Here is a 52,449-nt window from a genome sequence, read left to right on the forward strand (position 1 = left end):
GCCCGTTGTCAGCCGACAATCGAGTTCGCTGGGGTCAGATTTCCATTTCACGATACCTGTAGTTGTTCAGGCCAGCGGTTACTCTGGTGCAGTTCAGCCCGTTGTTGCGTATTCCGGCGAAGTTGAACAGCCATTCCGGCCAACGTGAACACCCTGATCCTTAACGCGCTCACGTCATCCCGTTTCTAACTCGACTGTTCAGATTGGGTCAACTCACTTCTCCTCTTTCTCATCGATTCTCCCTTCAGTGACAGCCGGTGAGCGTTGTGCATCAGCCGGTCCAGGATCGCATCTGCCAGGGTGTTGTCCCCCAAGCTCGCGTACCACTCTTCCGTTGGCAACTGACTGACCACGACCGTCGAGTATTTCCCATACCGATCATCCATGATCTCCAGCAGTGCGTTGCGTTGCTCGGCATTCACCGCTTCCAGTCCCCAGTCATCAAGGACCAGTAGCTCTATCCTTGCCAGTTGACCCAGCAGTCTGGCGTAACTGCCATCTACCTTGGCCTGGCTCAGTTCAAGCAGCAGACGTGGCAGCCGGTAGTAACGAGTGCTATGCCCTTGCTGACAGGCTTGGTAGCCCAGCGCACAAGCCAGGTAGGTTTTTCCACAGCCACAGGGGCCGGTAATGAGCAGGTTCTGGCCTCGGCGCAGCCACTCTCCTTGGGCCAGGTTTGCAACCTGTGACCGCTCCAGGTTGCGTGCAGACTGGTAGTCCACCTCTTGCACCGTGGCTTGGAGTTTGAGCCGCGCCTGCTTGACTAGCCGAGCTTGTTTACGTTGCTCCCGGCTCAGTTGTTCGTGTTCGACCAGCAGGCTTAGACGCTCGATGAAGGGCAGCCCTTCGTAGGTACTGGCCTGTTCCAGTTGTTGTTGCACTGCATCCGCCATGCCGGTCAGTTTCAGGTTTCTCAGGCGGGTCAGGGTTTGTTGGGTCATGGGGCGTATCCTCTTTAGTGGAAGCTCTGGGGGCCACGGATGTTCTCGTGCTCTTGCGATAACTCTGGGTAGCTCAGCGGGCTTGCGGGCAGTTTGTCGCGGCCACTGCTCAGCACCGACTTGAGCTGTTTGAGTCGCACCAGTCCTTCCCGATTAGCCAACTGGCAGCAGGCCTCGACCCGTGATGGCGGATACTCCCGGCTAAGACTCAGTAGCCCCAGGCAGAGTCGGTATGCCTGCTCGGCATGGGCTTTCTCTTCCAGCCGTTCGCTAACCCAGCACAAGGTGCCCGGTCCGATGTCAGCAGCCCATTGCTTGAGACGGCCTGGCGTCCAGCGTTGCTGTTTGCTGTGGCGTTCCGGCATATGTTCCGGGAGCGTGCTCATCCCCGGGATGGTTTTACGCGGATGGCTCGCGACCAGATGTTGCTGGTGATAGACCTGAAGCAAAGTGTCGCCAGCATGGAGCTCCAGTTGCTGGCCCACATACTGGTGTGGCACCGAGTAGTGGTGCTGCTCATAGCTGACGTGATAGTCGATGTTGACCTTGACCGTTTTGATGGCGACATAGCGATAGGGATGCACCGGCAGTGGTCCCAGCGCCGGGCGGTCCAACTGCTCAAACGCCTCGCGCCGGTTACCGGGCAGTTGCTTGAACGGGCGCTCGTTGAGTTCGTCCAGCAAGGCCCGGATGCACTGGTTGAGCTCGGCCAGCGAGAAAAAGGTCTGGTGGCGCAAGCGGGCGAGGATCCAGCGCTCGACGATCTGCACACCCACCTCAGCCTTGGCTTTATCCTTGGGCTTGTAAGGGCGAGCTGGCATCACTGCCACCTGATAGTGCTCGGCCAACTGCTGGTAGCTGGGGTTGAGCTCGGGATCGTATCGGCAAGCCTTGCTGACACCGCTTTTGAGGTTGTCGGGGATCAGCAGTGCCGGTGTACCGCCGAAAAACTCAAAGGCACGGACATGGCTTTGCAACCAGTCCGGCAGTGACTGTGACCAGGTAGCCTCGGCAAAGGTGTAGTTGGACGCACCAAGCACGGCGACAAAGATCTGGGCCTGACGGACCTCCCCCGTGGAGGGCGAGGCGATGGGCACCGTGGGCCCGCAGTAGTCGATAAAGAGCTTTTCCCCCGCCTTGTGGATCTGGCGCATGGAGCGCTTTTGCAACTGACACCAGGATTTGTAACGGTCGCAGAACTGGGAGTAGCTGTAACAGCTGTTGGGATAGCGCTGGGTGTACTCCTCCCAGAGCAGTTGTTTGGAGACCCCCTTACGCTTGAGCTCCTGATGGACAGAGGGCCAATCCGGTACAACATGGCGGGCCGAGATGGTGGTATCGGCCTGCGGATAGAACAGGGCCGCCAGTTGGCCATCATCAAGCTGGCTAGGTAAGGGCCAGGTCAGGCCGAGCGTCTGGGCACTTTTGAGGAGTTTCTGGATGGAGCCAACGCTGACCTTGGTGCAGCAACTTATCTGGCGAACAGAGAGGTCAGCTTCCAGCCGCAGTCGCAGCACTTCACGAATTTTACGCATTGCAATCCTCTTGGCAGACATAGGCTCTTCCCTGGCAAAAGGGAGAGCGTATCAAAGGTTGTTAAATCAATGCGTTAAGGATGATTCCGGTGAATGTGAACAGTGATTCCGGGATGTTGAACACTGTTTCCGGAAAGGAGGAGCAAAGTGTTCAGGTTGAGCCGGAATGAGCGTTCACATTGGTCCGGAAATGGTGTTCACGTTGAACCGGAATCGGTGTTCATGATCGGCCGGAATATGCAGTTGTCAGCCGACAATCGAGTTCGCTGGGAGCAAGATTTCCATTTCACGATACCTGTAGCACTTCGAGCCATTGGGTACTCTGGTGCAGATCACCTCGTTGTCAGCCGACAATCGAGCTCGTTAGGGGCGGGATTCCATTTCACGATACCTTTAGCCGTTCTGGCCTGATGGGGGGTCTGGTGCAGTTCAGCCTGTTGTCAGCCGACAATCGATGTTTGCCAGGGTCATAATTCCATTTCACGCTACTTGTAGCATTGCCGGCCAGCGGGTACTCTGGTGCAGATCAGCCCGTTGTCAGCCGACAATCGATGTTTGCCAGGGGCGGAATTCCATTTCACGATACCTGTAGCAGTTCGGGCCAGCGGGTACTCTGGTGCAGATCAGCCCGTTGTCAGCCGACAATCGAGTTCGCTGGGGTCAGATTTCCATTTCACGATACCTGTAGCAGTTCCGTCCAGCGGGCACTCCGGCTCAGATCACCCCGTTGTCAGCCGACAATCGATGTTTGCCTGGGCCAGCATTCCATTTCACGATACCTGTAGTTGTTCAGGCCAGCGGGTACTCAGGTGCAGATTACCTCGTTGTCAGCTGACAATCGATGTTTGCCAGGGGCGGAATTCCATTTCACGATACCTGTAGCAGTTCGGGCCAGCGGCTACTCTGGTGCAGTTCAGCCCGTTGTCAGCCGACAATCGAGTTCGCTGGGGTCAGATTTCCATTTCACGATACCTGTAGTTGTTCAGGCCAGCGGTTACTCTGGTGCAGTTCAGCCCGTTGTCAGCCGACAATTGCTACGGTGTGCAGAAATGGATTTCTAGTTAAACAGCAAACGAGATCTGAGATCCGTTTGGCATTTCAACATTGAGCTGTAGTTTTCCCCCAGCAGCCTCGACCCAGCGTTTAAGATCCATCAGTGTAACGTCCTGTACTGATGGTGTTTGATCGCAAATCATGGGTTCGGTGCCAGCCTGGGCCAGCATTTCACGCAGTTGGGTGAGATGAATCTCAAGTCGCATTAGATCTGCTTTTTCCCTGGCCTGAGTGACAACATCGGGCATTTCTGTGGTCAGTATTTCGTCAAGGGTACGTGCCATGGCTACCTCAAAATAATAATAATGCTCGTTGAATTGGGTCCTGAAAAAGTTATTTCGCGCTGAACGTAAGTGGCTCAGTTCTTTGCAAGGAGCAATATTACCTCTGTGGGCAGAGGTGTCGACGTATGGGGTCTGTCTAATGGAGCATTTTCATGTTTGCTGCGGCTCTGCCGCCAGCAGCTGTACCAGTAGTGGCAGGGTTGTGTTGTTCAATTTCACACTACCAATAATATGTCCATGAGTGTTGCGAGTGGTGATTGTACAGCTACTGCGACCCTGGATGGGATGAAGGCGATGAATAATGACGGGGCTTGGAATACTCGTTAGGCCGCAGGTGAATTGAGCTGATCAAACCGCTCGAGGAAATAGTTCCCGGTTCAAATTTAGTCAACAATGCCGCATATGAGTCAACAGTATGATGTCAATCTCCTCCGGTTGGTAACCAGCAGCTTTGATGTTGGTGATGATGTTCTCCATTGTCGGACAAAGCTGGAGACCGTACCAGAGGTCGGCGTTAGGTGACAACTAAGGAAGGTGCGAATAAGTCACTAAACACAAAAATACGCATCTGTAAAAAGTTGAATTTAAGGGACTAAAGTTTTCAGTTTCTTTGTAGAGGGTACTTATTCGCACCCTCCCTAGATCTGTACATGTCGTCAAATCCCCCAAATAAAAAACAAGGGGATTTGACAGAGGCTCACGGTAGCTTAATCTGTGAATTTATAGTTTCCTGCAAATGGACATATTTATTTTCACAAACTCATCCCATGAAATTACGTCCGCGAATTGTTTTTTATAATATTCTCCAACCCGACAAACTAGAGGCCGAGTCTCATAGATACCGCATAAATTGGTATCCTCAACTAAGTGGCGACAGGTTCCGTCACCACGGTCGAGAGAATGACCTTGAGGGTTCTCATTTACCCTACGGCAACATTTACCGCATGCAGTGCATGGAAAGGGAGTTAGCAATTCGTCAGTCATCATCATCAGGTACCAAGAAATGGCTAGGTTCACTCGGGTGTGCAATACCGAAGTGAAAAAATGGTTGATTATTGACTGTTGCTAGTCAAGCTCTAACTCTACATACCTTGTATTTTCTATCATTCCTATTTTTTTATAAAGAGTAACTTCTGGCATGTCTATGACTTCAATGCTTTCATCTTTTTTTATTAAGTCATCGATTAATATTTCTGCGATTTTTAACTGAGTGTCAGTCATGTTTTTCATTTTTGCCGAGTTTATGATTTGCTTCATAGAAAGCAAGCCATCGCCCATGCTAAAAGAATTTTCAATTAACTCGAGATATTGCTTTTTGATATTGCTGGCAACATCTTTAGTTGCAATAAAATCATCACAAGAAACTATTACTTTATTTTCTTCAACTAAAGAATTTATCATTTTATTGAATTTTTCTTTAGATTTAATCCCAGATTTCACATATATGTCATTTAAATAAACGTAATAGTCACTCTCTATCAATGAATAAATTTTTTTCTTATCTGGGTCAATGAAGGCACCGATTAAAGATAAACCCCATATAACACTAATTACAAGGACTATTTCTTCAGAGTAATTAGGGAAAAGCCAAATGAGAAGGGCTCCGATCATTATCATGCCAGCAGTGGCATCTAACAGCTCACTCATTTTTTTAAAGTGACACATTTCAAAAAATGCCTTGAGTGAAACGAATGCGATATAGAAGAAAAATACAGAAAAAATAGTCTCTGCTTGTCTTGGAAATAACCAAGCCGATATAGATGCTATCACTGCCCAACCTATAAATTGTTTTAATGCTTCTTTCATGGTCTTGATATTCTCCATTAATAATGAAATTTATCCATATAGTGGATCCTATCGTAATCGAAAGAATCCACTTATAAGTTAATGGTTTGGGTGTGAAATGTCGTAAGGAGTGATTCCTTTTTGTATTTCAATCATGCTTTCTTCTTTTATTTTTCCCTTGTTTATTAGAATAGTGTTTTCTTTTTTGATCCACTCGTCTTGATTGTTTTTAAAGTAGAGTTCGATGAGGAATGCTATATTCACGTCTGATTGGTTTTTAATATGAAGCTTGCCGCCAATAAACTTAACCTTCTCTTCAATTTCAACCTTCAGTATATATCTATCAACTGAAGTGGATTGTGCATCAATTATTTCATTAAGGTTCTTGGGTTCTGTTAATAAATTTTCTAATATGTGATGCAGCGCCGAACCAAGAGCATCAAGTGCAGCGTCTACATTCAATAGCTTGTCTTTTATTGATTTTGAAGGGGTAATCATTTAACTATTCCTTTTTCTGATAATTAATGGGCTAGAGCCAATTTTTCTTTAAATTTATCGGAAATATCTTGCTCGCGCCCGCCAGTCACCAAATTTTTAATGTCATCTGGTACTTCGTTGCTAGAAACCTTTTTGGAGACAATGGTTTCTTCCCATTGATTTTTATTTTCATCAAAGCTATAAAATTTAGATAGTTCTTGGTATATATCATTAGCGACTTTCTTTATATATACCTTAACTCCGTGCACGATACCATTGACAATTTTTTTCACCGCTTGCGCAGCTTTTTCGATCCATTTGCAAATATCATCCCAAAATGCAGCAATAATGCCGCCAGTAACCAGCAAACCACCTGCAATTAATAATAAAGGCAACATAACTCACTCCGTTTTATATGTTTACTTGAGACTCTACATATTCTTTTGAAACAGTTCTTATTTCTATTTTCTCATCACCACCTTTAATGTTTAAATTCATTTTCTTACTATGCCGAATGGATTCAATAGCATGCTCAAAATAATCATGACACACGATGTTTTCACTGTTTCTGGCAGCTTTAAATGCAGCTTTTAATATCGCATTGGATATGTCACTACCAGAAACGCAGTCAAACTTCTCTGCTAGCTTCGCCACATCAGCATTATGTGGTAAATCCTTTGGCAACAAATGATTCCATATTTTAGTTCGCTCGACATGACATGGTAGTTTAAATTCTACATGGCCCAATATTCTTCGCATAAATGCTACATCATAATTGGATACGAAGTTTGTTGCGAACACAATTATCCCATCGAAGTCGTTCAGCAACATCAGTAATACAGATCGGGTTTGGTTGACACTAGTATCGGTAGAGCTACTCATATTGGTGACGCGCTTGCTGAGCATAGCATCTGCTTCATCGAAGAAAAGAACAGAGTTTGTTTCTTTAGCTTTTTTAAATACTCTTGTAAGGTTTTTAGGTGTGTCACCTACATATTTAGATTCGATATCTGCATAATTAACTTCAATGATGTCCTTATCTAAATAATGGGCTACAGCATGGGCTGCCATTGTTTTCCCTGTTCCAGGTTCACCATAAAAGTTGAGAGCAATTTTCTTCTGCAATTTATGAGTGTTTGCTAATCCCCAAGTGTCAAAAACGTGGCTTTGTAATTGCTGAATGGATAGCACATCCATTATTTCATTTCTTATTAAATCACTCAAAACTAAGTCATTGAAGCTAAACTTAGGCTTTTGGGGACTGAACTGGTCATCGCCAGGGGGATGCATGCTATCACTTTCCTCTTTTTTCGATTTTACGATGGGCATATGTCACCAAAGTGAGGGGGGTAAGTTACAGGAATGTCATTTCTAAATATGTCTAATTACTTATCATACAAAAAAAATTTTTTTTTATGAAGACCTGTTTAAATCCACATGTCACATTTTCGTGTGGATTTGATTGGGGCTGGTTAAAATGTGTCTGTCATGAGTGCCAATGACGCTTTTTATCTGCTAAAGGTAAGTGCAAACAAGTCTTTGTTGCGAGTTGTTGGGTCTCATTAGGTGCTGACCAATTGGTTCTCAAATGAGTCATTGCCTGGCCTTCACTGACTGCGAGTTCAACAGCAAAAGCCGCTTTACCCGAAAAGAAAATTTGCTGTCTCGAAAGGTGCAATATCTCCCCTAATCCAAGATGCTGCCCTCATTGAGCCCATTTATCCTAAGGTCGGCAATGGCCGTCACCCCTAGCCGCTGGAGACCATGCTGCGCATTCACTGCTTGAATCAGTGGTACGCCCTCAATTACGGTGCTATAGAGCATTACGTTGAGACAATTACCCCACTTGTTCACACCCTCCTTAATTACATAGTTTGTGGAAAAAGTACCTGTACCTTGTCCTAGAACTTGGTGATGACCTTGCTTCTGACGGGAAAGTTACGAGCATTTTCTGCTAACCACCAAGTCTTAGGTTCTGATCAAAATCTGCACTCTTGAGCTTGAATGTACAGCCTTGCTGAATTAGTTCCTCCCGATTTGCTAGCACCAGCGGATAGAGCAGGGGATGTTGTTGGTGTTCACCGCTATAGCTCACTTGCATCCGCTCTAATGCGTAATGGACCAAGGGGATCCGTTGACTGATCAACAGCTGGTTCCCAGTCATGGCATAGTCTCTGGCAATGATGGCCTGCTGTCCCTCGCTGAGGCCTGGGTTGGGAACGACTACAGCGGTCACCTGGGTGTTCCACTCCAGATCTTGATCCCGGCCGTGAGGGGAGGCATCCAGCAGATCCGGTTCGCCCCGAAAACGACTCATCACAAAGTCCAGATATTCCCCCTTCTTCTCGCAGTAGGCGCGTACGTGCCAGCGGATCCCGTCATAGACCAGAGTGTGGGGCACGATATTACGGCCACTCTGCTCCTCTGAACTGAGGGATACGTAGTCGACATCGACCCGCAGCTGGCCACGGGCCGCCTGCACCAAACCGCGCACAATCCTGGGGTCGATATGGCGGTTTGGCACATCCAGGATCTCGATATGGCCGTAGCGCAGATCCATCAGCGGAAGTGTCAACAGGCCCGCTTCATGTTGTCGCTGGTGCTGCTTTTCACGGTGTAGCAGCATCAGGTACTCATCCACTTTTCCCTCACTAAAGCGCGGGAAAAAGTCCTCTGTGGGTCTGTATCCCTTCAGGCTTCTGTCATAGACCAACCCTTCCGGTGAGTAGTGGGTCAGGTAGTGGTTGATATCCCGTGACGCCTGTTGGCGACCGATATTGAAGGCGGTCATCAAATGATTGGTGGTCAGCCGTCCTTCCCACTGCAAGACGATCTCCAGCAGACGAAAACGCAGGGTTTGATCCCAGGTGAGCTCTTTGGGTGCCATACGTGCTCCAAAATGCGACATGTTTATGTAACCAGTATCGGCATGAGTATACAGGCTACATATAATGAGTCCATATAAAGCGGTGTCAGGGGAGTAGGTCATGCATGGCAAGCTGGTTATCACCTGCCAATTCCAAGTCTTTTGCCATTGGGAGGGGATGGCGTCACAGCCAGCGGCACCTTCCTCATATCTAGCAACTCCAATTATTACCAAAGCGACAAGTGGCTTATTTGGAGCACACAGTGCTAGGTGGGCTGCAAGCAGGGGGTGATCTGATACCCAAAAATGCAAATGCCAGCATTGCTACTACCAGACCTGCCGGAGGGGGCGATCGTTACCGTCAGCAACAGCATTACTCATTTCAAACGCCATCGTTACTGAGGTTCTATGAATTCAACGCTGATATTGGGTCAGGCGGCAATGCCACTGATCAAGGGGATTTGTTGCCTGTTGCCGGCCAAGCACGTCGGCGAACTTGTGGCCGTGATTGCAGAAGAACAGAACCGGTTTGACGCTGTGTTATTAAAGGAAACTGGGGGATCGCTTCCTTGTACTGAGTTGCGCAGATTGGTACGTTTGGCTCTGCATATTGATCGGTATCGGTTGGATCGTACTGTTCTGCCCATCTATCAAGGGCGGGAGCAACTAATGTCAGGCGCAGCTGCATTACTGGATGACGATACTACTCTTGCATGTGGTGATGCTATGCGATTATTGGCATTGTTACTCGACAAGCTGTTGAGGGGAAGCCGTGGTAGTGCACAGGCCAAGCTTGACGGACTCACCCTTAGTGCTATGGAGCAGAGAGCACTGGCCGCCCAGTCCCCCAACACCGGTGCCGTGATGCGGGGGAGCTGGCGCCGAAAATCACGTAATCAACTTGGCCGAAGTGATTGGCTCGATGTGGTCGAAGCGGCGCTCTGGTGTTTCTGGCATAGCGACACATTGCGAGATGGAGAAGCCCTGCTTGGTGTGTTGCTAGGCGCAGATATCCGTATTTGCATTGTCTATGGCATGTTGGCGGGAGCCTTTTACCTGGCTGATCAAGATGAGCTCCATAACCCCTTAGTGACGAACTAACCTGTCATTTCCACCACCGGATAACAGGCATCCCCCCACAGGGTATCGGGATGGGCCATCATCAACTCGATGATCACCGGCACCAGTTTACCGAGCAGGTTGGCGCAATCTTTCAGTTGTTTACGATTGACCGAGCTGTTCCAGGTCGCACCGCCATGGATCAACTGGTTGCGCAAGGTATAGAGGCGATTAAACACCACACCCAGCAACTGCGGGGTATTGCCGCTGGCGAGTGCCAGGGTCGCCATCTTCTTGCCCTGTGCCAGCCGATCTTTCCACTGGGCTTCGCTTATCTTGCCGCTGTGATAATCCCAGAAGCTTTGCAGCACAAAAGGGGTGTCCAGCAGCATGCGGATACTGCCCGAGAACTCCTGCCAGACCAATTGCTCGATCTGCTTATGCTCATCCAGTACGCACAGTTTCTCCAGAAAGCCTTTGAAGGTCTCCTGTTCGGAGAGGCGACGATCGTCATCGATTTCAGTGGCATAAGCCGCATTGAACGCAATCCAGAGAAAGATAAAGCGGCCATCTTCATCTTCATCTTCATCTTCGGCCATTTCAGCGCGTTGCAGCCAGCTTAAGGCACGATGAACTCGCAGGTTGAGGTTGCTGGGAGAGTGTTCACGCAGCGTCCGGTGACGGGTTTTCAACTGTTCAAAATTCAACGACGATCTCCTTCTCAATCAGATGAATAGCCAGCTTCTGTAACCATGCCCCCTGCGCACGGAATTACTGCGACCTCAGCGGGCTTGTGACGAACTGGCTGGAATATTAAGGTGTAATATCAGCGGTTACTTTCGGATGACATCCTTCAGCTTAGCGATGGTCAGCTCCACCAAGGTGGCCGACGATTTTTCCAGTGGGGCATGGTGGCACTCGGGACAGGCCTCAAACCAGGTGTGGCCACGTACCAGAACGTCGCTCTTGGGAGCAACCGTCTTGTTCCAGCCGCATTGTGGGCAATGATAGGTAAATGGTGGTGTTGGTACAGGCATGATGTTCCCCAAGAAAGTTCCGTTTGGCTTAGCCTACCACGGTTCGATATTGATGGACGTAACCTCGATCGGGGTGGCAGCTCAAACTCACGCTACCGATAATGCTTTGCTCCAGGCTAATTGTGGGTGCACAACTTCGGTATGGCAGTTCGATTTCATGCTACTGATAATGCCTGCTACAGGGTGTAGAGCTTCGATTGGGGTTAGTGAAGCCCAGATCCGAGGAGACCACCGTGGGACGTAGTTTAAATTTGCACTAAAGATGATGGGGTAAGATAGATGTGGTGTTAGAGCAGTGTCTCTCGGCAGGCCAAATAATACGTGGCCCACAACTCACTAGCGGGCCGTCCATGCATTTTAATACCGATATCCAGTAACAACAGCTCCCACTGCCGTATATCGCGAAAAGCCATCTCACGAGCCTGTTTGATGCTATGGGTAGAATAGGCACGGAGCAATTTGTCTGATGTCGTCGAAAACAACCGTTCAAAAAACGTTAGATCTTTCGCAGCCATAACTTGTGAGCGCAATGTTTTAAGATGTATTTTATCCATTTGTGAATACTGAACTGCATCATCAATAAATGCATCACAAACCTCATATGGCATCTCATGGGACCTCCCATGAGTACTGAGGGCTACGATTAGCAGAATGATTGTCGTCATCACCAGGTCCCTGCCAGCATGAATAAACTAGTCTAGCAGTAACTAATGGAACCCGTTGAAGGTCGATCTCCGGTGAGAGGATTGCATACAGTACACATTGAACGAACAAACATACCCTCCCTGTGCAACTCAAATAATTTATCGAAAAATATTGGCACCAAACTACAGCTAGGAGATAATGCTAGGCGATAAACAAATAACTTTTTAGGCGTGATATCCATGAATGATTTTATCAAAACACTGCTGAACATTCGTAGTCTCCGGGCTGCTCTGCGTGAACTGCCATTCGAACAACTGGTCGAGATTAAGAGCAAATTTGATGAGGTGTTTGCAGAGCGTGAGGCTGCTGAGCTCCGATATCAGGAAGAAAACGCTGAACGTCTTCGTAAGCTGGCGGAGTTCAGCGAGATGCTGAAAAACGCAGGGATTGACCCCAGCGAACTGGTTGGTAGTGCTGCTCCGTCGAAAGCTGACGGAATGGAAAAGTCCAAGCGAGCGCCGCGCCCCGCAAAGTACAAGTATCACGAAGATGGCCAGGAAAAAACCTGGACTGGTCAGGGCCGTATGCCGAAAGCCATCGCTGAGGGCGTTGCTAGCGGAAAGTCCTTAGAGGATTATCTGATCTAATCCACAATTATAGTGGTATTGAAAGCAGCCGTAAGGCTGCTTTTTTTATTCATTCTACTATAATAAATTTTGTTTAGGGTGGCATGAGACATTTTTGTTAATGCTATTCGTCCATTACTCTACATGTATCGCGAGTGTTCGATGAAAATAATGACCACAAAAGAGGTTGAGGTTATAGCTGATATTCAGTGTGACGTATGCCATAAAAGCACAACCCCACATATGAACCCAAATTTGTATAATCCTCAGTTTGGAGCCCTGACTGCAAAATGGGGTTATGGTTCGAAAAATGATGGTGCGGCATATGAGGTGCATCTATGTGAGGAGTGCTTTTTTACTGTGCTGAGTCAGATAAAAAATATGCGTAAAAATGATCATGCGGGTTATATTGATGATCAATCATTTGGGAGGGTTTTATCTCACAGTCTTGAGCTTATATGACATCATTGGTTCGGATAGATCTAGAAAAGGTATGTCTGTCATAGGATGAGAGCATGCCTTTTTATATAACTTTAATCAGCCTATGTCATAGTTTTAATTTCACGGAAGAAAATTTAATTCACCATGCAAGCCTAGTTAATTTCATATTTTAAATATTAACATTCGCCAATGCCATTGATAATGTCAGTCGTTAAATTAATAATTTAGCTCAAAAGATTGTTGATATTATATATAGTGTTTGCAATACTACAATTAGAGTGAGCATTAAATTTCACCAAGATATTTAACTCATTTCTGAATGTGACTTCGTATAAATATATTGTATATTTTTTGAAAAAACTCTAAACCAGCTATGTTTTAATGTCTATTAAATTTGTTGGTTTGAAAAATAAAACGCACAACACTACTAATAATTATTATAAAGGTGCACGCAATGAACAGAAAACCACGATCAGGTAGACCCCAAAAATCAGCTGACGAAAAACGCAGCTTAATGCTCCGAGTCTCATTTAATGCAGCTGAGCAACGTGTTTTAACTAAGCATAGTAAAACCTATGGTATTACCAAAAAGTCTAGCCTGATTCGGTTTTTGGCTCTCAGGGAACCAGACAGTAATATCTCACCAGATTTTTCATATGATGAGCGCATGAGATTGCTAGAGGATCTATACAAAGTATCCTTGACTTTAAATGAAGTAATTTTATTCATTCAACAGATTGAAGCTGGCAATGATATCTCTAGCTATATTACTGACAGTAGTGAAGACTCGCGTTTGATGTTTTATTTATCATCTATCAATTCTAGGCTAGCAAGCTTTGAAAAAGCCCTCATTGGAGGGATTTTGAAATGAATTTTGAAAAGCATCGGAATAGCCAGAATTTCCAGTACAGACTGTCTTATATTTATCGTTCGATACAAATTGGTAAGAAGCGAAAGTCAAGGCCATCACAGGTTATTCATCTCGGTGGTGGTGTAATTAATATACCAAACGTTGAACGCAATCAAATAGGTGAAATCTCTGATTATGACATCGGGCCACTACTCACGGAGTTGAATATGCAGGCATCATTGTATGCAGGCACAGGAAACCAACTATGTGCACATTATTCACTATCATTAAGCCCCAATGAATCATTAACGCCATTTCAATGTCTAGTTGCAGCTAGGCTGCTAATGATTGAACTGGGATATGGTAGCGATACTAGATGGACATCTGTTATACACCGCGATACAAGGTCTCTACATGTACATATTGTGGCGTGTAGAGTCAAACTTGACAGAACTTTGGTTGATGATAGTAATGACTACGCTCGTGGAGTTGACGCTGCTCGGAAAATTGAAATTAAATTGGGATTGTCGAACTGTAAAAGCCCTGAAAAAAATTTCGGTCATGAGTATAGCATAGTAAATATTAAAAATGGCCGTGGTAGAGGGAGCTTTCATGCTATGCATGATCCCGCTTGTATTATCAGGGATGCAATGGACGAGGTTTTTAAAAACCAGCCGAACAACATGACTGAATTTGTCATTGGGTTGCGTGAGCATAATGTAATGGTCAGGGTGAGGAGAGCAGATAATCACGAGCCAAAAGGTATTTGTTATAGTGTAGACGGTAAGAAATGGATATCAGGGTCTAAGGTTAAGAGATTGCGGGCTACTTGGTTTAAGCTGCTCGAGCAGGGCATTGAATATTCACCTCGGCGAGATGATTTAAATTTGCAATTAGGTGAATCAAATCAATTAAGCGAGCTTAAGGTTATACTATTTACTGCATGGATTCGTTGCACTAAAAAACAATATGCCAAGATGAAAAAATCAGTGCCGTCATTTATGGATAAAAAAACATTCGGCACATCGTCACTCTCTCTCCGACTTCTAAGACTGGATTTTGTTTTGCTATCAATCGAAGAGCCGTCAGATAATTTTATATCAAATGCTCGAGCACTGTTGGAAGGCGTTTTGGCTACAATTTTTAGGAAAGGGCTGGAGAGCGTTCATGTAGGATCAAACGCATTGATTCCTGATGGATATGTCCAAGATATTAACTCAGAAAAAGATACTATTGATAAGCCAAACATGTTTCTCTTAGATAGAGACAAACTTAAGAATGAAATTTTGAAGAACAATGAATGGATTGCTGATTGGTATGGGGATCCCATATCACACGAACAAACCAAAGAAAAAAATAAAATAACAATAATAATGAGAGGTGTGGCATGGCTAACATGAGGTTGAATGCAAATCTTAGAACCGTATCATTTAGCAAAACCGTGAGTGTACTGGAAGAGTTGGAGCTCAGTTCAGGTAAATGTGTTCGTAGGTACAAGGCTGTAAATGTTCACCTAGGTACAGTTGATGTAAATTCTGATTTTTCCCTTATAAAAGAGTTAACCGAGGCTGACGTAAAAAATGCAAGATTTTGGGTCCAGGAGCAGCAACGACTGGTCCAGTATGCTTACATGGAAAATCAGAAAAAAGGACTAATTGGCGGGTGTCCAGTTATCAAACGCAATAAGGGCGACGATGATAAGTATCGAGATCATTATGGGTATATTCCAGATTGCAGGATTGGTGAATTTATTGGTGTAATCATCAATCAAATCCCACTGTCGTCACCCATACAATCTGTTGAGTCTAACCACTCGTTATATGAAAGTATTATTGAGTTGAGAAAGAAAGGTCGTTTGTCTGAAGTGTTCAAGAACATTTTAAATACACTAATTGAAATTCATAAAAAAACTCCTTTCACAATGAAGGAATGGTTTTCTCTTTTCTTGGGAAATAAAGATTGTTTTTTATTGATTGCAGCAGCTTCTGGTTATAAACAGAATGATTTTGAAAAAATGCTTCAAGATAATCATAGAGCAGTAAGATTGTCGCTGATAAAGAAGGCTATTAAAGATAAATCTCCAGCTAACTTGTTGGTCGAGGGGTAATCCCCGCCTCAAGCTGGGTCTTTATAAAGGATAGAGCACATCCAGACCCTGAACAATTACGTGAGTCGCTGGCGGGACTGGATGGCCAAGGTTTCATGGCGTCGGGCAGCGTATCTAGAAAACTACCTGGCTTGGTTTCGGGTAGTGAACCAAGAGGCCAATACGGCCCGCTCATGGTTGATGGGGGGAGTCAAAAGGCTCGCTAACACTTAACGCGAACAGCGCCCCGGATTTACCGTAATGTATGGAGATGGTATTCACCTGACAGTTGCCCACAAAAGGGAGTGTTCATACGGCTTCAAACCGGATAACAAAACGGTACCCCTACCGTGTTATCTGGAGTCACCGTATGACCACCAACGAGAAAGTAGCACGTCGCAAACTCAGCCTGCTAGAGCTCGCCAAAGAGCTCAATAACATCAGCAAAGCCTGCAAGCTCATCGGATACAGCCGCCAGCAGTTCTACGAAATCCGGCGCAACTACCAGACCTATGGCGCCGAGGGCTTGCTCGACAAATTGCCCGGCTGTAAAGGGGCTCATCCCAATCGGGTTGTTCCCGAGATTGAGCAGGCCATCCTCGATTACTCCCTCACCAGACCAACCCATGGCCCGCTGCGGGTCGCGCAAGAACTGGCTCTGCAAGGCATCAACGTCAGTGCGGGAGGTGTGCGTGGCGTATGGCAACGTCACGATTTGCTCTCTAAACACGACCGTTTGTTGCGCCTCGAGAAAACCCATAGGGAACAGACCATTGAGCTCAATGACGAGCAAATTCGCCTGTTAGAGCGCTTCAGCCCCGAGTTTCGCGAACGCCAGATTGAGGTCCACTATACCGGGGAACTGGTGGCGGTCGACACCTTCTTCGTCGGTGCACTCAAGGGGGTGGGCAAGGTGTATCTGCAAACCGTGCTCGATTGCTACAGCCGCCACGCCTGGGGACGGCTCTACACCAGCAAGCTGCCGGTGACGTCGGTCCATGTGCTCAACGAAACGGTGCTGCCGTTCTTCGAGGCTCATGAGGCACGGGTCTATACCATCCTGTCGGACAATGGGCGCGAGTTCTGCGGGCGCCCGGACCATCATCCCTACGAGCTGTTCCTGCAACTGGAGGGGATTGAGCACCGAACCACCAAGGTACGCAGGCCGCAGAGCAACGGCTTTATCGAACGGCTGCATCGCATACTGCTGGATGAACACTTCCGTATCAAGGGGAGAACGACCTGGTATGAGTCGGTGGAGCAGATGCAGACAGACCTGGATAGCTACCTAGAGCACTACAACACCCAGCGGCCACATCAAGGCAGGATGATGGAGGGTCAAACCCCCTACAACATGTTCAAGAAGGGTCTGAAATTGATACCGAAGGAAGTGCGCTCTAAAGTAGCGTGAACAAGACACCGGTTTGAGGCCGGTGTCAGGTGATAACTAGATCTGTACAACCGTAACGCCCCTTAGGCGCAATCATACACGCATTCGCCCCTTGGATATACCATACCCAACACCTAGTACGGCCATTGTCATCGTGACAAGAAAACCTGTAGCCGCATTAAAAACTTGTTCGCTGTGATGGCGACCGTTGACACACCATTCACACAAGTGTTCGCAATTATTAAAAGCGAGGTTATAGCTGTCTTCACCAATTTTGGCGCGTGCTCGTTCAGCAACCTCAACACCATAAAATTTCTGGTTTGCATGCGACTTGACGCGGCAACGCCCTCCATCAGTAAACGTCTCAAGCGTCACCTCTTCAACGGGACCGGTGTTGAACCCACGAGCAAAACCGGCGTAATGAACCACCTTTCCATTACCTACATAGATGCCATGGTGGTCGTAGCCAGTACGGGGAGTCACCAAGTGAGTGCCAATGGGGTACATAATAATTCTCCTTGAAAACTTAACGGATTGTATGGCGGCATCCTGCCACGGTCATAGCATTGTCACTCTTTTTTTCTTGGTAAGCCTTCATCTTTTGAAGAATATCTACCGCCTTGACAATAGGCTCGGTTCCACATGTATCAATGACGATGTCAGCTAATGACTCTATTTCTCGATCAAATTCGCCTTTACGCTTTGTCATTTTATTGGCTTGCTTTTTCAGTTCTTTTTTTATTGCAAATGCCTTTACACGCTCAGGGGCCAATATCTCAAACGCTTTGATCAGGGTGCTCATCGCCCAAGCGTTTATTTTAGTTAAATATTTCATTAATCATGCTCCTTGCCTTTGCCTTAACCGAAGAGTCGATACAGGACACCACCGACGATAACGCACCTGTAATCAGCGCCATGTCATCGGTGTACCCGATGAATGGAGTCAAGTCCGGGATCAAATCGATGGGGGATACCAAATAAGCCAGTGCGCCGTATATGATTGCCCTATCCGCAGCAGAGCACTTTTCACTGTCCAGCGCATAATACAAACGGAACACGCTCTCCAAAGAACCCTTGCCGATATCCTTGCAGTAACGTTTTACCTTTTGCCAAAAACTGCCGTCATTGTAATCAGCGCATTCGATGTTATTGATAGTAGCCATGTAACATTCCTTGGTTTAACTGTTTGTTGTGTTTTGTGAAACTGTAAGTTTCATTTGTACTGTAGTTGCGGGAAATCATGGCGTCAATATGTTTTTTTAGTTATCATGAAAAAAACGAGGAAGACACTATGGGTAAGACAACTTGCTATACAACAGTGCTTGGACTGGTCCTGCGAGAACAGCGTGAGCAAAGGGGGCTCTCACAGCTCCAAATGGCGGAAAGCGTTGGGATGACCAGTGTCGGATGGGGAAAGCTTGAGAAAGGGGTGTCCGCACTCTCTGTCGAAAACCTTGCTTGTGCCGCGAGTACACTTGGCATCAAGGCATCCGCCTTGCTGGATCTGGTTGAGGCGCTCTCTGCCGAGCTTGAAGCACAAGGTTGGACTGTGGAAGCGAAGCGGGTCGAGAATGATGCCTTGATCGCGGGCTGGGAGATGTCCAAGACACTGAGCAGCGTCGGGGGCATGCTGGCCGCGGGGGCCGTCGTGGGTGCCCTAGCCTACAACTATCGCTCCGACATTATGAACAAGGCGACCCAGGGCTTTGATGCCATCCGTGCCTTGATGAAAGACAAATAAAGAATAGGGCAACCGTCGTTATCGATACTGCGGAAGGAAATCGCACATAACCATAAGGAAGGGGGATATATGTCTTTGCTATCGGCACCGGCGTTGTTTCCCAAATCAGCCAGCAAGTCATGACTTCCCCAGCCCCTAGTGACCGCTACACTCGGGGCTTTCTGACTGAGGTGTCCTGACAAGATCGGACAGTCCCGGTTCAAGCAGCCTGAGCCGTTCTCCAATACCTCTTGGTGAACTCGGCCGGGCTGATATTGCCAAGTCGTGAGTGCCGACGTTGACGGTTATAAAAAATCTCGATGTATTCCTGAATGGCTGCCTTGGCCTCTGCTCTCGTCTTGAATCGATGGTGGTGAACCAATTCATTTTTAAGAGAGCCCCAGAAGCTTTCTATCGGGGCATTGTCGAAGCAGTTCCCCTTACGCGACATGGAGGTCTGCATGCCAAATTGCACCTGGAGCGCCCGATAAGCCTTGGCGCAGTACTGACTGCCCCGGTCTGTGTGATGGATGAGCCCGGCTGGCGGCCTCTTCTGCTGCACGGCGCGAAACAGGGCCTGGCTGACCAACCCAGTGGTCATTCTCTCTCCCATCGCATAGCCCACTATTTCACAGGTAAACACATCTTTGAGGCCTGCCAGATAGAGCCAGTCCTCGTCGGTGGCGATATCTTGCCACCCCGGTTTTCGATGAACACGAACGGATAGCTGCGCACGCGATAAATTAAGGGCTTGGCTCACAGCACTTAATCCTCGTCCCCCGGCAACAAGGGCGGATGCGCAATCCATTTTTTTGCTCGGCCATACTCCACGGCTTCTTTGAGGATCTCGTTCTCCATGGTCTTCTTTCCGAGCAGACGCTGGAGCTCTCGGATCTGCCTGAGGGCAGCAGCCAGCTCTGAGGCTGGAACCACATCCTCATCGGCGGAAATCGCCGTGAGAGACCCTTCCTGGAATTGCTTACGGCATTTGAAAAGCTGGTTGGCGTTGACGTCGTGCAAGCGAGCGACATGAGAGACGGTCATTCCGGGCTCAGAGGTCTGCTGCACGATGGTGATCTTTTCCTGCGGAGTCCGGCGTCAGCGGGGCTCAGCCCCTGTTAACACTTCGACCATCTTTTCGTTGCGACTAGTACTGAACATAGCTCCAAGACTACCTCTTAAGTTAAGAGGGGCGAAGTGTCTGGATCTTCAAGGGGTCAATCTATTGACTTCATGGCCGAACGTGAGCAGCCAACCGCCCAGGAGCGAGAGAAAATGTGAGGTCCAGCAGGGCAACTGAGTTGCGCAGCTGAGAGGGATTGTTTTTATATATATAGATAAAGCGCTTCCCTCTCACCTAAAAGATAACGATGTGGCTACATCATTCTCGCGTAGCGAGGATTGTTCATAGATCTGTCGGTGTTCGCCCCCCAGGTAGGGTAGCTCAGTAGCCATTTTTCTAGGTTGCACCACTGGTCGTGGTGCATGTGATCCAGTTTTCTATCTGACCAAGCTGTCCACTGATCTATCCTCAAACAGCGTTGTCCAGTCAATGCAATCTCCGGGCTACCTGAGACACCGGCGTCAACAGATACTTCACCGTGTCGGCGAAAACAGTACTAGCTTCTTTCAATCTCATTTCATATGGTCATATGGCATCAGCCTTATGAGCTACCACATATCAAAGAGAGCTATCGTTTTCAGGGGGTAATCTATGGGGAATATATCGCTTCATTCCTTAATTCAAAGGACCATGTGTATGGTGGGGTTCTCTCATGAGAGCATAGCTGATCGTGTGTCTGCATTAATCTGGCTTGGCAATAACATCGGTGAGCAATGGCCATACTATATTGATAACTCTTCAATGGTCTTTAACGGTTGGCAATTCATTCGTGATGATTACTCTGGGGAGATTGTATTTAGCAATATGAAAGTTCCTACTATCAGTAGACATGAGTTTGTAGAGGTTTTTCAGGATGAGTTTTCTGCAAAAAATAATACTATGGAATAGTTTATATGACCGCATACCTCAAAAATGATTCATTGAAAATGGAACCACTAACAGATGAAGAGCGGATAGGGGCAGCTCGAGATCCATTGACTACGCCTGAGCAGCTATACAAGCTATCCATGGACGATGATGCATGTGTACGTTATTTCGTCGCTGGAAATAGTGCAACTCCTATTGAGGTCATCACTCGACTCGCTCACGATGATGACGATGATGTCAGTGAATTGGCTATCAGCAGTGCTGTCATTCAACCTGACACTCTCAGTGAATTATCAAATCATACTAATGTTGTACAGAGGGCTGCCGTAGCTAGACATCCGTTAACCCCGATGAATGTGCTCATATTCTTGTCCACAGATGTTGATAGACATGTTCGTGCAAATGTGGCTCGTAATCCCACAACCCCTTTATCTGTATTAAACGCGTTATCTCTGGATGAAGCAGAGGATGTTCGTGTCGGCATTGCTGGTAACCCGAAGGTTTCCCCAGCGTTATTGATACAGTTGCTTGAGCGGACAAACCACGATGATATAAGAGTTTTGGCTGCGGCAGCCGGAAATCATACATTGCCATCAAATATGCTAGTTCAATTTGTTTCTGATGAACGTCCTTTAATCCGTATGTCAGCGGCGAGTAATCCGCTACTGAAAATTGAACAAATAAATGAGTTACTATTGGATAGGGATGAGTATGTGCGCAAGGCTTTGATGGAAAACCCAGCCTTGCATGGCTCATTGAGCATGTGTAGCGTGGATGCTCTACTGTAAATCTACGATAAATGTTACAGAGATCATACATTATGCTTATATGTAATTAAATGAGATCTTGAACATGATAGATTGAGACTAAGTTATTTAAATCGATAAATGGAGATTTTGATGATATACGGGAAAATCACTGGCGATGATGCTGCACATAATATGATAAAAAATGAGCAGTTTATGAAGCAGAAATATCAAGAGGCGGTCTCTTATGAGTATGGTGTCGGCGTGGAGATTAACATTCCAAAAGCGATTCAAACATATGAGGTCGCGGCGTTACGAGGTCACCCTCAATCAAATTTAAAACTTGGCATGTTCTATTATCATGGTCATGGTGTGACTCAAGATATAAATAAAGCAATTAAGTATCTTGGGAAAGCAGGAGGGAGTGGGTGTGCCCTGTCCTGCTTTACAATAGGATGGATTTATGATGAAGGGATTTTAATATCTAAGGATGAAGATAAAGCCGAATACTGGTATACAAAATCAGCTGAAAATGGCAATGGCAATGCACAGTATAATTTATCTCAGCTGTGTTTGAAGATAAGTGAAAAAACGGCCAAGAAAAGCTATGAAAAGAAATATTTAGAGTGGCTTGAGTTGGCAGTTAAAAATGGCCATCCACTTGCCCAATTGAAAATGGGAATTAATTTAGTCAATAGAAATGAAGGGCCAGAGATTGATGTACATGCAAATCAGTTATTTACACTCTCGGCTGAACAGGGGAATATTGATGCACTATATCAATTAGGATTAATGCATCTAAAAAGCTACAAAAAATATAAGATAGAGCGTGATCTCAATATGGCATTTGAGTTTTTAAATAAAGCAAAGGATGCTGGTCATATTGAAGCACAAGTGAAAGTTGGAGACATCTGTTACTATTGGTTTGAGTTCGAACTTGATAAGACTAAGTTTGAAAATGTTCATATTGATGGGCGTGAGTATGAAGTAGGGCCTGATTTAGGTCATTATCTTGAAGCGGCAAAAAAGGGAAATAAAGAAGCAAAATATAAAGCTGGAGTCATACTTTTAAAAAAAGATGCGAGCTGTAGCAATGGATTGGAGATGTTAGCCTCTGCTGCGTATGAAGGCTATCCTGCTGCAAAATACTTGTTGTCCATAAAGGAAATTTGTGAACTTAGGCCGAGATTGAATGGCCAAGATGCATCTGGATTACTTGCAGGAATACGTCTTGATGATATTGAAAATATAAAAAGGCAGCTCGACTATGCATTTGATAATGGAATTATCGATGCGAATCTGCAACTTGCAAAACTGTATTGGAGTTGCTATCGAATTGGTAAGTTAGATATTAACCTTAGAGAGATGTCTAGCTTGATTGAATTTTGGGTTAGTGATTATCACTTATTGAAATACACCGAGATTCCTTATTGTACTGATTTTAACGGCAGATCTGTAGATGAACTTATTTCGCTTGCTACATCAGGTGATAGCAAGGCTCAATTTGTACTGGGAACTCGCTATGCGCAAGGGCGAACAGTTTCCCGGAATCCTGAAAAAGCTGAATTTTGGTATAACCAATGCCTTTGTTCGGGAGACTCGGAAATTCTATGTCGTTTAGCGTATATCTATCACAATGGTGATGGGGTAAATGCAGACATAAATAAATGCAAAGCCATTATGAACTCCTATAACAATAGTTGCCTCTCAAGTTCATATGATGATGATATAAATTATCGTCGTGGTTGTGTCGCGTTACATAATGATAAGGACCTGGAAAATGCAATTAAGTTTTTTGAGTTAGCCTCATGTAATGGTCGTTTACATTTAGGTGCAGAACTTAAACTTGCACAAATATACTTAAAGGATGATAGACGGTATGAGGAAGGTATTCATATGCTAATTTCAATTTTAAATGGTGGTGTGGGGCAACCTGGTGAGTGTAGTTTGCTTGCTCTTGCTAAAGTTTATTCAAAGAACAAAATGAATGGCATTCGTGAAGATATAAATGAAAATTTAATTGCACCAGCTTTAGATGATGTACTCGGTCATTATCATATGAGCTTTGAAAGTGCAGTCAATCACGCTCTAATTTATGATATAACATAAATTATCGATGCTATATTTATTTTTGTCATTAAGTGGGTGTCAGAATCAACACCCATTTAATGATTCTACTTTCTCTTAGTTTACAACTAGGAAGAGATATTTCAGTGTGGGTGAAATGTTATTTTTAAATGCTAATATCAGGTTTTCTAATTTGTATGGCGTTGTTTCCTAAATTGTACAGATCTAGGGAAGGTGCGAATAAGCGGGGAAATTCTTCTCGGCTGACTCAGTCATTTCATTTTTTCAGTTTGAGCCGATCTTTTCTCCCGTAAATGCCTTGAATCAGCCTATTTAGACCGTTTCTTCGCCATTTAAGGCGTTATTCCCAGTTTTTAGTGAGATCTCTCCCACTGACGTATCATTTGGTCCGCCCGAAACAGGTTGGCCAGCGTGAATAACATCGCCAGTTGGTTATCGTTTTTCAGCAACCCCTTGTATCTGGCTTTCACGAAGCCGAACTGTCGCTTGATGATGCGAAATGGGTGCTCCACCTTGGCCCGGATGCTGGCTTTCATGTATTCGATGTTGATGGCCGTTTTGTTCTTGCGTGGATGCTGTTTCAAGGTTCTTACCTTGCCGGGGCGCTCGGCGATCAGCCAGTCCACATCCACCTCGGCCAGCTCCTCGCGCTGTGGCGCCCCTTGGTAGCCGGCATCGGCTGAGACAAATTGCTCCTCTCCATGCAGCAGATTACCCAGCTGATTGAGGTCATGCTCGTTGGCCGCGGTGGTGACTAGGCTGTGGGTCAGGCCACTCTTGGCATCGACACCAATGTGGGCCTTCATGCCAAAGTGCCACTGATTGCCTTTCTTGGTCTGATGCATCTGCGGATCGCGTTGCTGCTCTTTGTTCTTGGTCGAGCTGGGTGCCTCAATGATGGTGGCATCGACCAAGGTGCCTTGAGTCATCATGACGCCTGCTTCGGCCAGCCAGCGATTGATGGTCTTGAACAATTGGCGGGCCAGTTGATGCTGCTCCAGCAGGTGGCGGAAGTTCATGATGGTGGTGCGGTCCGGCAAGGCGCTATCCAGGGATAACCGGGCAAACAGACGCATGGAGGCGATTTCGTACAGAGCATCTTCCATCGCGCCATCGCTCAGGTTGTACCAATGCTGCATGCAGTGAATGCGTAGCATGGTTTCCAGCGGATAAGGTCGCCGGCCATTACCAGCCTTGGGGTAAAACGGCTCGATGACTTCCACCATGTTTTGCCATGGCAGAATCTGCTCCATGCGGGACAAGAAAATCTCTTTTCTGGTCTGACGGCGCTTACTGCTGAATTCACTGTCGGCGAAGGTAAGTTGATGACTCATGATGAACCCTGTTCCATGGCTCCAGATGACAAACATGATCTCATATCAGGGACTTGTTCGCACCTTCCCTAGTTATCACCTGACACCGGCCTCAAACCGGTGTCTTGTTTACGCTACTTTAGTGCGCACTTCCTTCGGTATCAATTTCAGACCCTTCTTGAACATGCTGTAGGGGGTCTGACCCTCCATCATCCTGCCCTGATGTGGCCGCTGGGTGTTGTAGTGTCCCAGGTAGCTATCCAGGTCTGTCTGCATCTGCTCCACTGATTCATACCAGGTCGTCCTCCCCTTGATACGGAAGTGTTCATCCAGCAGGGTGCGATGTAGCCGCTCGATAAAGCCGTTGCTCTGCGGCCTGCGTACCTTGGTGGTCCGGTGCTCAATCCCCTCCAGTTGCAGGAACAGCTCGTAGGGGTGATGGTCAGGGCGCCCGCAGAACTCGCGCCCGTTGTCCGACAGGATGGTATAGACCCGCGCCTCGTGAGCCTCGAAGAACGGCAGGACCGTTTCGTTGAGCACATGGACCGAGGTCACCGGCAGCTTGCTGGTGTAGAGCCGTCCCCAGGCGTGGCGGCTGTAGCAGTCCAGTACGGTTTGCAGATACACCTTGCCCACCCCCTTGAGTGCGCCGACGAAGAAGGTGTCGACCGCCACCAGTTCCCCGGTGTAGTGAACCTCAATTTGGCGTTCGCGAAACTCGGGGCTGAAGCGCTCGAGCAGGCGGATCTGCTCGTCATTGAGCTCAATCGTCTGTTCCCTGTGGGTTTTCTCGAGGCGCAACAAGCGGTCATGCTTGGAGAGCAAGTCGTGACGTTGCCACACGCCACGCACACCGCCCGCACTGACGTTGATGCCTTGCAGAGCCAGTTCTTGCGCGACCCGCAGCGGGCCATGGGTTGGTCTGGTGAGAGAGTAATCGAGGATGGCCTGTTCAATCTCGGGAGCGACCCGGTTGGGATGAGCGCCTTTACAGCCGGGGAGTTTGTCGAGCAAGCCCTCGGCGCCATAGGTCTGATAGTTACGGCGAATTTCGTAGAACTGCTGACGGCTGTAGCCGATGAGCTTGCAGGCTTTGCTGACGTTATTGAGCTCTTTGGCGAGCTCTAGCAGGCTGAGTTTACGACGTGCTACTTTCTCGTTGGTGGTCATACGGTGACTCCGGATAACACGGTAGGGGTACCGTTTTGTTATCCGGTTTGAAGCCGTATGACCACTCCCTTTTGTGGGCAACTGTCAGGTGAATACCATCTCCATACACCTAAATCGATGCAGCTTGAATGGAACTAATTGAAAATCCAGTGATCTGATCTCCACCATCCCCCTCAAGTCTGCATCATGGGCATATCGCTTCATCCCATCACCAACTGGCCTCAATACAACAAGTCTTTGATTAACCGTGGTTCACTCACCTTCTGGGTTGATACCGAGGCCATGAACAGCTGGTTTCACCACGACCATCATGGGCGGTGGGGCCGCAGCCAGCTCTACACCGACCAGAGCATTTGTACCTTTCTGATGCTTAAAGGGATTTTCAGCCTCACGCTGCGAGCCACTCAGGGGCTACTCGACTCCCTGTTCGAGCTGATGAATGTCCCGCTGTGTGCCCCGGACTACAGCTGTGTCAGCAAGCGCGCACGCACAGTGAAGGTGGCCTATCGGCAGCCCCCTAAGGGGCGCATTACCGACCTGGTTATCGACTCGACGGGTCTGAAAGTGTTTGGTGAAGGCGAGTAGAAAGTCAGAAAACACGGCGCTGAGAAACGTCGAGTTTGGCGCAAGTTGCATCTGGCGGTAGATCCGGTGACTCACGATATCGTGGCGGCAGAAGTGTCGCTGGAGAATGTGCATGACGCAGAGGTGTTGCCGACCTTGCTCAATCCTCTGCGTCACAAGCTGGGGCGTGTTTACGCGGATGGCGCCTATGACAGCAAAGCCTGCCATCGGTTGATTGCGCGTAAAGGGGCGACGGCGTGTATCCCGCCTCGCAAGAACGAAGGGCTATGGAAAAAGGGCCATCCGAGAAATGGGCCCGTGCTGGTGATGCGCAAGGAAGGGCTGGCGCACTGGAAGAAGATAACGGGGTATCACCGTCGTTTGCTGGCAGAGAAAGCTATGTTCCGGTTCAAACAGTTAATGGCAGGCCAAATCACCCTGCGAAAATACAATGGTCAAGTGGGAGAAGTGATGGCGTATGTGAGCGCGATAAACAAACTGAATACCCTTGGCTTACCTGTCAGAAAGCCCCGAGTGTAGCGGTCACCCGGGGCTGGGGAAGTCATGACTTGCTGGCTGATTTGGGCAACAACGCCGCTCCCCAGTCGAACGGCATGTGATGTCGTCCACAGAAGCCTTGAATCGGTTTCATAGAAGAACCGGGATATGTTGAGCACTATGGTCGATCGATGATGCGCACCTTTGAGAGTTACCGATAGGCCACTTTCACCATGAAGAAATACTTGCTGACACAGCGATAGTTCGGCGTACACAGTTTCACGTGTATCAAGACGACCAGGGGGGCGAATGGTTCCTTGGTTGCTTGCAGCACCTGATGAGAAATTACCCATGAGCAACATGAAGCTGTAAAGGGTCTGGCCGGTGTAGAGCTGCCAGAGGCCAATGATAGCAATGTGAGAACAGGGGGCATCACAGCGGTATCAACTTAGAAGGTGATAGAAAGACAGTTAATCAGAAACCCGTTAATACCTTAGTGTGACGGGTTGTAACCATGATACTGATTTGAAGAAGATAGGGCTCTATAAGAGCCACATCCGTTTGAGCAGTAACATCCCCCATGGTAAAGTGGCTCCATTGTGAGAGTTTGCTCTCTATCCTTTTGGTACAAAGAGATTTTTTCATGTTAACAGGCAAAATACGCAATCAAATCGACCAAGTGTGGACCATGTTCTGGACTGGCGGGGTTACCAATCCCATCTCGGTCATTGAGCAAATCTCTTATCTGCTGTTTATTCGCCGCTTAGACGAGCTGCAACGCACTGCCGAGCGTCGCGCACAAGCCACCGGCATTGCTGTGGCTAACCCAACCTTTGGCGCTCATGAGCAAGCGCTGCGCTGGAGTAATTTTAAAGATAAAGACCCCGACGTGATGATGGAAATCGTGCGTGACAAGGTGTTTCCCAAAATCAAAACCTTGCACCATGAAGGCAGCTTTGCAGAACACATGAAAGACGCCATCTTCATTATGGAAGGTGCGAATAAGCGGGGAAATTCTTCTCGGCTGACTCAGTCATTTCATTTTTTCAGTTTGAGCCGATCTTTTCTCCCGTAAATGCCTTGAATCAGCCTATTTAGACCGTTTCTTCGCCATTTAAGGCGTTATTCCCAGTTTTTAGTGAGATCTCTCCCACTGACGTATCATTTGGTCCGCCCGAAACAGGTTGGCCAGCGTGAATAACATCGCCAGTTGGTTATCGTTTTTCAGCAACCCCTTGTATCTGGCTTTCACGAAGCCGAACTGTCGCTTGATGATGCGAAACGGGTGCTCCACCTTGGCCCGGATGCTGGCTTTCATGTATTCGATGTTGATGGCCGTTTTGTTCTTGCGTGGATGCTGTTTCAAGGTTCTTACCTTGCCGGGGCGCTCGGCGATCAGCCAGTCCACATCCACCTCGGCCAGCTCCTCGCGCTGTGGCGCCCCTTGGTAGCCGGCATCGGCTGAGACAAATTGCTCCTCTCCATGCAGCAGATTACCCAGCTGATTGAGGTCATGCTCGTTGGCCGCGGTGGTGACTAGGCTGTGGGTCAGGCCACTCTTGGCATCGACACCAATGTGGGCCTTCATGCCAAAGTGCCACTGATTGCCTTTCTTGGTCTGATGCATCTGCGGATCGCGTTGCTGCTCTTTGTTCTTGGTCGAGCTGGGTGCCTCAATGATGGTGGCATCGACCAAGGTGCCTTGAGTCATCATGACGCCTGCTTCGGCCAGCCAGCGATTGATGGTCTTGAACAATTGGCGGGCCAGTTGATGCTGCTCCAGCAGGTGGCGGAAATTCATGATGGTGGTGCGGTCCGGCAAGGCGCTATCCAGGGATAACCGGGCAAACAGACGCATGGAGGCGATTTCGTACAGAGCATCTTCCATCGCGCCATCGCTCAGGTTGTACCAATGCTGCATGCAGTGAATGCGTAGCATGGTTTCCAGCGGATAAGGTCGCCGGCCATTACCAGCCTTGGGATAAAACGGCTCGATGACTTCCACCATGTTTTGCCATGGCAGAATCTGCTCCATGCGGGACAAGAAAATCTCTTTTCTGGTCTGACGGCGCTTACTGCTGAATTCACTGTCGGCGAAGGTGAGCTGATGACTCATGATGAACCCTTTTTCATGGCTCCAGATGACAAACATGATCTCATATCAGGGACTTGTTCGCACCTTCCCTAAGTCTACCACTGCTTGAACTCCTACTGATGTACTCAACAGTTCAGCTGGCATTTTCCCGCCAAGTCCCTTAGCTGGTTGATGTAGCCATGCTATGGATTTGGTATTATCATTTTCATTTAGGGCGCGAGCCGCATCCAGAGCCAATATAACACCATAAACCCTAGAACCTTGTTGAATAGTCAGAGGTGTATTTGTTCTGAGTTTGCGTGAAATAGTATTCTTGCTAATGCCGGTGAGGCGGCATATCGTGCCAACATCGGTCATAACCATTTTAGCGAGCTGAGGAATAGTCTCTGGTGCTACGCCAGCAACAATCCATAGGTGAACTCTCAATAGCTCGCTCGGAATGTTAAGGGCATGTGCAAGTGATCTACTTGTGGTGATGTGAGGACTCATACCATCGTCTGCATAGGTTATCACGTAGCTCTCCTATTTCTATGAGCGATTCTACACCAAGATTTCACCTAGAATAGTTTTGTCGTCTAGAGTGGTGGCAGTCACAGTCAATACAATGTGTCGGTCTGCAAATCTCCATATCTTTGACTTTTGTGAGCTGAATATCGGTAGGTGGATAGGGCCTTCAATATTTCTTTACGTCAAAATTCCATATAGTCCGGGCAATTAGTCAGATGTGGGCTACTCGCCCACAACTGTCAATGCTCTAAAACCGCTAGCCAGAGAGAGGTTCCCTTGGCTAGCCTGTTCAATGTGGTTGCTCCACCACATCATCATTATCACTCGTTGCTCAAAGTAATCTGCACGATTATAGGCACGGCGGATCTCGTTCTCGTCTGCGTGAGACAGTGCTGCCTCGATGGCATCAGGGTTGAATCCCTGTTCGTTTAGAGTGGTGCTACCCAGCGAGCGCAAACCGTGGGCCACCAGTCGTCCGCCATAGCCCAGTCGCTTGAGGGCGGCATTCGCGCTCTGGTCGTTGATGTGGCCGAGTGGATCACGGTAGCCAGGGAACACGAAGGGGCGGTGGCCACTAATCGGTTTCATCCGTTCCAGCAGGGATATTGCTTGTGGTGTCAGAGGGACTCGGTGCGGACGTTCCTTCTTCATCCGATCTTCAGGGATGTTCCAGACTTTGGCATCGATATCGATCTCATCCCAGCGAGTACCTGCGGATTCGCCTGGGCGAACCAAGGTATGCAAGCTCCATTCAATTTGGCAGCGTGTTGTGAGGTCTAACCTCCCATTTGCAATGTCTGCCATCAGATGTGGCAACTCGGCTGGCTTGAGGGTCGGCATGTGCTTTTTGGTGGGTTTCTTGAATACCTTACGAATGGCAGAGCAAGGATTAGCCTGGAGAAGGCCATGATTGACGCTATAGTCGAGAATTTCGTTAATCCTCTGGCAGAGGCGACGTACAGTCTCATGTTTGCCATCTGCTTCAATTGGGCGAAGAATTTCAATAACTTTAGGCGCACGTATCTGGTCTATGGGCATTGAGCCAATGAAGGGCAACACATAGAGTTCAAGGGAGCGCCACGAATCGGTGGCATAGGCGTCTGTCACATTGTGGCGTTTCAATTCCAGCCATTTGCACGCCATGCGTTCGAACGTGTTGGCACTAGCTTCTTGCTTGGCTTGAGCTGTGGCGATCTGTTCTTCTTTATGGAGCTTGGGATCAATGCCTTGGGCCAGTAGGGTGCGGACTTCTCGCCGCCGCTCTCTAGCAGCGGCAAGGGAGACTTCTGGATAAGTACCAAATCCCATGTTGGTGCGCTTTTTATCGGCTGGTTTTTGGTACTTGAAAACCCATCTTTTCCCTCCGTTAGGCTTAACTCTCAGCTCTAACCCTTCCCCATCAGGCAAGGTTAACTCTTTGATGTCTGCTTTGGCTGTTTTCACTTTAGTGTCAGAAAGCCGGTTTGTTCCTGTCTTACGCGTCTTCTTGTCCATGCCGCCTCTTAGTACCACTGAATTTAGTACCATCGCCCTTGTGGTACTAGTAATGGTACTAAATGAGCTGGTTTCTGGCGACTTCCTCGGACTACTGAGGACAACAAAAAACCCGCAAAGCCTTTGGCAATGCGGGTTTCTGTACTTCTTCGTTCCCGGCCGGAACATGATTTGGTGGAGCTGGGGGGATTTGAACCCCCGGACTGTGCAGCTTTACCAATTGAACTATAAGGCTTTTTTATTTTCCGGTTGGATTTTGGATCAGGATTGGCGCTTTTGCTGTCTGGCCGTCGTACTCGGCAAGGTAGGATCCGTAGTGCCGAAACAGCATTTCTGGCCCCTTGTGTCCCATCTGGGTGGAGAGCCAAAACAGGTTGCAGCCGCGGCTGATGTTGGCGGTGGCGAAGGTGTGGCGGGTTTGGTAGAGGTGGCGGTAGCGAACGCCGGACCGCTTGAGGGTGTAGAGCCAGGCTTTCTTCCTGATGGCGTCGGCCCCGGCCCAGGGCTGGTTGAGCTTGGGGTCGTCAAAGACATACTCCCCCCGCATGAAGGTGAAGCGCTTCTGGCTGGTCAGCGCCGCCAGCGCCTCGCTGGTCAGCTCGATGGTGCGAGTCCCGGCCCGGGTCTTGGTGGTCTTGATGACTCCAACCACTTTGGCCCGCGACACCTGCACGGTGTTACCGATCCAGTCGATGGCCTCCCAGCGAAGGGCGCACAGCTCTGACGGCCGCATCCCGGTTGCGAAAGCGAAGGAGAACAGGTTGGCCCACTGCTCATTGATGCCGTGGGCGGTGGAGAGAATGGCGGACACTTCCTCCGGGGTGAAGGGGTCCACGTCCTTGGCTCCCTGTTCAGGAACTGAACTCCCGTCCAAATATCGGGAAACGGTCACCAGCGAAACCGGGTTTGATGCCAGCAAACCATCCGTGACAGCCTCGTCGATGGCGCTGCGCAGGAACGACAGCCGGTTGCGCGCTGTCTTGGCGGTAGTGCCCCCCCGGATCAGCCAGTTTTTCACCTGGGCGGGGGTCAGCTCCGAGACGGTGATCCCGTGCAGGTCGGCAAGTGCCTTGTGGCATTTGCGGTACCCAACCATTGTGGATGGGCTCAGCCCCCGGCGCTCACATCGCTGCAGGTACTCGTCCAGGTAATCGGCCACCTTGGCGGCGATCGAGGCGCCGCCGAACATCCGCAGCTTCTTGGACTTCGGGAAGTAGTCGGCGTAGGCGAATTGGCCCCGTTCTATCTTGCCCTGGATCTCCCCGAGCAGGCGGGAGGCGTAGCGCACGTTGGCGGTGGTGTTCGGCAAGTTGGACAGGGGCTCACGACAGCGAACCCCCTTGAACGTGAAGGTGATGTTGATCGTCTCCCCGCGGACCGTCACGCCGCGTGGGAGCTGTTTTTCATTGCCCACTTGGTTACCTCCGCGATGTTGACCCAACGCTCCTTCACCCCGTCCACGTTGACGATGTGCACTCCCAACTGCCAGATGCCGCGCTGGATCCGCTTGTTGATGGTGTCCCGATCGGTGAGCTCGATGGTGCTCAGGTAGGTGCTGAGCGGGATGGCGTCAGGCATTCTCATTATGATGAGCTGGCCCTGAATGTGGCTTTGCGCCGGGTCTGCTGCTGTTCCCATGGTGGTTGGTCCTCGTGAGTCTGGTGATTTCATCCCGGCCCGCTCGGTTGTAGAGGAAGCATTCGACCTGCTTCCTGCTGCTGACCGCCTGGTCAAGGCGGTATTCCCCGAACGCCGGGCGTTTGAGTTGATGCTGGTTGGCCAGTCGTCCTATGGCCTGGGCGCTTACCCCCAGCTCCTTGCCCAGTTCGGTGGCGCTCCAGAGCTGGCCGGCAACCCGGGGCGCTTCGATGGGCAGATCGAAGTGCGCCAGGATGCGGCCGATCTCGGCGAGCTTGGCCGAACGGGAAAGAGTGGGGGAGCGCACGGCGCTGACCAGCTCGTTGAGAAGCTGGCTGTCCTGGTCGATGGTCAGTTGAAGTTGCTGCATGGCGTGGCCCTCCTGTCCCAGAGGATGGGGCGCCGGATGAGTTGAAGGAAGGGCCGTTATTACCTAGCAGCTTGTTAAGCTGCTAGGTTTGTCATGGTCGTTATGTAAGCTTGGGCCTCCATGAAAGTCTTTTTGACCTTCTCCATACCGATGCCAATGCGGCCGGTTTCAATACAGGCTTTCATCGTAGCTCCTGAGCCCATGGTGTTATCCAACACTACCTGACCAGGGCTGGTGTACGTGAGAATCAGTGGCACCAATAGCTCCAATGGTTTTTGATTTGGGTGTCGGCGCTCTCTGTTCGGAACCGGTGCGCACTTGATGACGCTGCGCGGGTGGCGGTCGGTGTTGCCACCACCAGACTGGCGCTTATCGGCGCCGCCGTAACACTCGCCGCTATGGCGGGTGTAGTAGGCATTTACCGGTTTGTGGCCCTCGGTCTTTTGCGGGTGATACTCGGGCTGGCGTTGGTAGAAAACACAGATGTACTCGTGGGCTTGAAGTGGCATCCGGTTGGCGTTCAAGTGTCCGGTGGCCCTGGTCTTCTCCCAAATCCAGTCGTAGCGGTACATGGCCAGGTTGCTTGCGGCAAGAACTTTGTCAAAAGGTGGCTTCGCAAACAGCACGATAGCGCCGTCTGGCTTTACCACTCTCCGATATTCTCGCCATAACGCCACTGGGTCGATTACCTTGTCCCAGTGCTGGCGTGTAGTTCCAAACGGCAGGTCAGCCAAGACCATATCCACGCTACCAGTTGGGAGACTGGGCATAAGTTCAAGGCAATCTCCCTGCATCAATGTGGGAGGGTGGATTAGCATCTACGTTTCCCCTGTATCAGTACAGCCGCCACGATGGCGGCCAGCAAATTGAGCGACATGATCGAGAGCCCGGCCGCTTGTTGCTTGGTCACGCTGCCTCCTCATGTGGGATGGAGGTCAGGATCACCGGCTTGCCGAGCTTGATGGCCAGGGCGTGCTCTGCTCTGGCGCCGGCGCTGCGCTCCCAGCCAGGCAGCATGACCAGCTGATCTGCCATCTTGACCATTTCGATGCAGATGGCCATGTACTCGTGTTGCTTCAGCCCATCCGGCAGGATCGCCGGGTTGAGCGCGATATGCCCGAGGCCAAGCAGGCGATGCGCCTCGGCATTGAAGGCGTCGCGGTTGAAGTTGGGCAGGCCTGACATAGGCCCGGCTATGTAGATTTTCGCCATGAATTACTTTGCCTCCCCATACTTGGCCGCTGGCACCGTCTCACCTACTGGCTCGCCACATTTGCGGCAGCGGAACACGCTGGAGCCGTGCTCGCTGTAGTTCTGCGGATCCAGCCCATCCGGCAAACCCTCATCTGGATAGAAGGGGCGCTTCTTGTCGGTCCGGATAGTGCGGCGCGGGCAGTCCAGTTCGACACTGATGGGCTCGCCACAGCTGCACTGGTCGCGCACCACGCGGCCAAAGATGCCCTCAATGGCGATCCCGGTGCGGGCGGCGATGCGCTCCTGAATGCCCTTCTTGGTGATGGACACGGCCATGCGCATCATCTGGAACAGGCTCTGCTCGTCCTTGGTTTCGATGCACTGGCGGATGTGCGCCATCAACTCGGGCGGGACCTCTCCCGGGAATTCTGGCTCGGCCTGCACGTCGGCAATGCAGGCAGTGGTGGATGCCTTGACCATGTTCACCAGCTCGGTGACCGTGGCGGGGTTGGCGGCGGCGATGAAGTGGGCGTTGGCGCGGAACATCTCACCGTAGTGCCCGCCTTTTTTAGCAGACGGAAGAGAACAGATCAGCTGGTAGCCACTGCCATTCCAGTCAGCAGGATCCTGCCTGACGCTCCAGTCTCCGAATTGCGGGGTTTCAGCGGATACCGCCCAAGGCCCAGGCGTTGAGGATTTGGCCAGCTCCAGCAGTATTTCCAAGTCAATATTCATGGGGATCTCCAAAAGGAAGCCCCGGACTGGCCGGGGCTCTGGTTATGCTCGCCAGCCGCGGTACCCGATAAAGCCCGGCGCCAGCACCTGCCGGAGTGGCAGGCCGGGGAGGTGGGCTATCAGTGTCTTGAGCTGGGGATTTTCGGGTTGGCTGTCGATGGTGACCCGGGCGCCGGGGTTGATGCGGAGGTATCTGGCGCGGGTCTCTTCGGCTTCGGTGCGGGTCAGTCCGGGCTGGATGATGGGGGCTCTGAAGCGCACGGCTCACCTCCTTGCTGCTTGGGCGCGGCTGGGTACGCACTTCCTTCCTGACCAAGCTCATTGCTGCCGGTGCAGGCGTTGCGATGGTCATTGGCGCGCGGGCAGCGTTTATTGCCGCAGTCAGGGCATACCACAAACCGCATGTCAGTCATCGCCACTGGACGGCAACATTCCGGCTTTGGTGCGGCGGCGAGCATGGCGGCCCACGCCTTGATTACTTCACTGACGACCATGACGCTAGCCCCGCAGCCATGCCCGATCATGTTTTCAGTGGGCTCCACCGGCACAAGCTGCCAGCCTTCTGGCGCTATCTTGTGAACGGCCGCCATCAGCAGGTCAAAATTGATCTTTCCAGCCTCTTTTTCTTCCTGGCTGGACTCATGCTCGGCGTAGCGATAGGCCGCCTCGATGATAGTCTGCTCTGGGATCCCGGGCCTGAAACGAGCCCCCCATACTCTCGCTGGTTTGGTGATCTTCCGCTCCGGCAGATTTCCAGCCAACACGGAGTCGATGCTCTCAAGCAATTCTTCAGTCTCGGTTGACGCATCTTCGCTTGAGGCTTCCATAGCGGTGATGAGTGGGTTTCGTGCTTCGTGCAGCAGGAGCGCCAGCAACTGGCAGCGGTCAGCGATGGCCCGCTCGTGCTTGTGGTGATTGGCCAGCAGCTCCAGTCGCGAGCGCAGAGGGTGACGGTCTGGGACGATGCCGGAGAGAATGGCACTACTGATATCAATGCCAACCCGATTCCGTTCGCTAAGCAGCTCGTCGATTCTAGCGAATGCACCCTCAAGGCGAGCGCGCAGGAGGCGAGGCCCGGTGTGAGCTTCTAGTTCTTCGGTGGTGAAACCGTCGCAGGCATTCCAGCAAGCTGCCAGCCGCCGGGCATTGGCGGCGGTGACTGACTCGGCGACCAAGTGGCCGCCGTAGTATTCGACGGCATCGCTGCCGCTCATTTCTGGGACGGGGTGGTCTGCCACAACCGCCCCGGAATGGCCCACCCGCAGCAGGCCCTTGGTGTGTTCGTTCATACATCCCCCAGCATTCTGATTTCGTCGTCCGTCAGGCCGGCAGCTCGGGCCTTGTCCATCACCCGCAGGCGCTCGGCGTTGAGCGCGTCAGCGCGGCGATCTGCATCGTTGGGCTCGATGATGCTCACCGGCGCCAGCCAACTGCCTCGCACCTTCACGGCGATCTCCTTGCTGACGTTGGCGTCGCTCCCCTGGACGCCCTTGCGTGTCGCCATGCGTGCGGCGGTGGTTGCTGATCCGCAGACGTGGATCGGGTACTGATACCCACGCCCCTCGGCGAGGTCGGTGTTGGTGTAAACCACCCAGACCTCTTTGGTGTCGGTAATGGTGAGGTCGGTCATGCGGCACCTCCGGCAATCACTTTCCGGAGACCCTGCGAGTCGGGCGTACTGACGATGCCCCTGGTCTCCATGGCTTCAACAAGCCACGCTGCACGGTTGTATCCAATCCTGAAATGGCGCTGGATTGCACTGATAGAAGCCCTGCCTGACTCCATTACGAATTCAACGGCATCTTGATAAAGCTGGTCTTGGTCAGCCGGAACTGCTTCACATGCCGCTTTCTCCTCTGCCGGGGCTTGGTAGTCCATCATGGTGCAGAGGTCGGTGATGGCCTTCGACAGCAGGATGAGGTTCGCAGCGTTGCACTGGCGCCAGTGGTGGGCGTAGTCATCGGCGTCATCATCCGAGTCGTAATCCGGCATGGTGATGGCGCGCAGGCTGAAATCGCTGTTCAGCTTGAAGCTGATGGGTTCGTGCCACAGCTCCAGCTCTTCCACCTGGTAGCCAGCTTCCAGCAGGGAAACAACATCAGAGGCGCGCTCCCCGTTGAGATCCATACCCTTGAAGGTCACCATCTCTTGCGCGGTGTCGGCAGACTTGAGCTTGACGAACTGGAGCGGGGAGAAGGGGCCGAGCGCTTCTGGGCGCTCTGCGCTATCGGTCAGGTAGTCTTTCAGGCGGTTGCTGATCCCCATCTTGATGTCGTCGATGTGGATGGTCTGGGTCTTGAGCGAACCCATGCACTTCACCAGCAGGTGCATGACCACCTTGAGCGGGCGCTTGGTGGTGGTGTTGAGGTACAGCAACTCGTTGTTCTGGTCATACAGGGCGTGGACAAGCGTGGTTTCATATTCGGCGGTGGAGGCCATTTCGACAATCAGTTGCTCCTTCATGGCCTGCTTCTCTTTGCGGGTAACCTTCTCACGCAGACCGGAGGTTATCAGCGCGTCAACGCGATCTTTGAGCTTGCGGTTGACGATCTTGGTCGGAATGAGCTTGGTGTCTTGGCGCACGACGAATACGTAGCCGACGCCTGGCAGGTTGGTAACAAGCTCGCCGGTCACCTGGTTGTTCTCGAACCCGGCGCAGCTGAGCTGATTTTCAGTGAGCGGAGTGAAGGAGAGTTCGGCCAGGTGTTCGCGCATGGCGCCGATGGCTGGGAGCTTGGCGCTGTAGACGCTGGCGGATTTGATAACGGAATGGTTCATGGTCTGGGTCCTGTTGTTGGTCGGTTAGTTGCGGGCTTTCTTGGCCTGCAGGTCGTGGATCTTCTTGGCTGCGGCCTCGGCGGTTTGCCTGTCGCAGGTGATGCCGCCTGGCAGAACGAACTTGCCGGGCTGCTTGGGATGGGGCATGACGACGCCCAACCCGATGACTACTGCACCGCAGTAGGGGTTTTCCGTGGTTTTCATGGGGGTCCTCGACTTATCCACCGTTTCTGTGTGGCGGGCGGTGGATTGGTTGTGGGGATCAGGCGGCAGCGCTGATGGGCTCTGCTCCGGCAAGCAGCAGGGTGAGCTTGCTGACATCGCGGATCCGGCATTCACCGCGCCAGTTTGGGGCGAAGATGAGGAGCATGGAGCCCTTGGGGTTGCCCTTCATCTCCTCGCCGGTGGCCTTGTTGATGAAGCTCACCCGGCCGTTGCGCCATTTGCCATTGGCATCGTGGTAGCCAGTGATGTGCCGCACCTCGCTGGCACGCATACCGGGATACCATTCGGTGCTGGTGTCCTGGGGGACCAGCATGACGGTGCCGATGCCGTGCCCCTGCTGCTCGATGGCCTTTTCTACCCACGGCCCTATATCGGAGTAGGGTGGGTTGAGCCATGCCCACGGCGAGCGCACTGACGGGCTGATAAAGTCGCCCCAATCTACGCTCAGGGCGTCGATATCCGGTGTCAGGTACTTCTCGCAGAGCGCCGTCTCCGGCAGGGCAGCGGCATCGAGGGCGAAGTTGAACTCAAGATCCAGCGCCCGGAAGAGATAGAGCGGGGTCTGAGTCATGTCGCGGGTGGCTTCTGGAGTGGTAGAGCCGCGGTAGTCAGCCATTGTCGGCCTCCTTGGCTACGAAGTGGCGGCCACGCTTACCGCATGCCCACGGGACGATGCGGCTGCGCTCGTCGCTGCATGGCATGCAGAACGTGAGGCATTTGTGCTGCTGGCCGGTGGAGTGGTCGGTGCGGTGCAGAACGTATTTTCGAGTGCACAGAGCCTCACCTTTATTGGTTTGCTGGTGCACGCAGTCTGCGCACAGTGGGGCCTTACTCATGCTGCCTCCTGGTGTTGCTCTTCCTGTTTGCTGGCGACGAACTGCTCCTCCCACAGCTTCACCTTGAGCTCGCAGGCGTAGACGATCTGGCCGACCAGCTTCTCGCCGATCCCCTTCACCTTGTCCAGCTTGTTCCCCTGGTGGCTCATCACCTTGTAGAGAGTGTCGATCCCGGCCTCCTCCAGCGGCTTGATGGTGCGCGGCGGCAAGCCACATTCATGGATGCTGACCGTCTTGGCCCATTCGGTGCGCGGCTGCAGGTGGGGGTGACTCTGCTCCAGGGCCTCCTGCATAAATGCGAAGATGTCCTGGGTCATGTCGTCCGGGGCCCCGGCACCATAGGGCGTCGGGTAGATAGGGTTCATCCACTGGCTCAGCATGACCGAGCAGCCGGAGCCATCGGATTTCATGGCGTGCAGCTTCCAGTTGAGGTCGTTGATGAGGTAGGGGAGGTTGGATTTCAGGCCGTGATCCACCAGGTAGACGTTCCAGAGCGTGCCATCCTCGCCCTGGTAGGTGTTGGCGAGGTGTTTGTGCCAGACCAGCTTGGCGGCACGGGCGCTTTCCAGCTCCATGATGACGGTGTGGCGGCGCTCCAGCTCACGGTCCTGATCGTTGATGACGCCCAGCAACTCACTGATACGGCGCTCCAGCTTCAACACTTCAGCGCGGTAGGCGGCCTCGTTGCTCTTGTGCTTGGCGATGGCGGTGCGTTGCCCCTCAAGCAGCTCGTTCTTCTCCTTGATGCGGCGTTTCATGCCTGCCGGATCCATGGCGTTGAGGTCGGCCAGTTGGCGCTCGAGCTGGCGGGCGCTGTATTGCAGGGCGCTGTATTTGGTCTGGACGTCGTTCAGAGCGCGCTGGGCCTTGTAGAGCTCTTCGGCCTTGGCTTCCAACCCGATGGCACCTTCTTGTCGTGCGGCAACGATGCGCTGCTCGGCTTCGGCAACCTGCTGGCGCAGCTCGCTGACCAGGGCCGCCTGGGTGAGCAGCTCGCCATCCCTGGCTTCCAGTTGGTCGATAAGCCCGTTGAACTCGTCGATATGGGCATTGGCTGCCTCGCTGATCATGGTCAGGTTGGCGGTGAGCAGGCTTTCGAAGCTGCCGATGGCGGCCTTGGCCGGGCCGTCCGGCATCAGCAGGATGTTGCTGATCTGGCTGGTGAGGGTGTTCAGGGCGAGACTGGTCGCCTCGCTGGGGTTCAGCGTGGTCATGGTTGGTCCTCTGGGAGAGAAAAATCCCCGTTGGCGGCGGGGCGGGTGATCAGTAGTTGATGGTCAGGTGGTCTATCTTGTTGCCGGCGATGTGCTTGATGAGGTTGATGGCTTTGCCCTCCTCGATCCCCAGGCCCATCAGGTCCATCAGGATGGCGTTGTTGATGGTGCGGCGGTGCTCCATGTCGGCGGCGCGCGCAGCATCCTCTGCGGCTTTCTGGCGCTGCTCGTCGGCGATGCGCTGACGCTCTTGCTCTGCGGCGCGGGCAGCAGCCTCCTCTGCCATGCGTGCGGCGTTGGCTTCGGCCTGCTGGCGGGCCAGCTCGGCGGCTTCGGCATCGCGCCGGGCTTGTTCTTCACGTTCACGGGCGACCTGGGCTTGGCGTTGGGCCTCCTGCTCGCGGTGCTGGGCGGCTTCACGCTCCAGGCGCTGGCGATTCTCTTCCTGAAGGCGGGCTTGCTCCGCCGCCTGCTCGGCTATCAGGCGCTCGCGGTCGATGCGATCCTGTTCGGCCTGCTTCTGGCGCAGCTGTTCCAGCTCTGCCTGTTCGGCTTCGTACTTCTGGCGGGCTGCCAGGGCCTCGCCGAGGCGCTTGGTTGCGAGCTCCTTGGCGACGGTCGCCTGGGGCAGCAGCTCTTGCCAGGAGTCGTCCAGGGCGTTCTGCTCGACCTCCTGCAGCATGACCTGCAGGTCGGCGGCGGCGATCTCGATACTGGCAGAGGATCCCAGTTCATTGAGGCGGGCCAGTCGGGATTGCAGTGCTGCCACCCGGGCCTCCTCTGCCGCTTCGTACTGGGTGAGCGGGGCGCGCACCTCGTCTTTCAAGGTGTCCAGGGTGTCGCGCAGGGTTTTGCGGTTGGCGTCGATGCGCTTGGGGATCTCCTTGTACTGGTCGGTCAGCTCTTTGCCGAGCCCGTCCAGGTAGGTCTTGGTGCGGGCGACAGCATGGGCGACGCTGGCGATCTCCTTGCGGCCCTTGGCGGTGGTGATGTCGGGTACCAGGCTGGTTGCCTTCTGGCGAATGTCGGCCAGCAGTTCAGCCACGCCCTGGCCCTCGGTGAACAGGGCGACGGCGGTAGTGGGTTCGATGACAACCAGTTGGGCCTGGGTGTTGTCGGTCTTGGCTTGTTCGGTCATGACGGGTCCTTAGGATTGAAAAGGCCCGCAGTGAGCGGGCCTGATGAGTTATTGCTGGGCGCCGTTCCCGGCACTGAGTTGCTTCTTGCGCTCGCCGGCGATCTGCTTGATACCTGCGATGATGTTCTGGTCGCCGGTTTCGTTGGCCCAGGTCCAGGCGGTGGTGTAGGCCTGCTGCCATTCGGTGGTATCACATGCCCCCTCGATGGCGGCGCAGTGGTCGGCGTAGGCGTTGGCGTGGTCCGCCTGGGCGGGTTCGGCCATCTGCTCATGCTCCAGGGTGACCGATTCGGTGCTCTGGCCGCGGATGGCATCCAGGGTGCGGCTCTTTGCCGGTGCGCCATGCTGCGGTTGGCTACCTGGGATCTCGTTGATGATGATCTCCTTGCCCTCCATCTCCTCGGCGGTGGGCTCGCTACCGATCTCCGGCCAGGCCTTGCGTAGCGCCTGCGCCTCGGTGCACTTGGCGAGCTGGGCATAGGGCCGCTTGCGCCACATTGCGTTGGGGCACTCGGTCTTGCCGCTCTGGGTGGCGTAGTTTTCCTTCCAGCGCTCCAGGGCGTGGAAGGCAACCCGCTGGCCATTGACCATCTTGAAGACGGTGTATTTGCACCATTGCGGGTAGGTGACCTTGATCTTGGCGCTTTGGTTGTAGGGGTCTTGGAACTCCTCGGTCACATCCGGTCCGAACACGGGTTCGTCGGCCCCCGCGTAGTTGCCGGAGCGATCGGCCTGGATCCGGTACATGCCGATCCCGGGCATCGGCACATCCCGCCAGACCTTCTCCTTGCTGCGGGCATCGGTGACCTGCATGGGGACGAGGTGGACTGGCTTGAGCAGAATGTCCAGGCCGCGAGCCTTGCAGTAGTCGATAGCCATGACCACCGAATCGGGGTTGGCTCCCGGGTAAATGGTGTTGCACAGGGCGTTCCAGGTCGGCTCGTCGATGCCTCGCTGGACGAGAATGGGGAACTGGGCGGCGAAGTTATCGGCCGCCTGCTGCTTGATACTGGTGATGTTGCTCATGCTGCTTTCCTTGTCGCCCAGGCTGGGCGCTGGAGGGGTTTGAAGTCGTGCCAGTCGTTGTTGACCCGGCAGTCGTGGAAGCGATGGAGGTCGCGGCGGAACAGGTCCTTGCCCGCATCTTTCCAGTCATCCGTCAGGGGGCGCACCCGCACCGGGTAGCGGCCACAGTTCACGCTGGTGCTGACAGCCAGAAAGACGAATTCCGGCTCCTCGCCCATCACCCGGTGGAAGCCTTCGGAGTACATGGCATCCTGCACGTGGTAGCGGAAGTCCTCGACATGGCGCTCGAAGCGCCCCATATCGTCTACCGACTTCACGTCGATCATGATGGGGTGATTGCTCAGGTGGCGGTCGGGGCGGATCCGGCACAGCTCCTGGGTCTGGGGGTCAATCCAGTAGAAGGAGGCCTCGCTGTGTCCTTCCTGCTCCAGCAGCCAGCGGGCGTCCGGGTGGGCCATCACGCTGTCGCGCATTAGGTAGAGCTTGCGTCCCTCCTCGGCATCCATCACCGTCTTGCCCAGCTCTGCGCAGCTGGCCAGGAACTCGGCCTCTTCTGCCTTGCCGGCATTGGTGCGGCGGTTGAACGGTGGGGCGATGATGAAGCGGTCTTTGAACTCGTCGGGCTCCAGTAGCAGGCAGTGGATGGCGCTGCCCATGTCGAAGGCCTTGAGCTTTTCTTCATCTACCGGGGCGTTTTTGGCCCATATGTAGGTGGCCGGGCTTTCGGCGATCTGGTCGAGCTGGCTTTTGCTGACCCCGGGGCCAGCGTGGTACTCCTCATTGGAGAGGCCGAACACCCGACCAAGCGGGTGCGCGGCGGAGGTGTCGGCAATGGCGTTCATGCTGCACCAGCCTTGAGCTTGGCGATAAGCTCCACCGCATCGGTCAGACTGAGCAGCCAAGTTTCATGCCGCCCACCCACAACAAGCTCACCCCATGGCGCCGGTTCGCCATTTTGGTGCAGGCCATAGACGCCGCCGCTTTCTTTCATCAGCGCCTCTACGTCACCGGAAAGCTTTTCCAGCGCAGCCAGCAGCTCGTCGCGCTGGCGTGTCATTTCTATTCTGAACCGCACCTCACCGGCATGAGCAAGGTGGTGGCGCTCCAATTCTTCGGTTGGGACTCCTCGCAACGCATTCACGCATGCCACAATGCGGCGAGCGTTGAGCTCACCTGGCATAACCCTCATCACTGGGACCCCAGCAATAAGCTCTGGGCCAGTTTCTTCGTTGACGTTAGCCACCACGCGTCCGCCAGCGGCGGTAATGACTGACCATTCTGGAGTTGAGTCTTCGAGGGATACCTTCCAAGGCTCTGTCGTGTGCTGAGTCATGCTGCATTCCTCCTGTCTTGGTACTGCTCCCATTGCTGCTCGCTCATGGCGTCGTGCAGGGCGGCGAGGTGACTGCGCCAGGCGGCCTGAGCGAGCTCTGCCAGCCCGGCATCGACCACCTGGTCAATGAACTGCGTCAGTGGCGCTTGCCGGCCTTCGTGCATCAGCAGCCAGATAGCCTGGTTGTAGTGGCGGTGCTGGTCGGCATTCACCTCGGCGAGCAGGGTGGCCGGGTCGGTTTCAAGCATCCCGGCCAATAGCAGGGGGCGGTTTGTCGCGGCCCACTCGGCGATCCACTCGGCCTTGGCGTTGGCCTCGGCCTCGCGGCTCTCCAGTAGGGCGAGCAGGGTGGTTTCGTTGGTCATGGCTACATCTCCATTTCCAGTTGCAGGGCTCGCGCTTCGTGATACTCCTCGATGGCGCGGCGGGTGGCGGCTTTGTTACGGGCCATTCGCGTCTGTTCGGCGGATGGGGCGGCGTCTACGTGGTACTTGCGGCGGGTGGGTGGCACCATCGCGCCGCGAAAGCCCATCACCTGGGCTTCGGTCAGGTTTTTCATGGTCGGGGTCCTGTGGTTGCTGGTTATCTCTTGTGGCTTAGCCTGCCGATACACAGCGCCTTGGCCGCAGTGCACTGCTCGGCGGTAAACCACCCAAAGTGACATTCTCCGGTGGGGATCCCCATCGCCTTGGCCAACCATGCATAAGCCTGTTCGCGCGACATCACCCCGGAGCGATGGAGCCTTTCAAAAGGCTCTTTGCAGGATTTTCTCGCCTCTCTCGTTTTGCGGTCAGCCAGCGTTCCAAGTGGGATCGCCGTGAAAGGGTGGAGTCCAACGTATGAGCCGCAGCACTCGCACAGGTAAACGTAAGGCCAGTCGCTGTATTCGCGTCCGTATACCTCACCGTGAGTGCCAATTCTCACCGCAGCCTCACCGCAGATATTGCATTCGCTCGGCACTGGCAGCGGGTTGCTTACTCGCAGAACAGCCTTTCTGCTTGGATTGTCTGGAGTTTTTTCAGCCCCGCGATATGGCGCGTCATTTGCTGAGCGCTTTACGTACTGGTAGTCGCCTTCAAAATCCATTGGCGACGGCAGGTTGCGTAAGCGCGTCCAGTTCGCTGCCAGCTGTTGAAACTTTTTGCTATTCATGGGGATTTCCTTCAGTGGTTATCCGAAGGAGGCCACAGCATTGCTATAGCCGCCTTGGGATACCGGCTCGCAAGCCGGGATCCGTTCACGTTCACGCACCGCTTTCCGAATTGACGGGTTATCGGCGCATCCCTACCGGCATCGGGATTCGTGGTTGTGAGCCGGTTCCGAGTTGTTAAAGAGCGAGCTCAGCCGAATTTGGCGTGAGCGAAGCCAAAGCATCCTTGAGGTGCTTGAAAAAGAGGCTTTGGCTACGGCGCTATGAGGGAAGCGCCAGACCCGGGAAATCAGATGGCGTTGCGGTGGAACTCGGCGCGCCATTTGAGAAGGTTGTTACTCGTGGTGAGGCCGGTGGTGCGCTTCTGGGCGGCTCGAGCAGCAACAATGTGGTGCCGCTCGGTGGCCATCATGGCAACCGTCAAGCGTTGCTTGATGGTTCGGCGGCGGGCGGCGTTGCCGTTCAGGCGGTCGGCGATGGCGGCAACGATCTGGTCGGCGCTTTTCGCGGCTCTGGAAAAAAGGCGTCTGGTCATGATACAGTCTCCGTTGTTAGCGGGTGGTCCTCGTTAACCCCTTCCTTGCTTTGGCTTGGTCGGGTCCTGTTGCTGGGGTTGGTCCCCCGGCACAATGACTGGGTGGTCCCCGGTCCTTCGAAGCCCGCCTTGTGCGGGCTTTGTCGTTCTTACGCGCTGGTCAGGCGCCTCACTTCTGCCCTGGTCAGGGGCCGGGTCCTGTTGCCGGGTGGTACTTAATTTGTTACGTCTGGCTACCGGTCGATGCTGTCGCCCTGGTGGTGCTCAGTACAACGTGTACCTGATGTGGTTTATAGTGTACTCGCGGTTCATTTAATGCAAGTTTTTTTTCGCTCTTTCTGTGGGCGCTTTTCTGCGGGCATAAAAAAAGCCGCATTGCGCGGCTTTTGGTGGGGTCGTGGCTACTTGCGATTCAGGCAGTAACGGCACCATTTGGTTAGCTTATCAGGCCTGTTCTTATTTTCTTCAAAGTTTGTTTTCAGGCGGCGCATACCGCACTTAGGGCAAATCTTATAATGGCGCTCTTCGCCTGGCGAGGTCATGCAGTCGATACACCATTTTGTCAGGCCGTCCGGGGTGTTTGAGTTGGAGCGGAACGAAGGGGTGGGCTTGGTTTTCCGGCACTTAGGGCAGCGTTTGACTGATTGTGGGGTAGTTTTTATCGCCTCGATCACAACACCCTTGGCTGGGGGTTCATCAATCACGCTGTAGGTTGTGCGGGTTACTGTCGTTGGTGGTTGAGGGGCAGGCCGCTCAATGGGTTGTTGCTGGATAGGTTTGTGGGTTGTCACCGGGCTATTGGCCTTTGTGCTGGCGATAGCGGTGAGATGGGTGGCCGTGTCGCGGTTGATTATCGCTTGCTGGGGCTCGGTATTGACGGGGGGGACGTTTTTGCTTTTTTCAAACTGACGTACCCCCTCTCGCATGATCGCCATCTGCTTGGAGTCTATTTCCCGCTGGCGTTCATAGGTGATTGAGCCCGAGTCAGTGAGTATTGTTTTTCGCTCGGTGATTGTTTCGCGTGTGCTGGTTTTTGTTCGGTTGTTGACCAGCCAGTAAACGCCCCCTGCCAAACCCAATAGCGTGAGCACGTCTTCCATCTGCATGGGGTTCCTCCCTATTGCTTATAACGCCTTTCTGGTGCTGCGCCGATGCTCCACCACGACGCCAATCAACTGGATCGTTTGCAGGTCTGATCTCATGGTTGGGAATACATCATTGAGCGGTGCCAGCTCGAACCACTCCTGACCCTTATCATTCACTCCGCGCGGGCGGTATTGTTTGATCGTGGCCTCGCCGTTGCCGTTCTTGGCAACCACAAACTCCCCGGGGCGGGGGCTTGCGTCTGGGTCAATGAGCACAACATCGCCGGGGCGGATCTCTGGCAACATGCTGTCGCCTTTGACGCGCAGGGCAAACGCATTTTTCCCCATTCGTGGATCCGCATAGATGTATTCGGTGCTGCCATCAATATCAGTGGCCCCGCAAGCCTCCGTCCAGGCGCCCGCCTGAACGTAATCGAGCACTGGGATCAGCCGCTGCGGTGTGCGGGTCATTAACTCCAATTCCGATTCACCGTATTGAAGCCAGGAAACCGACACCCCGAGCATGTTGGCCAGGGCGATCATGGTGTCACGCGCAGGGATGGCCTCAGCATTAAAATATTTGCTGACGGCCTTTGGGGTGACCCCGAGGTGTTGGGCTATTTTTGCGCCTCGGCCACGACTTGGCAGGCCAGCAGCGTTAGCTGCTTTTTGGAGTCGCTGGGCGAAGGCTGCCCTTTCATCGTTAGTTTGTACCATTGGTTCAATCGTAACGATATCTTGAGTCTCAATCAGTTCACGTTTATTATGAACTGCGAGTACATCAAGGAGGCATATCATGTCATCGTTCAAGACCATTATCTCCCATTGCGGAGTCATCCATATCGCCAAGGCGGCGAAGATTAGCCCGCGCGCGGTATACAAGTGGCTGGCTCGCGACTGTCTTCCCCGCACTGAATTTACCGGGGAGACGAATTACTCCGAGATCATCAGCGACCTGTCTGGCGGGACTTATTCGCCTGATGAGGTGAGGGCTGCAGGTCGTTATCAACCCAACCAAGCGGCCTAACCAGCCACTCAACCATCCACAGGACCCAAACCATGACCAATTTGAGCCTTATCAACAACGACCAGACCATGAGCAGCGTTGAGATCGCCGAACTGACAGGGAAGGAGCACAAGAACGTTCTGGCCGACATCCGCAAAATGCTGGTCGAAATTCAATCGGCTGAAAAGCCAGCCGATTACAAAGACGGCCGAGGGCGCACCCAGCCGTGCCTTTTGCTGACCAAGGAAGAATCCCTCTGCCTGGTTGCTGGCTACAGTGCCGCCCTGCGGATGGCGATCATCAAGCGCTGGCAGGAGCTGGAATCCCAACAGGGGCCGCAGATCCCGCAGACCTATGCCGCCGCGCTGCTTGAAGCGGGTCGCCTCGCGCTGGAGGTGGAACAGAAAAACCACCTGCTGGCAGTGCAGGCGCCCAAGGTGGCATTTGCCGATCGCGTTGCCGGTGACGACAAGGGCGTCAATATCGGCAACTACGCCCGCGCCGTTGGGCTCGGCCAGAACGTGCTGTTCCGGGCGTTGCGCGAACACCGCATCCTGATGAGCGGCGGGAATCGGCACAACCTGCCATTCCAGGACTACATCGAGCGTGGGTACTTCACCGTCAAGGAGGGCACCCGCACTCATAACGATGAGACCGTCCCCACCTTCACGCCCATGGTGACCGGCAAAGGTCAGCAGTGGCTGACCAGACGCCTGATCGACCTTGGCTATTTGAAGCCCATCGCCGCCTGACCACCGGCCAGCTTTCTCACCCAACACAGAGGACCAACCCCATGGGAAGAGTAACGCTCCACGATCATGAAAATATGAGCACCCGCTCCCCGCTACGGGTGCGCGGCACCCCGGCCCAGCGCCAGGTGTGGCAAGAAGTCGGTGCCGAGTGTGGCATGACTGAAACCGCATTTGCCCGCACCTCGCTGCTGATCCTGCTCAAGGCCATATCTCAGCACGAACCCCAGATCCTGGCGAGGGCCGTCAAACGGGCCAATCGAAGCCTGCTCGAGCAGGGATTCCCGCCCGTGACCGTCGAGGAGATCCTGGAGGGCTCCGGTCTGCCCGAGCGCGGCCTGCTCCAGTTCAGCCAAGAAGACGAGGCCGCCTACAACGAGGAGCGCCCGCTGCGCCCCCTGCAAAAACTCATCAACTTTGTCCTCGGGAGGTAACCCATGACCATGCAATTACGTCCGCCGCGCCAGGCATCCCAGCACGTCAGCGATCGCGACAACATCATCCTGAAGTCGGTCATGCACGAGCTGGCCCTAGCCCTCGACGAGCCGCTGATCTCGACCGCTCACGCAGCCGGCACCGACCGCCAGGCTGTTCGCCTGGCCCGCGAGCTCGAAGCCCGCACCCTTGAACGTGCCGAGGCACAACCCAGCGCATAAGCAGCACCTGCCCGCCTCACCAGCGGGCAGCTTAAACACCACAGGACCCAACAATGACCAATTCAACCATGGCCCATGGGGGCCACCCCTTGCTGAACGACCTCAACCACTGCCCACTGTGCGGCAGTGATCTGCAGTCCGGCACCAATGACCGCGCCTACGAGTGCCCCACCTGTGAGTACACCGAGCAGGAGGTGGCTCATGCGTAAATCGCCACTGGCTGCTGTCTGTCGCAACACCTTCAGCCTCTTCAATGAGATCGTCGTGGACAACTTCGCCGGTGGCGGCGGGGCGTCTACCGGGATCGAGATGGCGCTGGGCCGCAGCCCGGAGATCGCCATCAACCACGACCCTGACGCGATCTCCATGCACACCGTCAACCACCCAGTCACCGAGCACTATTGCGAATCGGTGTGGGACATCGTGCCGCGTGATGTGGTGGCCGGCCGCCCTGTGGGGTTGGTCTGGTTGTCTCCCGACTGCAAGCACTTCTCCAAGGCCAAGGGTTCGACCCCGGTCAGCAAGACGATCCGGGGGCTGGCATGGGTCACCCTGCGTTGGGCTGCGACTGTTCGCCCCCGGGTGATCATGCTGGAGAACGTCGAGGAGTTTCAGACCTGGGGCCCGCTGCTGATCGACGCTGAGGGTAACGCTCGCCCGGACCCGGCCAAGAAGGGCCGCACCTTCAACAGTTTCATCAACGCCCTGCGCCGCCAGGGCTACAAGGTGGAGTGGCGGGAGCTGCGCGCCTGCGACTACGGCACCCCCACCATCCGCAAGCGCCTGTTTCTGATCGCCCGCCGGGATGGCGCCCCCATCGTGTGGCCCAAGCCGACCCATGGCGATCCAGCCAGTGCCGAGGTGAAAGCGGGCAAGCTGCTGCCGTGGCCAACCGCTGCTGACGTGATCGACTGGTCGATCCCGTGTCCCTCTATCTTCGAGCGCAAGCGGCCGCTGGCCGAGAATACCCTGCGCCGGATTGCCAAGGGGCTGGAGCGGTTCGTCATCGAGACAGCCCAGCCGTTTATCGTGCCTGTAGGCCACACTTCAGCGCTTGCCCCCTTCATCACCGAGTTCGCCAACGCCAGCCATCAGCGCAACATGCCTGCAGATGAGCCGCTGCGCACCATCTGCGCCCAGGTAAAGGGAGGTCACTTTGCCTTGGTGTCTGCCTTCTTGGCCAAGCATTACACAGGCGTCGTGGGTGCCGAGCTGACCCAGCCGCTGCCGACCGTGACCACTGTTGACCACAATGCGCTGGTCACCAGCCACCTGGTAAAACTGCGCGGCACCTGTCAGCACGGCCAGCCAGTAACCGAACCCATGCCCACCGTCACCGCCGGGGGACTGCACATCGGCGAGGTGCGGGCCTTCCTGCTCAAGTATTACGGAACCGACTCAACCATCCCCTGCTCTGAGCCACTGCATACCGTGACCACCCGGGACCGATTCGGTCTGGTCACCGTGCGCGGCGAGGATTACCAGATCGTCGATATCGGCATGCGGATGCTCGAACCCCATGAGCTGTTCGCCGCCCAGGGGTTCCCGGCCGACTACGTGATCGATCACGACGCCACCGGCAAGAAGTTCACCAAGACAGCGCAGGTGGCCCGCTGCGGCAATGCCGTGTGCCCGCCACTGGCTGCCGCCCTGGTGCGCGCAAACCTGCCAGAGATGTGCGCAGATGCGCAGGAGGAGGCCGCATGAGCGCCGTTATCAAATTCCCGGGGCCGAGCGCCCCCATTTCCAAACCTATCAGCAGAGGTAGCAACGTGAGCGAAAATGCCCGCAATGGCTTCCGCCTCGCTTACTCGTCGATGCTGAATGCCCCCTGGTACAAGGATGTAGCCAAGAAGTCCGTGTGGCTGCATTTGCTGCTGGATGCGGCCTACGAGAGCCGTGAAGTCACCTTCAATGGCAACCGCCTCACCATTCATCGTGGTCAGCTGGCTTGCTCTGCTCGTTCGCTCGGGAAAGCGTGTGGCGTATCTGAGGATCAGGCTCGCCGGGCGCTGGACTATTTCGAGGAGGAGGGAGCGATCAGCAGGACGACCAAGCAGGGCAAGAGTGGTTACACCATCATCAGCCTGCTGAATTTCGACGCTTATCAGCGCGGAGTTTCGCAACACTTTAGCGCGGAGTATGGTGCGGAGTTTGAGGACGCGCCAGATATGGGGTTAGAGGGTGATCGCCAACTCAGCGGCGCGGAGTTAGGTGCGGAGTATCATGCCGAAGATCTTATCATTAATAACAATATAAACTCTGAAGATAATAAACAGATCTCTTGTTCTGTTTCTGACGAAACAAAACCGGCTAAAAAAACGGCAGAGCCATCAGCGGATTCACTGGCTGTGCTGAACCACCTCAACGCCGCATGCAATCGCCGCTATCAGGCCAAGCCAACCACCCTGCAGAACATCAACGCCAGACTGGCGGAGGGCTACTCCGTGGCCGATCTGCAACTGGTGATCGACTTCAAGCGCGAGCACTGGTCCGCAAACCTGAAAATGGCCGAATACCTGCGGCCAATGACCCTGTTTGCGCCGCAGAAGTTCGCCGGGTACCTGGCTGGCGCCCAACGCTGGGTTCAGATCGGTCGCCCGCGCTGTCTGAACGGCGAGTGGGAGGGCTTCGAGGGTAAGCGCAAGCCGATGTCCAACATTGCCGCCGCCCAGCAGCAGGCGCGCAGTCTCATCGAATCGGGAGCTGTCAGCTATGACGACGACACTCCCCTCTAACGTGACCGCACTGCCAGCCAACCAGGATGCACCCGCCATGAGCGCCCGCATGGCCGCATTCATCGCTGAGGAGCTGCTGCCGCTGATGGCCGGGAGTTGGCCTGCCAGCGCCAACCAGCTGGATGCCAATGCCCGCGGTGTGGCGTTGGCTTGGGGTGGCGTGCTGCGCGGGTTCACTCCAGCCCAGATCCGGGAGGTGGTGCAGGACATGGCGGCCGATGTGGAGCGCCAGTTCGCCCCGCGTCCGGCAGAAGTGCGGGCAGAGATACTGCGCCGGCAGCCAGCCACGGCCGCACCAACCAGGGCACCGCGGCTGGAGATGTCCATCAGGGCATGCGAGATGGAGGCGACCGTGATTGTGTTGCAGCGTGACGGCGACGTGACGAGCGAGGCGGTGCAGGTTGAGCTGGACAGGATACTCACCGAACGCCGCCAGCGCGGTTACACCATCACAGGGAGGATTTAGGGATGTTCAACCAAGACGTGATCGCCGCGGTCAAGGCCGCGAAATTCTGCCGGGTGGTGATCTATCCGCCCGTTCGGGGTTGGTGCGGGGAGCGTGTGCAGCTCGAGGTGGCCGACGAGATCGATGCGCTGGGATACACCGATCAGCAGCGTGGCGCAGGGCATTGGTTGGTGCAGAGCACGACGCCGGAGCTAGTGGCGGAGGAAGCCGCACGGCTGAGAGCCGCGCCAGTGCTGGCGTTGCGAGGCGGTGACTCATTTGGGGTTGTGGATAACTTCGAAGGGGAGGGCCTTGCCAACCAGTGACAATCGGTATAT

The 52,449-nt window shown here is 52.9% G+C and carries 64 protein-coding genes and 3 pseudogenes; 23 read left to right on the forward strand and 44 right to left on the reverse strand.

Features of this window, described 5'->3' with window-relative positions; genetic code table 11:
- Nucleotides 1-185: 185 nt before the first annotated feature.
- The 8 genes from istB to C2U37_RS14900 form a co-directional block, all read right to left on the reverse strand.
- Nucleotides 186-941, reverse strand: coding sequence for an IS21-like element ISAs29 family helper ATPase IstB (gene istB / locus C2U37_RS14865; protein ID WP_059296348.1), 756 nt, complete (start codon nt 939-941; stop codon nt 186-188).
- 14 nt (nt 942-955) lie between these two features.
- Nucleotides 956-2,497: an IS21 family transposase gene (istA, locus tag C2U37_RS14870; protein WP_024944013.1), complete on the reverse strand. Its 1,542-nt coding sequence runs from the start codon at nt 2,495-2,497 to the stop codon at nt 956-958.
- Nucleotides 2,498-3,537: 1,040 nt separating this feature from the next.
- On the reverse strand, nt 3,538-3,813 hold the full coding sequence (locus C2U37_RS14875; protein WP_104452545.1) for a transcriptional regulator: 276 nt from the start codon (nt 3,811-3,813) through the stop codon (nt 3,538-3,540).
- 720 nt (nt 3,814-4,533) lie between these two features.
- Nucleotides 4,534-4,803 carry a YkgJ family cysteine cluster protein gene (locus tag C2U37_RS25365; protein ID WP_199770452.1) on the reverse strand — a complete coding sequence of 90 codons (270 nt, stop codon included), beginning with the start codon at nt 4,801-4,803 and terminating at the stop codon, nt 4,534-4,536.
- 75 nt (nt 4,804-4,878) lie between these two features.
- On the reverse strand, nt 4,879-5,619 hold the full coding sequence (locus tag C2U37_RS14885; protein WP_158656256.1) for a hypothetical protein: 741 nt from the start codon (nt 5,617-5,619) through the stop codon (nt 4,879-4,881).
- Between the two features lie 78 nt (nt 5,620-5,697).
- The gene (locus tag C2U37_RS14890; RefSeq protein ID WP_104452547.1) at nt 5,698-6,096 is read right to left on the reverse strand and encodes a hypothetical protein; all 399 of its coding nucleotides are present in this window, start codon (nt 6,094-6,096) and stop codon (nt 5,698-5,700) included.
- A gap of 23 nt (nt 6,097-6,119) precedes the next feature.
- Nucleotides 6,120-6,473 (reverse strand): hypothetical protein, encoded by a 354-nt coding sequence (locus C2U37_RS14895; protein ID WP_104452548.1) that lies wholly within the window; start codon nt 6,471-6,473, stop codon nt 6,120-6,122.
- Nucleotides 6,474-6,486: 13 nt separating this feature from the next.
- On the reverse strand, nt 6,487-7,404 hold the full coding sequence (locus tag C2U37_RS14900; RefSeq protein WP_104452549.1) for an ATP-binding protein: 918 nt from the start codon (nt 7,402-7,404) through the stop codon (nt 6,487-6,489).
- Nucleotides 7,405-7,663: 259 nt separating this feature from the next.
- Here C2U37_RS14900 and C2U37_RS25105 point away from each other — a divergent pair.
- Nucleotides 7,664-7,896, forward strand: a pseudogene (locus C2U37_RS25105) (IS5/IS1182 family transposase); the annotation flags it as partial.
- Between the two features lie 133 nt (nt 7,897-8,029).
- Here the strand turns inward: C2U37_RS25105 and C2U37_RS14905 are convergent.
- Entirely contained in the window at nt 8,030-8,962 is a 933-nt protein-coding gene (locus C2U37_RS14905; RefSeq protein WP_104452550.1) for a WYL domain-containing protein, read from the reverse strand.
- 387 nt (nt 8,963-9,349) lie between these two features.
- Between C2U37_RS14905 and C2U37_RS25110 the strand changes: the two genes are divergently transcribed.
- Entirely contained in the window at nt 9,350-10,042 is a 693-nt protein-coding gene (locus tag C2U37_RS25110; protein WP_233768396.1) for an ADP-ribosylglycohydrolase, read from the forward strand.
- Here C2U37_RS25110 and C2U37_RS14915 read toward each other — a convergent pair.
- On the reverse strand, nt 10,039-10,707 hold the full coding sequence (locus tag C2U37_RS14915) for a HEPN domain-containing protein (protein WP_104452551.1): 669 nt from the start codon (nt 10,705-10,707) through the stop codon (nt 10,039-10,041). The genes C2U37_RS25110 and C2U37_RS14915 overlap by 4 nt on opposite strands.
- Nucleotides 10,708-11,324: 617 nt before the next feature.
- The gene (locus tag C2U37_RS14920; RefSeq protein ID WP_104452552.1) at nt 11,325-11,702 is read right to left on the reverse strand and encodes a hypothetical protein; all 378 of its coding nucleotides are present in this window, start codon (nt 11,700-11,702) and stop codon (nt 11,325-11,327) included.
- Between the two features lie 219 nt (nt 11,703-11,921).
- Here C2U37_RS14920 and C2U37_RS14925 point away from each other — a divergent pair, with 219 nt between their 5' ends.
- The 6 genes from C2U37_RS14925 (at nt 11,922) to C2U37_RS14935 (ending at nt 17,096) form a co-directional block, all read left to right on the forward strand.
- Nucleotides 11,922-12,329 carry an H-NS family histone-like protein gene (locus C2U37_RS14925; RefSeq protein ID WP_069785062.1) on the forward strand — a complete coding sequence of 136 codons (408 nt, stop codon included), beginning with the start codon at nt 11,922-11,924 and terminating at the stop codon, nt 12,327-12,329.
- 141 nt (nt 12,330-12,470) lie between these two features.
- Complete coding sequence (locus C2U37_RS24660; RefSeq protein ID WP_158656257.1) at nt 12,471-12,770, forward strand: hypothetical protein; 300 nt, start codon at nt 12,471-12,473, stop codon at nt 12,768-12,770.
- A gap of 433 nt (nt 12,771-13,203) precedes the next feature.
- Nucleotides 13,204-13,620 (forward strand): hypothetical protein, encoded by a 417-nt coding sequence (locus tag C2U37_RS24665; protein WP_158656258.1) that lies wholly within the window; start codon nt 13,204-13,206, stop codon nt 13,618-13,620.
- Entirely contained in the window at nt 13,617-14,999 is a 1,383-nt protein-coding gene (locus tag C2U37_RS14930) for a relaxase/mobilization nuclease domain-containing protein (RefSeq protein ID WP_104452553.1), read from the forward strand. Before C2U37_RS24665 ends, C2U37_RS14930 begins: the two co-directional genes overlap by 4 nt.
- Nucleotides 14,987-15,706 (forward strand): hypothetical protein, encoded by a 720-nt coding sequence (locus C2U37_RS24670; protein WP_158656259.1) that lies wholly within the window; start codon nt 14,987-14,989, stop codon nt 15,704-15,706. Before C2U37_RS14930 ends, C2U37_RS24670 begins: the two co-directional genes overlap by 13 nt.
- Before the next feature lie 349 nt (nt 15,707-16,055).
- A complete protein-coding gene (locus tag C2U37_RS14935; protein WP_104452554.1) occupies nt 16,056-17,096 on the forward strand; it encodes an IS481 family transposase in 1,041 nt (346 codons plus the stop codon).
- Between the two features lie 72 nt (nt 17,097-17,168).
- On the opposite strand, the gene C2U37_RS14940 is transcribed toward C2U37_RS14935, so the two are convergent.
- Genes C2U37_RS14940 through C2U37_RS14950 form a run of 3 tightly spaced genes read right to left on the reverse strand, consistent with a single transcriptional unit; the run spans nt 17,169 to nt 18,238 of the window.
- Complete coding sequence (locus tag C2U37_RS14940; RefSeq protein ID WP_104452555.1) at nt 17,169-17,582, reverse strand: lecithin retinol acyltransferase family protein; 414 nt, start codon at nt 17,580-17,582, stop codon at nt 17,169-17,171.
- A gap of 19 nt (nt 17,583-17,601) precedes the next feature.
- The gene (locus C2U37_RS14945) at nt 17,602-17,910 is read right to left on the reverse strand and encodes a hypothetical protein (RefSeq protein WP_104452556.1); all 309 of its coding nucleotides are present in this window, start codon (nt 17,908-17,910) and stop codon (nt 17,602-17,604) included.
- On the reverse strand, nt 17,894-18,238 hold the full coding sequence (locus C2U37_RS14950) for a YkvA family protein (protein WP_104452557.1): 345 nt from the start codon (nt 18,236-18,238) through the stop codon (nt 17,894-17,896). The genes C2U37_RS14945 and C2U37_RS14950 overlap by 17 nt, the downstream gene beginning before the upstream one ends.
- A 128-nt stretch (nt 18,239-18,366) precedes the next feature.
- On the opposite strand from C2U37_RS14950, the gene C2U37_RS14955 reads away from it, so the two are divergent.
- Complete coding sequence (locus C2U37_RS14955; RefSeq protein ID WP_158656260.1) at nt 18,367-18,816, forward strand: helix-turn-helix domain-containing protein; 450 nt, start codon at nt 18,367-18,369, stop codon at nt 18,814-18,816.
- Between the two features lie 199 nt (nt 18,817-19,015).
- On the opposite strand, the pseudogene C2U37_RS25370 reads toward C2U37_RS14955, so the two are convergent.
- Nucleotides 19,016-19,872: pseudogene (locus C2U37_RS25370) on the reverse strand (IS3 family transposase).
- A 682-nt stretch (nt 19,873-20,554) separates the two neighbouring features.
- On the opposite strand from C2U37_RS25370, the gene C2U37_RS14970 reads away from it, so the two are divergent.
- From C2U37_RS14970 to C2U37_RS14975, 3 genes are all read left to right on the forward strand, one after another.
- Complete coding sequence (locus C2U37_RS14970; RefSeq protein WP_049636915.1) at nt 20,555-20,806, forward strand: hypothetical protein; 252 nt, start codon at nt 20,555-20,557, stop codon at nt 20,804-20,806.
- 5 nt (nt 20,807-20,811) lie between these two features.
- Nucleotides 20,812-21,573, forward strand: a complete 762-nt coding sequence (locus tag C2U37_RS24675; protein WP_158656261.1) for a hypothetical protein — start codon at nt 20,812-20,814, stop codon at nt 21,571-21,573.
- A gap of 111 nt (nt 21,574-21,684) precedes the next feature.
- Nucleotides 21,685-23,640, forward strand: coding sequence for a tetratricopeptide repeat protein (locus C2U37_RS14975; protein WP_158656262.1), 1,956 nt, complete (start codon nt 21,685-21,687; stop codon nt 23,638-23,640).
- Nucleotides 23,641-23,972: 332 nt separating this feature from the next.
- Here C2U37_RS14975 and C2U37_RS14985 read toward each other — a convergent pair whose 3' ends face one another.
- A complete protein-coding gene (locus tag C2U37_RS14985; RefSeq protein ID WP_026141915.1) occupies nt 23,973-24,953 on the reverse strand; it encodes an IS5-like element IS5 family transposase in 981 nt (326 codons plus the stop codon).
- Between the two features lie 108 nt (nt 24,954-25,061).
- Entirely contained in the window at nt 25,062-26,102 is a 1,041-nt protein-coding gene (locus tag C2U37_RS14995) for an IS481-like element ISAs19 family transposase (protein WP_104452167.1), read from the reverse strand.
- A gap of 186 nt (nt 26,103-26,288) precedes the next feature.
- Between C2U37_RS14995 and C2U37_RS15000 the strand changes: the two are divergent.
- A pseudogene (locus C2U37_RS15000) lies at nt 26,289-27,206 on the forward strand (IS5 family transposase).
- Between the two features lie 601 nt (nt 27,207-27,807).
- Complete coding sequence (locus C2U37_RS15005) at nt 27,808-28,239, forward strand: type I restriction-modification system subunit M N-terminal domain-containing protein (protein WP_199770453.1); 432 nt, start codon at nt 27,808-27,810, stop codon at nt 28,237-28,239.
- Nucleotides 28,240-28,299: 60 nt separating this feature from the next.
- Here the strand turns inward: C2U37_RS15005 and C2U37_RS15010 are convergent, their stop codons facing one another.
- From C2U37_RS15010 to C2U37_RS15140, 27 genes are all read right to left on the reverse strand, one after another.
- A complete protein-coding gene (locus tag C2U37_RS15010) occupies nt 28,300-29,280 on the reverse strand; it encodes an IS5-like element IS5 family transposase (protein WP_026141915.1) in 981 nt (326 codons plus the stop codon).
- A 45-nt stretch (nt 29,281-29,325) separates the two neighbouring features.
- The gene (locus C2U37_RS15015; protein ID WP_233768397.1) at nt 29,326-29,772 is read right to left on the reverse strand and encodes an antitoxin Xre/MbcA/ParS toxin-binding domain-containing protein; all 447 of its coding nucleotides are present in this window, start codon (nt 29,770-29,772) and stop codon (nt 29,326-29,328) included.
- Nucleotides 29,773-29,988: 216 nt separating this feature from the next.
- Entirely contained in the window at nt 29,989-31,260 is a 1,272-nt protein-coding gene (locus tag C2U37_RS15020) for an integrase domain-containing protein (protein ID WP_104452560.1), read from the reverse strand.
- Nucleotides 31,261-31,498: 238 nt separating this feature from the next.
- Entirely contained in the window at nt 31,499-32,674 is a 1,176-nt protein-coding gene (locus tag C2U37_RS15025; RefSeq protein ID WP_233768398.1) for a site-specific integrase, read from the reverse strand.
- A complete protein-coding gene (locus C2U37_RS15030; protein WP_042642185.1) occupies nt 32,641-32,838 on the reverse strand; it encodes a hypothetical protein in 198 nt (65 codons plus the stop codon). Before C2U37_RS15030 ends, C2U37_RS15025 begins: the two co-directional genes overlap by 34 nt.
- Nucleotides 32,831-33,268 carry a hypothetical protein gene (locus C2U37_RS15035; protein ID WP_104452562.1) on the reverse strand — a complete coding sequence of 146 codons (438 nt, stop codon included), beginning with the start codon at nt 33,266-33,268 and terminating at the stop codon, nt 32,831-32,833. Before C2U37_RS15035 ends, C2U37_RS15030 begins: the two co-directional genes overlap by 8 nt.
- A gap of 74 nt (nt 33,269-33,342) precedes the next feature.
- Entirely contained in the window at nt 33,343-34,002 is a 660-nt protein-coding gene (locus tag C2U37_RS15040) for a DNA-methyltransferase (RefSeq protein WP_199770454.1), read from the reverse strand.
- A gap of 172 nt (nt 34,003-34,174) precedes the next feature.
- A complete protein-coding gene (locus C2U37_RS15045) occupies nt 34,175-34,480 on the reverse strand; it encodes a DUF4406 domain-containing protein (protein ID WP_104452563.1) in 306 nt (101 codons plus the stop codon).
- A 3-nt stretch (nt 34,481-34,483) separates the two neighbouring features.
- Nucleotides 34,484-35,197: a hypothetical protein gene (locus tag C2U37_RS15050; protein WP_147273891.1), complete on the reverse strand. Its 714-nt coding sequence runs from the start codon at nt 35,195-35,197 to the stop codon at nt 34,484-34,486.
- A gap of 42 nt (nt 35,198-35,239) precedes the next feature.
- A complete protein-coding gene (locus C2U37_RS15055) occupies nt 35,240-35,458 on the reverse strand; it encodes a hypothetical protein (protein ID WP_104452565.1) in 219 nt (72 codons plus the stop codon).
- On the reverse strand, nt 35,422-36,486 hold the full coding sequence (locus C2U37_RS24885) for a hypothetical protein (RefSeq protein ID WP_199770455.1): 1,065 nt from the start codon (nt 36,484-36,486) through the stop codon (nt 35,422-35,424). The genes C2U37_RS15055 and C2U37_RS24885 overlap by 37 nt, the downstream gene beginning before the upstream one ends.
- Nucleotides 36,483-36,827 (reverse strand): hypothetical protein, encoded by a 345-nt coding sequence (locus tag C2U37_RS15065; protein WP_104452566.1) that lies wholly within the window; start codon nt 36,825-36,827, stop codon nt 36,483-36,485. The genes C2U37_RS24885 and C2U37_RS15065 overlap by 4 nt, the downstream gene beginning before the upstream one ends.
- Nucleotides 36,824-37,975, reverse strand: coding sequence for a recombination-associated protein RdgC (rdgC, locus tag C2U37_RS24890; RefSeq protein ID WP_199770456.1), 1,152 nt, complete (start codon nt 37,973-37,975; stop codon nt 36,824-36,826). The genes C2U37_RS15065 and rdgC overlap by 4 nt, the downstream gene beginning before the upstream one ends.
- Nucleotides 37,976-37,999: 24 nt before the next feature.
- Nucleotides 38,000-38,179 carry a hypothetical protein gene (locus C2U37_RS15075; protein ID WP_104452567.1) on the reverse strand — a complete coding sequence of 60 codons (180 nt, stop codon included), beginning with the start codon at nt 38,177-38,179 and terminating at the stop codon, nt 38,000-38,002.
- Between the two features lie 58 nt (nt 38,180-38,237).
- Entirely contained in the window at nt 38,238-38,816 is a 579-nt protein-coding gene (locus tag C2U37_RS15080; protein WP_104452568.1) for a phage N-6-adenine-methyltransferase, read from the reverse strand.
- Nucleotides 38,809-39,036 (reverse strand): hypothetical protein, encoded by a 228-nt coding sequence (locus C2U37_RS15085; protein ID WP_104452569.1) that lies wholly within the window; start codon nt 39,034-39,036, stop codon nt 38,809-38,811. Before C2U37_RS15085 ends, C2U37_RS15080 begins: the two co-directional genes overlap by 8 nt.
- Nucleotides 39,033-40,250, reverse strand: a complete 1,218-nt coding sequence (locus C2U37_RS15090; protein WP_104452570.1) for a hypothetical protein — start codon at nt 40,248-40,250, stop codon at nt 39,033-39,035. Before C2U37_RS15090 ends, C2U37_RS15085 begins: the two co-directional genes overlap by 4 nt.
- A 49-nt stretch (nt 40,251-40,299) precedes the next feature.
- On the reverse strand, nt 40,300-41,388 hold the full coding sequence (locus tag C2U37_RS15095) for a hypothetical protein (protein WP_104452571.1): 1,089 nt from the start codon (nt 41,386-41,388) through the stop codon (nt 40,300-40,302).
- Between the two features lie 48 nt (nt 41,389-41,436).
- Entirely contained in the window at nt 41,437-42,414 is a 978-nt protein-coding gene (gene bet / locus C2U37_RS15100) for a phage recombination protein Bet (RefSeq protein WP_104452572.1), read from the reverse strand.
- Nucleotides 42,411-43,256: a PD-(D/E)XK nuclease-like domain-containing protein gene (locus C2U37_RS15105; protein ID WP_043129261.1), complete on the reverse strand. Its 846-nt coding sequence runs from the start codon at nt 43,254-43,256 to the stop codon at nt 42,411-42,413. The genes bet and C2U37_RS15105 overlap by 4 nt, the downstream gene beginning before the upstream one ends.
- On the reverse strand, nt 43,253-43,747 hold the full coding sequence (locus C2U37_RS15110; protein ID WP_104452573.1) for a hypothetical protein: 495 nt from the start codon (nt 43,745-43,747) through the stop codon (nt 43,253-43,255). Before C2U37_RS15110 ends, C2U37_RS15105 begins: the two co-directional genes overlap by 4 nt.
- Nucleotides 43,744-44,112 (reverse strand): hypothetical protein, encoded by a 369-nt coding sequence (locus tag C2U37_RS15115; protein ID WP_104452574.1) that lies wholly within the window; start codon nt 44,110-44,112, stop codon nt 43,744-43,746. The genes C2U37_RS15110 and C2U37_RS15115 overlap by 4 nt, the downstream gene beginning before the upstream one ends.
- A gap of 2 nt (nt 44,113-44,114) precedes the next feature.
- Nucleotides 44,115-44,306, reverse strand: coding sequence for a PA3496 family putative envelope integrity protein (locus tag C2U37_RS15120; protein ID WP_104452575.1), 192 nt, complete (start codon nt 44,304-44,306; stop codon nt 44,115-44,117).
- 23 nt (nt 44,307-44,329) lie between these two features.
- On the reverse strand, nt 44,330-44,899 hold the full coding sequence (locus C2U37_RS15125) for a zinc-finger-containing protein (protein ID WP_197971599.1): 570 nt from the start codon (nt 44,897-44,899) through the stop codon (nt 44,330-44,332).
- A 287-nt stretch (nt 44,900-45,186) separates the two neighbouring features.
- Nucleotides 45,187-45,432 (reverse strand): hypothetical protein, encoded by a 246-nt coding sequence (locus C2U37_RS15130; protein ID WP_104452576.1) that lies wholly within the window; start codon nt 45,430-45,432, stop codon nt 45,187-45,189.
- A 401-nt stretch (nt 45,433-45,833) separates the two neighbouring features.
- Nucleotides 45,834-46,538 carry a hypothetical protein gene (locus C2U37_RS15135; RefSeq protein WP_104452577.1) on the reverse strand — a complete coding sequence of 235 codons (705 nt, stop codon included), beginning with the start codon at nt 46,536-46,538 and terminating at the stop codon, nt 45,834-45,836.
- Nucleotides 46,539-46,556: 18 nt separating this feature from the next.
- Nucleotides 46,557-47,327 (reverse strand): LexA family protein, encoded by a 771-nt coding sequence (locus tag C2U37_RS15140; protein ID WP_223955063.1) that lies wholly within the window; start codon nt 47,325-47,327, stop codon nt 46,557-46,559.
- On the opposite strand from C2U37_RS15140, the gene C2U37_RS15145 reads away from it, so the two are divergent.
- Genes C2U37_RS15145 through C2U37_RS15180 form a run of 9 tightly spaced genes read left to right on the forward strand, consistent with a single transcriptional unit; the run spans nt 47,314 to nt 52,437 of the window.
- On the forward strand, nt 47,314-47,544 hold the full coding sequence (locus C2U37_RS15145) for a hypothetical protein (RefSeq protein WP_104452578.1): 231 nt from the start codon (nt 47,314-47,316) through the stop codon (nt 47,542-47,544). The two genes, C2U37_RS15140 and C2U37_RS15145, sit on opposite strands and share 14 nt — an antisense overlap.
- Before the next feature lie 32 nt (nt 47,545-47,576).
- Complete coding sequence (locus C2U37_RS15150) at nt 47,577-48,275, forward strand: phage antirepressor KilAC domain-containing protein (RefSeq protein ID WP_104452579.1); 699 nt, start codon at nt 47,577-47,579, stop codon at nt 48,273-48,275.
- A gap of 41 nt (nt 48,276-48,316) precedes the next feature.
- The gene (locus tag C2U37_RS15155; RefSeq protein WP_104452580.1) at nt 48,317-48,706 is read left to right on the forward strand and encodes a hypothetical protein; all 390 of its coding nucleotides are present in this window, start codon (nt 48,317-48,319) and stop codon (nt 48,704-48,706) included.
- Nucleotides 48,707-48,709: 3 nt separating this feature from the next.
- The gene (locus C2U37_RS15160) at nt 48,710-48,928 is read left to right on the forward strand and encodes a hypothetical protein (RefSeq protein WP_104452581.1); all 219 of its coding nucleotides are present in this window, start codon (nt 48,710-48,712) and stop codon (nt 48,926-48,928) included.
- Between the two features lie 53 nt (nt 48,929-48,981).
- Complete coding sequence (locus C2U37_RS24895) at nt 48,982-49,137, forward strand: hypothetical protein (RefSeq protein WP_199770457.1); 156 nt, start codon at nt 48,982-48,984, stop codon at nt 49,135-49,137.
- On the forward strand, nt 49,130-50,635 hold the full coding sequence (locus C2U37_RS15165) for a DNA cytosine methyltransferase (protein WP_104452582.1): 1,506 nt from the start codon (nt 49,130-49,132) through the stop codon (nt 50,633-50,635). Before C2U37_RS24895 ends, C2U37_RS15165 begins: the two co-directional genes overlap by 8 nt.
- Entirely contained in the window at nt 50,632-51,666 is a 1,035-nt protein-coding gene (locus tag C2U37_RS15170; protein WP_104452583.1) for a conserved phage C-terminal domain-containing protein, read from the forward strand. Before C2U37_RS15165 ends, C2U37_RS15170 begins: the two co-directional genes overlap by 4 nt.
- Before the next feature lie 37 nt (nt 51,667-51,703).
- Entirely contained in the window at nt 51,704-52,132 is a 429-nt protein-coding gene (locus tag C2U37_RS15175; protein WP_103858385.1) for a hypothetical protein, read from the forward strand.
- Between the two features lie 2 nt (nt 52,133-52,134).
- A complete protein-coding gene (locus C2U37_RS15180) occupies nt 52,135-52,437 on the forward strand; it encodes a hypothetical protein (protein WP_104452584.1) in 303 nt (100 codons plus the stop codon).
- Nucleotides 52,438-52,449 lie beyond the last annotated feature (12 nt).

Origin of the sequence: Aeromonas sp. ASNIH1, assembly GCF_002934285.1 — a bacterium.
GTDB lineage: Bacteria > Pseudomonadota > Gammaproteobacteria > Enterobacterales > Aeromonadaceae > Aeromonas > Aeromonas caviae.

Excerpts from the sequence above, each read along its gene's own strand:
- istB (WP_059296348.1), bottom strand. The coding sequence starts at position 941 with ATGACCCAACAAACCCTGACCCGCCTGAGAAACCTGAAACTGACCGGC.
- istA (WP_024944013.1), bottom strand. The coding sequence starts at position 2,497 with ATGTCTGCCAAGAGGATTGCAATGCGTAAAATTCGTGAAGTGCTGCGA.
- C2U37_RS14875 (WP_104452545.1), bottom strand. The coding sequence starts at position 3,813 with ATGGCACGTACCCTTGACGAAATACTGACCACAGAAATGCCCGATGTT.
- C2U37_RS25365 (WP_199770452.1), bottom strand. The coding sequence starts at position 4,803 with ATGATGATGACTGACGAATTGCTAACTCCCTTTCCATGCACTGCATGC.
- C2U37_RS14885 (WP_158656256.1), bottom strand. The coding sequence starts at position 5,619 with ATGAAAGAAGCATTAAAACAATTTATAGGTTGGGCAGTGATAGCATCT.
- C2U37_RS14890 (WP_104452547.1), bottom strand. The coding sequence starts at position 6,096 with ATGATTACCCCTTCAAAATCAATAAAAGACAAGCTATTGAATGTAGAC.
- C2U37_RS14895 (WP_104452548.1), bottom strand. The coding sequence starts at position 6,473 with ATGTTGCCTTTATTATTAATTGCAGGTGGTTTGCTGGTTACTGGCGGC.
- C2U37_RS14900 (WP_104452549.1), bottom strand. The coding sequence starts at position 7,404 with ATGCCCATCGTAAAATCGAAAAAAGAGGAAAGTGATAGCATGCATCCC.
- C2U37_RS14905 (WP_104452550.1), bottom strand. The coding sequence starts at position 8,962 with ATGGCACCCAAAGAGCTCACCTGGGATCAAACCCTGCGTTTTCGTCTG.
- C2U37_RS25110 (WP_233768396.1), top strand. The coding sequence starts at position 9,350 with ATGAATTCAACGCTGATATTGGGTCAGGCGGCAATGCCACTGATCAAG.
- C2U37_RS14920 (WP_104452552.1), bottom strand. The coding sequence starts at position 11,702 with ATGACGACAATCATTCTGCTAATCGTAGCCCTCAGTACTCATGGGAGG.
- C2U37_RS14925 (WP_069785062.1), top strand. The coding sequence starts at position 11,922 with ATGAATGATTTTATCAAAACACTGCTGAACATTCGTAGTCTCCGGGCT.
- C2U37_RS24660 (WP_158656257.1), top strand. The coding sequence starts at position 12,471 with ATGAAAATAATGACCACAAAAGAGGTTGAGGTTATAGCTGATATTCAG.
- C2U37_RS24665 (WP_158656258.1), top strand. The coding sequence starts at position 13,204 with ATGAACAGAAAACCACGATCAGGTAGACCCCAAAAATCAGCTGACGAA.
- C2U37_RS14930 (WP_104452553.1), top strand. The coding sequence starts at position 13,617 with ATGAATTTTGAAAAGCATCGGAATAGCCAGAATTTCCAGTACAGACTG.
- C2U37_RS24670 (WP_158656259.1), top strand. The coding sequence starts at position 14,987 with ATGGCTAACATGAGGTTGAATGCAAATCTTAGAACCGTATCATTTAGC.
- C2U37_RS14935 (WP_104452554.1), top strand. The coding sequence starts at position 16,056 with ATGACCACCAACGAGAAAGTAGCACGTCGCAAACTCAGCCTGCTAGAG.
- C2U37_RS14940 (WP_104452555.1), bottom strand. The coding sequence starts at position 17,582 with ATGTACCCCATTGGCACTCACTTGGTGACTCCCCGTACTGGCTACGAC.
- C2U37_RS14945 (WP_104452556.1), bottom strand. The coding sequence starts at position 17,910 with ATGAAATATTTAACTAAAATAAACGCTTGGGCGATGAGCACCCTGATC.
- C2U37_RS14950 (WP_104452557.1), bottom strand. The coding sequence starts at position 18,238 with ATGGCTACTATCAATAACATCGAATGCGCTGATTACAATGACGGCAGT.
- C2U37_RS14955 (WP_158656260.1), top strand. The coding sequence starts at position 18,367 with ATGGGTAAGACAACTTGCTATACAACAGTGCTTGGACTGGTCCTGCGA.
- C2U37_RS14970 (WP_049636915.1), top strand. The coding sequence starts at position 20,555 with ATGGTGGGGTTCTCTCATGAGAGCATAGCTGATCGTGTGTCTGCATTA.
- C2U37_RS24675 (WP_158656261.1), top strand. The coding sequence starts at position 20,812 with ATGACCGCATACCTCAAAAATGATTCATTGAAAATGGAACCACTAACA.
- C2U37_RS14975 (WP_158656262.1), top strand. The coding sequence starts at position 21,685 with ATGATATACGGGAAAATCACTGGCGATGATGCTGCACATAATATGATA.
- C2U37_RS14985 (WP_026141915.1), bottom strand. The coding sequence starts at position 24,953 with ATGAGTCATCAACTTACCTTCGCCGACAGTGAATTCAGCAGTAAGCGC.
- C2U37_RS14995 (WP_104452167.1), bottom strand. The coding sequence starts at position 26,102 with ATGACCACCAACGAGAAAGTAGCACGTCGTAAACTCAGCCTGCTAGAG.
- C2U37_RS15005 (WP_199770453.1), top strand. The coding sequence starts at position 27,808 with ATGTTAACAGGCAAAATACGCAATCAAATCGACCAAGTGTGGACCATG.
- C2U37_RS15010 (WP_026141915.1), bottom strand. The coding sequence starts at position 29,280 with ATGAGTCATCAGCTCACCTTCGCCGACAGTGAATTCAGCAGTAAGCGC.
- C2U37_RS15020 (WP_104452560.1), bottom strand. The coding sequence starts at position 31,260 with ATGGACAAGAAGACGCGTAAGACAGGAACAAACCGGCTTTCTGACACT.
- C2U37_RS15030 (WP_042642185.1), bottom strand. The coding sequence starts at position 32,838 with ATGCCTGACGCCATCCCGCTCAGCACCTACCTGAGCACCATCGAGCTC.
- C2U37_RS15035 (WP_104452562.1), bottom strand. The coding sequence starts at position 33,268 with ATGCAGCAACTTCAACTGACCATCGACCAGGACAGCCAGCTTCTCAAC.
- C2U37_RS15045 (WP_104452563.1), bottom strand. The coding sequence starts at position 34,480 with ATGGCGAAAATCTACATAGCCGGGCCTATGTCAGGCCTGCCCAACTTC.
- C2U37_RS15050 (WP_147273891.1), bottom strand. The coding sequence starts at position 35,197 with ATGAATATTGACTTGGAAATACTGCTGGAGCTGGCCAAATCCTCAACG.
- C2U37_RS24885 (WP_199770455.1), bottom strand. The coding sequence starts at position 36,486 with ATGAACGAACACACCAAGGGCCTGCTGCGGGTGGGCCATTCCGGGGCG.
- C2U37_RS15065 (WP_104452566.1), bottom strand. The coding sequence starts at position 36,827 with ATGACCGACCTCACCATTACCGACACCAAAGAGGTCTGGGTGGTTTAC.
- rdgC (WP_199770456.1), bottom strand. The coding sequence starts at position 37,975 with ATGAACCATTCCGTTATCAAATCCGCCAGCGTCTACAGCGCCAAGCTC.
- C2U37_RS15075 (WP_104452567.1), bottom strand. The coding sequence starts at position 38,179 with ATGAAAACCACGGAAAACCCCTACTGCGGTGCAGTAGTCATCGGGTTG.
- C2U37_RS15080 (WP_104452568.1), bottom strand. The coding sequence starts at position 38,816 with ATGGCTGACTACCGCGGCTCTACCACTCCAGAAGCCACCCGCGACATG.
- C2U37_RS15085 (WP_104452569.1), bottom strand. The coding sequence starts at position 39,036 with ATGAGTAAGGCCCCACTGTGCGCAGACTGCGTGCACCAGCAAACCAAT.
- C2U37_RS15090 (WP_104452570.1), bottom strand. The coding sequence starts at position 40,250 with ATGACCACGCTGAACCCCAGCGAGGCGACCAGTCTCGCCCTGAACACC.
- C2U37_RS15095 (WP_104452571.1), bottom strand. The coding sequence starts at position 41,388 with ATGACCGAACAAGCCAAGACCGACAACACCCAGGCCCAACTGGTTGTC.
- bet (WP_104452572.1), bottom strand. The coding sequence starts at position 42,414 with ATGAGCAACATCACCAGTATCAAGCAGCAGGCGGCCGATAACTTCGCC.
- C2U37_RS15105 (WP_043129261.1), bottom strand. The coding sequence starts at position 43,256 with ATGAACGCCATTGCCGACACCTCCGCCGCGCACCCGCTTGGTCGGGTG.
- C2U37_RS15110 (WP_104452573.1), bottom strand. The coding sequence starts at position 43,747 with ATGACTCAGCACACGACAGAGCCTTGGAAGGTATCCCTCGAAGACTCA.
- C2U37_RS15115 (WP_104452574.1), bottom strand. The coding sequence starts at position 44,112 with ATGACCAACGAAACCACCCTGCTCGCCCTACTGGAGAGCCGCGAGGCC.
- C2U37_RS15120 (WP_104452575.1), bottom strand. The coding sequence starts at position 44,306 with ATGAAAAACCTGACCGAAGCCCAGGTGATGGGCTTTCGCGGCGCGATG.
- C2U37_RS15125 (WP_197971599.1), bottom strand. The coding sequence starts at position 44,899 with ATGAATAGCAAAAAGTTTCAACAGCTGGCAGCGAACTGGACGCGCTTA.
- C2U37_RS15130 (WP_104452576.1), bottom strand. The coding sequence starts at position 45,432 with ATGACCAGACGCCTTTTTTCCAGAGCCGCGAAAAGCGCCGACCAGATC.
- C2U37_RS15135 (WP_104452577.1), bottom strand. The coding sequence starts at position 46,538 with ATGCAGATGGAAGACGTGCTCACGCTATTGGGTTTGGCAGGGGGCGTT.
- C2U37_RS15145 (WP_104452578.1), top strand. The coding sequence starts at position 47,314 with ATGTCATCGTTCAAGACCATTATCTCCCATTGCGGAGTCATCCATATC.
- C2U37_RS15150 (WP_104452579.1), top strand. The coding sequence starts at position 47,577 with ATGACCAATTTGAGCCTTATCAACAACGACCAGACCATGAGCAGCGTT.
- C2U37_RS15155 (WP_104452580.1), top strand. The coding sequence starts at position 48,317 with ATGGGAAGAGTAACGCTCCACGATCATGAAAATATGAGCACCCGCTCC.
- C2U37_RS15160 (WP_104452581.1), top strand. The coding sequence starts at position 48,710 with ATGACCATGCAATTACGTCCGCCGCGCCAGGCATCCCAGCACGTCAGC.
- C2U37_RS24895 (WP_199770457.1), top strand. The coding sequence starts at position 48,982 with ATGACCAATTCAACCATGGCCCATGGGGGCCACCCCTTGCTGAACGAC.
- C2U37_RS15165 (WP_104452582.1), top strand. The coding sequence starts at position 49,130 with ATGCGTAAATCGCCACTGGCTGCTGTCTGTCGCAACACCTTCAGCCTC.
- C2U37_RS15170 (WP_104452583.1), top strand. The coding sequence starts at position 50,632 with ATGAGCGCCGTTATCAAATTCCCGGGGCCGAGCGCCCCCATTTCCAAA.
- C2U37_RS15175 (WP_103858385.1), top strand. The coding sequence starts at position 51,704 with ATGAGCGCCCGCATGGCCGCATTCATCGCTGAGGAGCTGCTGCCGCTG.
- C2U37_RS15180 (WP_104452584.1), top strand. The coding sequence starts at position 52,135 with ATGTTCAACCAAGACGTGATCGCCGCGGTCAAGGCCGCGAAATTCTGC.